The organism is Nocardia sp. NPDC051911 (assembly GCF_040681035.1).
GTDB classification, from domain to species: Bacteria; Actinomycetota; Actinomycetes; order Mycobacteriales; family Mycobacteriaceae; genus Nocardia; species Nocardia sichangensis.
The window spans coordinates 54,634-110,204 of record NZ_JBFAXY010000021.1 but is presented as its reverse complement, the minus strand read 5'-3'; the positions used below and the strand labels follow the sequence as shown (position 1 = coordinate 110,204).

General features: G+C 68.1%; 54 protein-coding genes and 1 pseudogene (2 of these 55 only partly in view). 18 read left to right on the top strand and 37 right to left on the bottom strand.

Translation table 11 applies throughout. The features are described from left to right. The 3 genes in view from AB0L97_RS24750 to AB0L97_RS24740 are tightly spaced (at most 10 nt apart) and all read right to left on the bottom strand, a layout consistent with a single transcriptional unit that may run on beyond the window. Window positions 1-769: the 5' portion of an alpha/beta fold hydrolase gene (locus AB0L97_RS24750; RefSeq protein WP_364433583.1), read on the bottom strand. 125 nt of this gene lie to the left of the window's left edge; only the first 769 of its 894 coding nucleotides appear in the window; it begins with the start codon at window positions 767-769; its stop codon lies beyond the left edge, outside the window. Then, window positions 766-1,290: a YiiD C-terminal domain-containing protein gene (locus AB0L97_RS24745; RefSeq protein WP_364433580.1), complete on the bottom strand. Its 525-nt coding sequence runs from the start codon at window positions 1,288-1,290 to the stop codon at window positions 766-768. Before AB0L97_RS24745 ends, AB0L97_RS24750 begins: the two co-directional genes overlap by 4 nt. Before the next feature lie 10 nt (window positions 1,291-1,300). Further along, window positions 1,301-2,461, bottom strand: a complete 1,161-nt coding sequence (locus AB0L97_RS24740; protein ID WP_364433577.1) for an acyl-CoA dehydrogenase family protein — start codon at window positions 2,459-2,461, stop codon at window positions 1,301-1,303. 146 nt (window positions 2,462-2,607) lie between these two features. On the opposite strand from AB0L97_RS24740, the gene AB0L97_RS24735 reads away from it, so the two are divergent. Beyond that, complete coding sequence (locus AB0L97_RS24735) at window positions 2,608-3,540, top strand: PDR/VanB family oxidoreductase (protein ID WP_364433574.1); 933 nt, start codon at window positions 2,608-2,610, stop codon at window positions 3,538-3,540. Between the two features lie 82 nt (window positions 3,541-3,622). After that, window positions 3,623-4,318: a hypothetical protein gene (locus AB0L97_RS24730; RefSeq protein ID WP_364433571.1), complete on the top strand. Its 696-nt coding sequence runs from the start codon at window positions 3,623-3,625 to the stop codon at window positions 4,316-4,318. A gap of 154 nt (window positions 4,319-4,472) precedes the next feature. Here AB0L97_RS24730 and AB0L97_RS24725 read toward each other — a convergent pair whose 3' ends face one another. Then, window positions 4,473-4,778: a hypothetical protein gene (locus AB0L97_RS24725; RefSeq protein WP_364433568.1), complete on the bottom strand. Its 306-nt coding sequence runs from the start codon at window positions 4,776-4,778 to the stop codon at window positions 4,473-4,475. A gap of 427 nt (window positions 4,779-5,205) precedes the next feature. On the opposite strand from AB0L97_RS24725, the gene AB0L97_RS24720 reads away from it, so the two are divergent. Beyond that, entirely contained in the window at window positions 5,206-6,165 is a 960-nt protein-coding gene (locus AB0L97_RS24720; protein WP_364433565.1) for an isochorismatase family cysteine hydrolase, read from the top strand. Between the two features lie 142 nt (window positions 6,166-6,307). Here AB0L97_RS24720 and AB0L97_RS24715 read toward each other — a convergent pair whose 3' ends face one another. The 3 genes from AB0L97_RS24715 to AB0L97_RS24705 form a co-directional block, all read right to left on the bottom strand. After that, window positions 6,308-7,696: an MFS transporter gene (locus tag AB0L97_RS24715; RefSeq protein WP_364433562.1), complete on the bottom strand. Its 1,389-nt coding sequence runs from the start codon at window positions 7,694-7,696 to the stop codon at window positions 6,308-6,310. An 80-nt stretch (window positions 7,697-7,776) separates the two neighbouring features. After that, window positions 7,777-8,448, bottom strand: coding sequence for an SGNH/GDSL hydrolase family protein (locus tag AB0L97_RS24710; RefSeq protein WP_364433559.1), 672 nt, complete (start codon window positions 8,446-8,448; stop codon window positions 7,777-7,779). Between the two features lie 159 nt (window positions 8,449-8,607). Then, window positions 8,608-8,922: a hypothetical protein gene (locus tag AB0L97_RS24705; protein ID WP_364433556.1), complete on the bottom strand. Its 315-nt coding sequence runs from the start codon at window positions 8,920-8,922 to the stop codon at window positions 8,608-8,610. A gap of 749 nt (window positions 8,923-9,671) precedes the next feature. On the opposite strand from AB0L97_RS24705, the gene AB0L97_RS24700 reads away from it, so the two are divergent. The 3 genes from AB0L97_RS24700 to AB0L97_RS24690 all read left to right on the top strand — a co-directional run bounded on the left by AB0L97_RS24700 (window position 9,672) and on the right by AB0L97_RS24690 (window position 12,862). After that, window positions 9,672-10,889, top strand: coding sequence for a hypothetical protein (locus tag AB0L97_RS24700; protein WP_364433553.1), 1,218 nt, complete (start codon window positions 9,672-9,674; stop codon window positions 10,887-10,889). 10 nt (window positions 10,890-10,899) lie between these two features. Continuing rightward, a complete protein-coding gene (locus AB0L97_RS24695) occupies window positions 10,900-11,619 on the top strand; it encodes a 5-formyltetrahydrofolate cyclo-ligase (RefSeq protein ID WP_364433549.1) in 720 nt (239 codons plus the stop codon). Window positions 11,620-11,731: 112 nt separating this feature from the next. Continuing rightward, window positions 11,732-12,862 carry a helix-turn-helix transcriptional regulator gene (locus tag AB0L97_RS24690; protein ID WP_364433546.1) on the top strand — a complete coding sequence of 377 codons (1,131 nt, stop codon included), beginning with the start codon at window positions 11,732-11,734 and terminating at the stop codon, window positions 12,860-12,862. A gap of 129 nt (window positions 12,863-12,991) precedes the next feature. On the opposite strand, the gene AB0L97_RS24685 is transcribed toward AB0L97_RS24690, so the two are convergent. From AB0L97_RS24685 to AB0L97_RS24665, 5 genes and pseudogenes are all read right to left on the bottom strand, one after another. Next, a complete protein-coding gene (locus tag AB0L97_RS24685; RefSeq protein ID WP_039804574.1) occupies window positions 12,992-13,213 on the bottom strand; it encodes a hypothetical protein in 222 nt (73 codons plus the stop codon). Between the two features lie 204 nt (window positions 13,214-13,417). Beyond that, on the bottom strand, window positions 13,418-14,026 hold the full coding sequence (locus AB0L97_RS24680) for a hypothetical protein (RefSeq protein ID WP_355076409.1): 609 nt from the start codon (window positions 14,024-14,026) through the stop codon (window positions 13,418-13,420). Between the two features lie 346 nt (window positions 14,027-14,372). Further along, on the bottom strand, window positions 14,373-14,975 hold the full coding sequence (locus AB0L97_RS24675; RefSeq protein WP_364433541.1) for a hypothetical protein: 603 nt from the start codon (window positions 14,973-14,975) through the stop codon (window positions 14,373-14,375). 184 nt (window positions 14,976-15,159) lie between these two features. Next, complete coding sequence (locus AB0L97_RS24670) at window positions 15,160-15,594, bottom strand: VOC family protein (RefSeq protein ID WP_355076703.1); 435 nt, start codon at window positions 15,592-15,594, stop codon at window positions 15,160-15,162. A gap of 161 nt (window positions 15,595-15,755) precedes the next feature. After that, window positions 15,756-16,112: pseudogene (locus tag AB0L97_RS24665) on the bottom strand (2-phosphosulfolactate phosphatase); the annotation flags it as partial. A 332-nt stretch (window positions 16,113-16,444) separates the two neighbouring features. Here AB0L97_RS24665 and AB0L97_RS24660 point away from each other — a divergent pair. Continuing rightward, entirely contained in the window at window positions 16,445-17,137 is a 693-nt protein-coding gene (locus AB0L97_RS24660; RefSeq protein ID WP_364433537.1) for a methyltransferase domain-containing protein, read from the top strand. 74 nt (window positions 17,138-17,211) lie between these two features. On the opposite strand, the gene AB0L97_RS24655 is transcribed toward AB0L97_RS24660, so the two are convergent. Together AB0L97_RS24655 and AB0L97_RS24650 are read right to left on the bottom strand one after the other, a co-directional pair. Further along, entirely contained in the window at window positions 17,212-17,856 is a 645-nt protein-coding gene (locus AB0L97_RS24655) for an alpha/beta hydrolase (protein ID WP_364433656.1), read from the bottom strand. Beyond that, window positions 17,762-19,024, bottom strand: coding sequence for a YbfB/YjiJ family MFS transporter (locus AB0L97_RS24650; RefSeq protein WP_364433534.1), 1,263 nt, complete (start codon window positions 19,022-19,024; stop codon window positions 17,762-17,764). The genes AB0L97_RS24655 and AB0L97_RS24650 overlap by 95 nt, the downstream gene beginning before the upstream one ends. An 83-nt stretch (window positions 19,025-19,107) precedes the next feature. Between AB0L97_RS24650 and AB0L97_RS24645 the strand changes: the two genes are divergently transcribed. Continuing rightward, window positions 19,108-19,689, top strand: coding sequence for a TetR/AcrR family transcriptional regulator (locus tag AB0L97_RS24645; protein ID WP_364433531.1), 582 nt, complete (start codon window positions 19,108-19,110; stop codon window positions 19,687-19,689). Window positions 19,690-19,887: 198 nt separating this feature from the next. Here AB0L97_RS24645 and AB0L97_RS24640 read toward each other — a convergent pair whose 3' ends face one another. After that, window positions 19,888-20,847 carry a zinc-binding alcohol dehydrogenase family protein gene (locus tag AB0L97_RS24640; protein ID WP_364433528.1) on the bottom strand — a complete coding sequence of 320 codons (960 nt, stop codon included), beginning with the start codon at window positions 20,845-20,847 and terminating at the stop codon, window positions 19,888-19,890. A gap of 70 nt (window positions 20,848-20,917) precedes the next feature. Here AB0L97_RS24640 and AB0L97_RS24635 point away from each other — a divergent pair, with 70 nt between their 5' ends. Both AB0L97_RS24635 and AB0L97_RS24630 read left to right on the top strand, forming a co-directional pair. After that, a complete protein-coding gene (locus tag AB0L97_RS24635; protein ID WP_355076399.1) occupies window positions 20,918-21,553 on the top strand; it encodes a TetR/AcrR family transcriptional regulator C-terminal domain-containing protein in 636 nt (211 codons plus the stop codon). A 79-nt stretch (window positions 21,554-21,632) separates the two neighbouring features. Further along, window positions 21,633-23,192, top strand: a complete 1,560-nt coding sequence (locus tag AB0L97_RS24630) for an NAD(P)/FAD-dependent oxidoreductase (RefSeq protein WP_364433524.1) — start codon at window positions 21,633-21,635, stop codon at window positions 23,190-23,192. Here the strand turns inward: AB0L97_RS24630 and AB0L97_RS24625 are convergent. From AB0L97_RS24625 to AB0L97_RS24605, 5 genes are all read right to left on the bottom strand, one after another. Next, complete coding sequence (locus tag AB0L97_RS24625) at window positions 23,180-24,166, bottom strand: zinc-binding dehydrogenase (protein ID WP_364433521.1); 987 nt, start codon at window positions 24,164-24,166, stop codon at window positions 23,180-23,182. The two genes, AB0L97_RS24630 and AB0L97_RS24625, sit on opposite strands and share 13 nt — an antisense overlap. A 16-nt stretch (window positions 24,167-24,182) precedes the next feature. Then, window positions 24,183-24,605 (bottom strand): organic hydroperoxide resistance protein, encoded by a 423-nt coding sequence (locus AB0L97_RS24620; protein WP_355076393.1) that lies wholly within the window; start codon window positions 24,603-24,605, stop codon window positions 24,183-24,185. 2 nt (window positions 24,606-24,607) lie between these two features. Beyond that, window positions 24,608-25,054, bottom strand: coding sequence for a MarR family transcriptional regulator (locus AB0L97_RS24615; RefSeq protein WP_355076391.1), 447 nt, complete (start codon window positions 25,052-25,054; stop codon window positions 24,608-24,610). A gap of 81 nt (window positions 25,055-25,135) precedes the next feature. Continuing rightward, window positions 25,136-26,245 (bottom strand): PQQ-dependent sugar dehydrogenase, encoded by a 1,110-nt coding sequence (locus AB0L97_RS24610; protein ID WP_355076389.1) that lies wholly within the window; start codon window positions 26,243-26,245, stop codon window positions 25,136-25,138. 113 nt (window positions 26,246-26,358) lie between these two features. Beyond that, complete coding sequence (locus AB0L97_RS24605; protein WP_364433515.1) at window positions 26,359-27,255, bottom strand: dienelactone hydrolase family protein; 897 nt, start codon at window positions 27,253-27,255, stop codon at window positions 26,359-26,361. A 185-nt stretch (window positions 27,256-27,440) separates the two neighbouring features. Here AB0L97_RS24605 and AB0L97_RS24600 point away from each other — a divergent pair, with 185 nt between their 5' ends. Further along, the gene (locus AB0L97_RS24600; protein ID WP_364433512.1) at window positions 27,441-29,474 is read left to right on the top strand and encodes a CocE/NonD family hydrolase; all 2,034 of its coding nucleotides are present in this window, start codon (window positions 27,441-27,443) and stop codon (window positions 29,472-29,474) included. Window positions 29,475-29,477: 3 nt separating this feature from the next. Here AB0L97_RS24600 and AB0L97_RS24595 read toward each other — a convergent pair whose 3' ends face one another. Both AB0L97_RS24595 and AB0L97_RS24590 read right to left on the bottom strand, forming a co-directional pair. Next, a complete protein-coding gene (locus AB0L97_RS24595; protein ID WP_355076384.1) occupies window positions 29,478-30,401 on the bottom strand; it encodes an LLM class F420-dependent oxidoreductase in 924 nt (307 codons plus the stop codon). A gap of 82 nt (window positions 30,402-30,483) precedes the next feature. Next, a complete protein-coding gene (locus AB0L97_RS24590; protein ID WP_364433508.1) occupies window positions 30,484-31,647 on the bottom strand; it encodes a helix-turn-helix domain-containing protein in 1,164 nt (387 codons plus the stop codon). Window positions 31,648-32,002: 355 nt separating this feature from the next. Here AB0L97_RS24590 and AB0L97_RS24585 point away from each other — a divergent pair, with 355 nt between their 5' ends. Beyond that, a complete protein-coding gene (locus AB0L97_RS24585; protein WP_364433505.1) occupies window positions 32,003-32,476 on the top strand; it encodes a gluconokinase in 474 nt (157 codons plus the stop codon). Here AB0L97_RS24585 and AB0L97_RS24580 read toward each other — a convergent pair whose 3' ends face one another. The 7 genes from AB0L97_RS24580 to AB0L97_RS24550 all read right to left on the bottom strand — a co-directional run bounded on the left by AB0L97_RS24580 (window position 32,477) and on the right by AB0L97_RS24550 (window position 41,018). Further along, window positions 32,477-33,400 (bottom strand): DUF5995 family protein, encoded by a 924-nt coding sequence (locus AB0L97_RS24580; protein WP_364433502.1) that lies wholly within the window; start codon window positions 33,398-33,400, stop codon window positions 32,477-32,479. It lies immediately after the preceding gene. 146 nt (window positions 33,401-33,546) lie between these two features. After that, a complete protein-coding gene (locus tag AB0L97_RS24575) occupies window positions 33,547-34,341 on the bottom strand; it encodes a M50 family metallopeptidase (protein WP_355076378.1) in 795 nt (264 codons plus the stop codon). Window positions 34,342-34,493: 152 nt separating this feature from the next. Further along, window positions 34,494-36,206, bottom strand: coding sequence for a protein kinase (locus AB0L97_RS24570; RefSeq protein WP_364433498.1), 1,713 nt, complete (start codon window positions 36,204-36,206; stop codon window positions 34,494-34,496). 85 nt (window positions 36,207-36,291) lie between these two features. Beyond that, window positions 36,292-37,182 carry a bile acid:sodium symporter family protein gene (locus tag AB0L97_RS24565; RefSeq protein WP_364433495.1) on the bottom strand — a complete coding sequence of 297 codons (891 nt, stop codon included), beginning with the start codon at window positions 37,180-37,182 and terminating at the stop codon, window positions 36,292-36,294. An 85-nt stretch (window positions 37,183-37,267) separates the two neighbouring features. Next, window positions 37,268-38,320 carry a Gfo/Idh/MocA family oxidoreductase gene (locus AB0L97_RS24560; RefSeq protein WP_364433492.1) on the bottom strand — a complete coding sequence of 351 codons (1,053 nt, stop codon included), beginning with the start codon at window positions 38,318-38,320 and terminating at the stop codon, window positions 37,268-37,270. A gap of 365 nt (window positions 38,321-38,685) precedes the next feature. Next, entirely contained in the window at window positions 38,686-39,345 is a 660-nt protein-coding gene (locus tag AB0L97_RS24555) for a response regulator (protein ID WP_364433489.1), read from the bottom strand. Continuing rightward, window positions 39,327-41,018, bottom strand: coding sequence for a sensor histidine kinase (locus AB0L97_RS24550; RefSeq protein ID WP_364433486.1), 1,692 nt, complete (start codon window positions 41,016-41,018; stop codon window positions 39,327-39,329). Before AB0L97_RS24550 ends, AB0L97_RS24555 begins: the two co-directional genes overlap by 19 nt. A 155-nt stretch (window positions 41,019-41,173) precedes the next feature. Here AB0L97_RS24550 and AB0L97_RS24545 point away from each other — a divergent pair, with 155 nt between their 5' ends. The 4 genes from AB0L97_RS24545 to AB0L97_RS24530 all read left to right on the top strand — a co-directional run bounded on the left by AB0L97_RS24545 (window position 41,174) and on the right by AB0L97_RS24530 (window position 45,287). Continuing rightward, window positions 41,174-41,980, top strand: coding sequence for an ABC transporter ATP-binding protein (locus AB0L97_RS24545; protein WP_364433483.1), 807 nt, complete (start codon window positions 41,174-41,176; stop codon window positions 41,978-41,980). Continuing rightward, entirely contained in the window at window positions 41,970-42,857 is an 888-nt protein-coding gene (locus AB0L97_RS24540; RefSeq protein WP_356965336.1) for an ABC transporter permease, read from the top strand. Before AB0L97_RS24545 ends, AB0L97_RS24540 begins: the two co-directional genes overlap by 11 nt. A gap of 2 nt (window positions 42,858-42,859) precedes the next feature. Continuing rightward, complete coding sequence (locus tag AB0L97_RS24535) at window positions 42,860-43,909, top strand: ABC transporter substrate-binding protein (protein WP_356965335.1); 1,050 nt, start codon at window positions 42,860-42,862, stop codon at window positions 43,907-43,909. 166 nt (window positions 43,910-44,075) lie between these two features. Further along, a complete protein-coding gene (locus AB0L97_RS24530) occupies window positions 44,076-45,287 on the top strand; it encodes a nucleoside transporter C-terminal domain-containing protein (protein WP_364433478.1) in 1,212 nt (403 codons plus the stop codon). Window positions 45,288-45,291: 4 nt separating this feature from the next. Here the strand turns inward: AB0L97_RS24530 and AB0L97_RS24525 are convergent, their stop codons facing one another. Further along, complete coding sequence (locus AB0L97_RS24525) at window positions 45,292-46,047, bottom strand: siderophore-interacting protein (protein WP_355076359.1); 756 nt, start codon at window positions 46,045-46,047, stop codon at window positions 45,292-45,294. 110 nt (window positions 46,048-46,157) lie between these two features. Between AB0L97_RS24525 and AB0L97_RS24520 the strand changes: the two genes are divergently transcribed. Further along, window positions 46,158-46,985 (top strand): NADPH-dependent oxidoreductase, encoded by an 828-nt coding sequence (locus tag AB0L97_RS24520; RefSeq protein WP_356965330.1) that lies wholly within the window; start codon window positions 46,158-46,160, stop codon window positions 46,983-46,985. A 6-nt stretch (window positions 46,986-46,991) separates the two neighbouring features. Here AB0L97_RS24520 and AB0L97_RS24515 read toward each other — a convergent pair whose 3' ends face one another. Together AB0L97_RS24515 and AB0L97_RS24510 are read right to left on the bottom strand one after the other, a co-directional pair. After that, on the bottom strand, window positions 46,992-47,984 hold the full coding sequence (locus AB0L97_RS24515; protein ID WP_356965329.1) for an LLM class flavin-dependent oxidoreductase: 993 nt from the start codon (window positions 47,982-47,984) through the stop codon (window positions 46,992-46,994). 67 nt (window positions 47,985-48,051) lie between these two features. Continuing rightward, window positions 48,052-49,236, bottom strand: a complete 1,185-nt coding sequence (locus AB0L97_RS24510; protein WP_364433472.1) for a serine hydrolase — start codon at window positions 49,234-49,236, stop codon at window positions 48,052-48,054. Window positions 49,237-49,445: 209 nt separating this feature from the next. Between AB0L97_RS24510 and AB0L97_RS24505 the strand changes: the two genes are divergently transcribed. Next, window positions 49,446-50,882 (top strand): amino acid permease, encoded by a 1,437-nt coding sequence (locus AB0L97_RS24505; RefSeq protein ID WP_364433469.1) that lies wholly within the window; start codon window positions 49,446-49,448, stop codon window positions 50,880-50,882. A 13-nt stretch (window positions 50,883-50,895) separates the two neighbouring features. On the opposite strand, the gene AB0L97_RS24500 is transcribed toward AB0L97_RS24505, so the two are convergent. The 5 genes from AB0L97_RS24500 to AB0L97_RS24480 all read right to left on the bottom strand — a co-directional run. Beyond that, entirely contained in the window at window positions 50,896-51,261 is a 366-nt protein-coding gene (locus AB0L97_RS24500) for a DUF4345 family protein (protein ID WP_364433466.1), read from the bottom strand. 84 nt (window positions 51,262-51,345) lie between these two features. Then, window positions 51,346-52,755: an MDR family MFS transporter gene (locus AB0L97_RS24495; RefSeq protein ID WP_355076351.1), complete on the bottom strand. Its 1,410-nt coding sequence runs from the start codon at window positions 52,753-52,755 to the stop codon at window positions 51,346-51,348. 143 nt (window positions 52,756-52,898) lie between these two features. Beyond that, on the bottom strand, window positions 52,899-53,300 hold the full coding sequence (locus tag AB0L97_RS24490; RefSeq protein ID WP_356965322.1) for a DUF779 domain-containing protein: 402 nt from the start codon (window positions 53,298-53,300) through the stop codon (window positions 52,899-52,901). Further along, window positions 53,300-54,817 carry an aldehyde dehydrogenase family protein gene (locus tag AB0L97_RS24485; RefSeq protein WP_355076347.1) on the bottom strand — a complete coding sequence of 506 codons (1,518 nt, stop codon included), beginning with the start codon at window positions 54,815-54,817 and terminating at the stop codon, window positions 53,300-53,302. The genes AB0L97_RS24490 and AB0L97_RS24485 overlap by 1 nt, the downstream gene beginning before the upstream one ends. Before the next feature lie 106 nt (window positions 54,818-54,923). Next, on the bottom strand, window positions 54,924-55,571 hold the 3' portion of the coding sequence (locus AB0L97_RS24480; RefSeq protein WP_364433460.1) for a transcriptional regulator. Its footprint extends 555 nt past the window's final position; 648 of the gene's 1,203 nt are visible here — the last part of the coding sequence; its start codon lies beyond the right edge, outside the window — the gene reads right to left on this strand; it ends in the stop codon at window positions 54,924-54,926.

The window sequence follows — 55,571 nt, the reverse complement described above, 5'->3', positions numbered from 1 at the left end:
TCACGCGGGCGTTCGGCATCCGGGAGACCAGGAAGTCGACGTTGGACTTCGGGCCGAGCACGTCGTCGGACAGCGAGATCGCCAGCACCGGCGCGGTCAGGTTCCGCAGCAGGGTGTTGTACCGGCGCTTGCTGCCCTTGGGGCGGTAGTAGCTGGTCAGCGAGTGCATCGACCAGTCACGCATGACGCCGCCCGGCATCGGGGCCGGGATGAGCACACCGCCGGGCCAGTGACCCTTCCACCGCGAGACCAGGCCGATCCACTGGATCTGGCTCAGCGCCTCCCACCAGCGGCGCGCGCCGAAGGCCCACCAGAAGACCGTGCCGGTGCCGATGACGGTGACGCCCGCGATCCGCTCCGGCTCGGCCGCGGTGAACAGCAACGCGAGCTGCCCGCCCAGGCTGTGCCCGAACAGGTGGATCGGCGCCTCGGGGAACCGCGCCCGCACCGCCGCGACGAGGGCGGGCAGGTCGGTCTCGATCATCTCGCGGTAGCCGAAATCGCGGTGCAGCCCGAGTCCGGGCTCGGCCTCGCCGTGCGCCCGCAGGTCGGTCAACGCCACCGAAAGACCTTGCGAATGCAGCTCTTTCGCGAGAAACAGATAGTTCTTCGCCTTCATCGCCATGGCGGGCAGGATCAGCACGACCGGTGCACCCGGCTTCTTCGACTCCAGGAAGCGGACGGTGAAGGTGACCCCGTCTCCGGTCGGCACCGTGGCCGATTCCAGGGTGGTGAACTCCGAACGGTTCTGCGGCGCCGCGGTGGTCATCGCTCGTCCTCCGCGAGGGTGATGTCGCAGACGTAGTCGAAGGTGAACTTCGCGACGACGACGTCGCCGTCATCGAGCAGGGCCGCCTTGCCGGACAGCTCGAAGCGCTGCGCGGCCGTCGCCGCGAGCACGTCGGCGAGTTCGCGCTGGTCGACGGTCGCGATGGCGCGGATGCGGCCGACGGCGGGTTTGCGGTAGGACGCGCTGCCGCCGCGCAGCACCAGCCGCTCGACGGTGCGCAGGCGGGTGGCCGCCGCGCCGACGAACGCGGCCGCTCCGCCGATGTCGGCGGCGGTGAACAGCGCCCCGGCGTGCACGGTGCCCATGTGGTTGCGGACCGAGCCGACGGCGGGGATTTCGACGACGGCGCGTTCCGGGCCGATCTCGGTGATCAGCGTGCCGACGTGGCGGCCGAACGGAACCATCTCCTGCGACACCGCCCGCAGGTACTCGTAATCGACAGCGTCGCAGTCGAGTTCGGGATAGGCCGCCGCGAAACCGGCGATCTCACGCGTGGTCATGACGTCTCCTTCAGCGTTTGGTGCGCAGGGCGCGGCGAGCGATGGACCAGCGCAGGACCTCCGAGGGTCCTTCGTAGATGCGGAAAGCCCTGGCCTCGACCAGGAATCGAGCGACGAGGTGGTCTTCGCAGACACCGAGCCCGCCGTGCAACTGGACCGCCCGGTCGAGCACCCGCCAGACCGCCTCGGAGACGAACGTCTTGGCGATCGACGCCTCGTGCCGCGCCTGCGAGGAGGTCGGCCCCTGCGCGTCGATGGTCTCGGCGACGGTGCGGATCACGCCGCGCGCGGCGGCGATGTCGATCTCGTTGTCCGCGACGAGGCCTTGGGCCATGCCGTGCTCGGCGATCGGGACCCCGAACGACGTGCGCGTGCCGATGTGCTCGATGGTCAGCTGGTGCGCCCGCACCGCGAGCCCGAGCCAGTTCATACAGAACACCAGCCGCGAGGGCGCGAGCCGGACCTGCGCGAGCGCCAGCCCCTGGCCGACCTGGCCCAGCACGGCGGAATCGGGCACCTCGCAGTCGTCGAAGGTCACCTCGCAGTGGCCGCCGGGCGCGCTGGTGTGGTCGAGCGTCGGCATCCGGCGACCCACCCGCAATCCGGGGTTGTCCTGGTCGACCAGGAACATGGTCGGGCCGTCACCCGTGCGCGCCACGCAGATGGTGAACGCCGCCCCCTGCGCGCCCGTGGTGAAATGCTTGGCGCCGTTGATGACCCAGCCGGACTCGGTCTCCTCGGCGACGGTCCGCAGCATCCCGGGGTCGGATCCGGCGCCGGGGGCGGGTTCGGTCATCGCGATCGCGGAACGGACGTCGCCCGCGGCCAGCGGCGCGAGGTAGCGCTGCTGCTGCTCCTCGTTCGCGACGTGCGCGAGCAGGTGGATGTTGCCGTCGTCGGGCGCCCACGCGTTCACCGCGATCGGGCCGAGCAGGCTCGCCCCCGCGGCTTCGAGCACCTGCGCCTGGGCTCGGGTGTCCAGGCCGAGGCCGCCGTATCGCGGATCCGACAGCGGTCCGAAGACGCCGGCCTCCTTGGCCTTCTTCTGCAGCTCGAGCCGCAGCGCGTCGTCCATCACCCGCCCGTCCACGACGACCTCGCGTTCCACCGGAACGACCTGGTCCCGAATGAACTGGGTGGTCTTGTCCACCAATTGCGCCACAGTGGTCATGGCGTCAGTCTCGGCGCGCCGCGTGTGCGGGCGAGGGGGCGATAGTCAACGTCGATTGCGCGAATCGACTGCCCATTCGTCCGGTGCGTGGGCGGCACATCTCGGCGACGGTGATCGCGGAGACGTTGCCGGGCTAGGGGACGGATATGACTGACACAGCGGTGCGAGTATGGCGCCGCCGCGACGAGGCCGCGGGCGTGTTCGCGCTCGACCTGGCCCCGGTCGACGGCGGCGAACTGCCGTCGTGGACACCGGGCGCCCACATCGATGTCGCGGTCGGCGCGGCGGGCGTGCGGCAGTACTCACTGTGCGGCGACCCGGCCGACCGGGCGCGCTGGCGCATCGCGGTGCTGCACGAACCGGACGGGCGCGGCGGCTCGGCCTATCTGCACCGCGCCGCGCAACCCGGCTCGGTGCTGCGAGTGTCCGCGCCGCGCAACAACTTCGAACTCGTGAGCGGCGACAGCTATGTCTTCCTCGCCGGAGGCATCGGGATCACGCCGATCCTGCCCATGGTCGCCGCCGCGGAAGCCTCGGGTGCTCGCTGGTCGCTGTACTACGGCGGCCGCACCCGAGGACACATGGCGTTCGCCGACGCCATCGCCGAGCGTTATCCGCTGGCGAACTTGCTGCCGCAGGACGAGCACGGCCTGCTGCCGCTGCGCGAGATCTTCGCCGATCTCTCCGACACCCCCGTGTACTGCTGCGGACCCGAGCCGCTGCTGGCGGCGGCGGAGGCCGAAGGCGCGCGCGCCGGGGTGCCGGTGCACGCGGAGCGCTTCGTGCCGCGGCAGTTGGAGTTCGCCCCGAACGAGCCGTTCGAGGTGCGCCTGGCGGCCAGCGGCAAGACCTTCCGGATCGGGGCGAACCAATCCATCGCCGACGTCTTGGAATCCGCCGGAATCGGCATCGTCACCTCGTGCCGCGAAGGCACCTGCGGCAGCTGCGAGACCGCGGTGTTGTCCGGCGACATCGAGCATCGGGACGAGCTGCTCACCGACGAGGAACGGGCGCGCGGCGACACCATGATGCTGTGCGTCTCGCGAGCCAAATCGGGCCCGCTCGTCCTCGACCTCTGACCTGCCCGCCGCGTCCGCGGTCGGCATGCGGCGCGCTCGTCGCGACCGCTTCCTGTGAGAAACCGAGAGGAAAGAACCAAGGATGAGGAAAATCGTTGCGGTGGCCGCTGGTCTGGTCGCCGCAGTCGGGATCGCCGCCGGCTCGGCCGGTGCGCAGCCCGGCAGCGAGGACGCCGTCGACTTCACCGCCTACGCCACCGACACCCAGTCCATCGTCACGACCGATGCCGGTTCCATGGTCGTCGAGGACGGGCTGTTCAAGATCAAGGCCGCCAACGGCGCCGTGCTCACCGGCATGCCGCTGAAGTTCCGGGTCGATGACTTCGAGTTCCCGATCGTGGCCGACATCGCCGATCGCACCGCGACGCTGACCCCGCAGTTCGACATGGCGCACGCGGCCTACAAGCCGGTCGCCCTGCCGTTCGAGGACAAGGCCCCGTGGAAGAACGAATACGACCGTGAGCAGGCCGCCTGGTCCCGCATGACCAGCACCATCACCATGGGCGCCACCCTCGGCACCCTGATCGGCGGCATCGGCGGCGGCGCCGTGGGCTGCGTGCTCGGCGGCATCGCCGGCGCGACCGTCGCCTCGGCGGCGATCGTCGGCCTGTTCGGCGCGTTCATCCCGGCCGCGGCCATCGGCTGCCTCGGCGGCATCATCGCGATCGGCGCCCTGGGCACCATCGCGGGCCAGATCCTGGTCACCGCCCCGGTGGCGATCGGCGCCGCCATCCAGTACTTCTCCACTATCAACCAGCCTCCCGTCCAGGCGAAGTAGATAGCGGCGAAGAACCCGACGTCTCGTTCGTTGGGGGACACCCGACCCCGTCCGGCTGCACCGCCGGGCGGGGTCTTTTCCGTTCGGTGGGGATCCGATCAGGGTGCGTCCCGAATCCGCCGCGGCGCACCGGCGCGGAGACGCCACCGGGGGTTCACCTCGGTGTGGCGCACGGACTCGGAAGCGCCGACCCGGTGGCCAGATCGCAGACGCCACTGGTGAATATCTGCAAGGGCGCGGTGACCAAGAGCACGAGAATCCCGATGACGTCGCCACGCTGGAGGAAGTACACGGCCGATTGGACCGCCGCCGCCCCGGAATCCACCGCCGACGAGCCGGTTCCGGCCGCGACAGCGGTCGCCGGGGCGGAGCTGATCGGTTCGGCCGTCGCACCGGCCGCGGTGACGACGAGGGTCGCCGCCGCGACCGAGGCGGCGGCGAGGCGAAGGGGGGTACGCATCATTGCGCTCCTATGTTGAAGAATATTGGTTCACATAGTAGCTAGGCTGTGCACTGTTGTACGCGAGATCGCGGAGCAAGTTACGCTGCCTGCGGGCGATATCTTGCTGTGGACTCGCCGCTTTGGCTTCGGGATAGGTACTTTCACCTGCGTATTTCATGCGCGGAAGTCCATAAGGTGACAGGGGGAAGTCCTCCGGCCGCATCGCATCCGTTGAGTGGCGGTGGGCTCATAGTGTATGAATGCTGCATCACTTATTGTGGCGGTTCCGCGTGCTCGTCGGGCTCGTCAGAGTGAGCGCGAACAAGCGGAACCCGCGCCGAGCTACTGAGCGGCTGGGGCGGGGCGCGAGTGTCCCCATGAAGTTCGTCGAGCTCGGCGAGGAGTTTCAGTTGAGACGGCCGGGTCGTTCGTCGAGGATGGCGTGATGTCGGGTGTGAAGTTCGTGCGGCGGGTGGACGGGTTGACCTATGAGTTCGCCCGCGAGGGGGAGATGCATGGATTCCCGTCGTACAAGCGTGTCGACCTCGACATCTGGTGCCGGCGATTGCCCGGCTTCGGATGGGTGGTGTGCTCGGAGTCGGGTGAGGTGTCCAGCCGCCCGTTCGACGACGCGGGGCGAGGCGACCTGCCGCCCGAGGGCGTGTGGGTGAGCCGGAAGGGCGACCGTTCGTATGTGTACGACCTGATTCGCGACGACGGCGACGCCACACCGACGCTCCCGACGCACGACTGGCATATCGAGGCCCGTGAGTACGCTCGCCACGAATCCCGCCGCGGACGCCGGTTCGCGTATCCGGACCTCGATCCCGAGCGCACCGCCTTGGCCGTGATCGACATGGTGCCGCTCCACGTCTCCGGCAATGCCTACTGCCGCGCGATCGTGCCCAACATCAACCGCCTGGCCGACGCGTTGCGGACAGCGGGCGGAACCGTCGCGTGGGTGGTGCCCGCGAGTGGGGAACCGGCCGAGCGAGCGAGCGAGTTCTTCGGCCCGAAGATCGCCGAAACCTACAGCGACGCGGGGACTTCCGGACCGCTACCCACTCGACTGTGGCCCGATCTGGCCACCCACGACGATGACCTGTTCGTCGACAAATCCGGGTTCAGCGCCTTCTTCCCTGGTCGTTGCGTCCTGCCGCAACTACTCGAACAGCGACACATAGATACCGTCCTGATCACGGGAACCGTCACCAACGTGTGCTGCGAGTCCTCGGCGCGCGACGCCGCCACCCTCGACTTCCGAGTGATCATGGTCGCCGACGCCAACGCCGCCCGCCGCGACCGCGACCACAACGCCGCACTCCACACCATCTACAGATCATTCGGCGACGTTCGTCCGGCCTCGGATGTGCTCACCATGCTCGACATCGCGACCCAGATCTGATGGATTGTCATGGCCCGCCGACATACGCTCGACAGTGGCGCGGCGCCAATGTTTTCGCTGGTGGAGGTACGGGCCATCGATCTGCCCGGACGTCGCTATAGCTGGACCACTTCGTCCGCAGCCCCCGACCGTGTCCTCGCATTCACACCTGGACCGTCGGCCGCTTCGGAAGAAGGAAGACGACAACGCCCGCTACGACAGCGATGACGAACGTCCCCAAGGACGCGACCGCGAAGGCGTGGCCTGCGGCGGCGACCCTGCCGACTTCGGCCGGGTGGAACGAGCTGAAGTAGACCACTCCGATGACGGCGACGCCGAGCGCTCCGCCACACTGCTGGGCCGTGGACAAGGCCCCTGACGCGACACCGGCCGACTCGGGCCGGACACGGCTCAGCACCGTGTTGAGCGCCTGCGTAATAACCAGTCCGCCACCGACACTCTGCAGAATCAGGGTGGGGATCACGAGCAGCGGAGTGATCCTGGGGCCGGACACCAGCAAGAGACCGGTCGCCAGGTAACCGGTCGCCAGTATGATCGCCCCGACCTCGAGGACGCGTCGTCCATACTTCGGAACCATCCGGCTCGCTACCATGCTGAACACGAAAAACGTTATGGCGGCGGGCGTGTAGACCAGACCCGCGCCGAGCGCCGACATGTCGAGGCCTTGCTGCATCGTTACCGACAAGGCCAGATAATACGAGTAGATCAGCGCATACAGGGCGAGCACGAGAACGATCCCGAGCGAGAACGAGCGCTGTCCGAACAATTTCAGCGGTACCAGCGGATCCCCGCCGCGCCGTTCCAGGCGCCGCTCGATCGCGACGAACAGGCCGAACGCGACCGCGCTGCCCGCGAAACAAGCCCAGACCCACCCCGGCCAACCCGTCTCCTGCCCCTGGATGAGCGGCAGCACCAAGAGGAACAATGCCGTGCTGAGCACCAGGACGCCGGACATGTCCAGCTTGCGGTCGGCGGCCGAGCCTGTCTCCGGCACGAATCGCACGGCGAGCAGGAGCATGACGACTCCGATCGGCGCGTTCACCCAGAACACCAGGCGCCAGCCGGAGTCGAACAGGTTTGCGCCGATCAGCAGTCCGCCGATGACCTGTCCGCCGATGGTGGCCATGCCCATGACGATGCCGAGCGCGCCGTAGACGCTGTGCCGCCTCGCCGCGGGCACCAGCACCGTGACGTACGCGAACACCTGGGGAACCATGAGGGCGGCTCCCAGACCCTGGACGACACGCGCGGCGATCAGGCTGCCCGCGTTCGGTGACAGCGCGCAAGCGACCGACGACAGCGTGAACAGGACCACCCCGAGAAGGAAGATCCGCTTGCGGCCGTACATGTCGGCCAGGCGCGTAGCGGTGATGATGAAGACCGCGTAACTCAGCTGATAGCCCGCCAGCACCCACTGGACATCGCCGTCGGACGCGTGCAGGTCCGCCGCGATCGAGGGGTCGGCGACCACGACGATGAACGAGTCGAGAACCGCCATGAACAGGGCGGTCAGAAGAATCGATACCGTCATCCACGGAATCGCGTCCGCTTCCGCGACTGCTACCGGCCGGCTGGCTGCTTGTTGACTACTTGCCACGATGAGAGACCTCTTCATTTGTCGGTGCCAAAGGATTCGGCCAGCTTCTTGACCATCTCGGCCGCCATGACGGCCTGACCCGAGGTCGAGAAGTGGATTCCGTCCGCGCTGAGCAGGTTGTCGCGGTCGTTGATCGGGTGGTCCCACATGTCCACCACGAGGGCGCCGTATTCCGCAGCCAGCCCCCGCACGATCTCGTTGACCGTGGCGATCCGCTCCGGCCAGTCCGGGAAGACCGGGACGACATACGCCCTGCCGAGCGTGAAAGTGGTCAGCAGGGCCCCGGTTCCCTTCGCCAGGTCGTACATCTGCCGCAGCGTTCGCTCTATCTCGCCGAAATTTGGCCTGCGCCGCACGATGTCGTTGGCCCCGCAGGGCAGGTGGAGCAGGTCCGGGGAGAACTCGAGCATGCGGGCCGCCTGCTTCTCGAGCGTCTGGGCGGTTGTCGCCCCGTTCTCGGAGACGTTGAGGTAATCCAGATCCGGCCGGACGGACCGCAAGACACCCGCAACTCGGTCCGACCAGCCCTGATCTCGGTAGCCCAGGGTGGGCTCGCCGGTTCCCGCCGAAAGACTGTCGCCGACAACGGCATACCTGCCCCACGGGGCTCCGGCCAGCAAGGCCACGGCGTCCGCCTGGTCCAGGCAGAACGGGTCGGTCTCCTCGGTGAGGACGTTGTGCTCCATGCGGGAGAATATACGGTCGACCGTATGTTTTTATCAAGCCGTCTCCGTGCCGGCGCGCGGTCACGGTTGCAGATACAAGCGCTCGTTCGGCAGGCGCGGATAGGACGCTTGTGCTCCTTCCGGAGAGGAGCGCAGCGTGCGAGAGGCGGTCAGTTCCGTTCAGATACCGCCGACGTGCTGGCCGATGAGCGCGGGTATCAGCAGATCCAGCAAGGTGATCTCGTCAGCGGCTGAGGTGTTCTCGATGATCGGATCGAGCACCGCGGCGGCATACAGCCTCCCGGTGTGGGGCGCTGCGGCGGTGCGGGCGCTGGTGATCAGGACATAGATCACCTTCGCCATCACATGGGCGCGGGCGGCCTCGGTCATCCCGTCGCGTACCGCATCCGTGGTGGTGGTCACCAGCGTGCCGATCACCTCGGTGAGTACATCGAGTTCGGCGGCGGAGCGCTCGGCCTCCTGATCGCCGCTCACCGGGAGAGCCGCGGTGGTCGATCCGGCACGAGAACCCCACTTGCGGCGCTGATGTCGTCAGGCATGTGCCACCCCACCCGCTGACGCCGCCGCGTGTGCTCAGCAGCGCATCCCCGTATCGCTTCGACCACGATCCGGCCGGTGGGCCGGTAGGCGTCGCACGGCGAGTGCACCCATGCTCGGAACAGGCCGGGACGCTGACCGGGACCGGGCAACGCGATGGTTCCACCGCTCACAATGGACACACTGAACCGCGACATCTCCGCGAACAACCGAATGTCCTCGGGCAGGTCGGGCCCGGTCAAAAATGTCCAGCGCTGGGACCGAGGATGCGTCAACACCGGCCCAGCCCGGTGACCAGCGCGGTGCATCCAAGCTTTGACTTCCGAACCGATGAACGCGGGCATCATCAACCCGCGCACCCGACCTACCCGCAAGATGATCCGCCCTAGATGGGGCGGGTCCACCTCGGCGGGCAAGTCACACACCTGGCGGTAGAAATGGCACACCGCCAACGGTGTGTCCCCGGCTCGATTCGGTACGGGCACAAGCGTCTCCCCTCGCTCGAACGATTGGTGTGCACCCGACGCCGAGGTCGAACCGCCGCTGCCTATCGGCAGTCGGCGGGCCGGGATCAAACCGGCGGCACCCGGCGTCGGGGCTGTCCCCAAGCGTTGTTGACCGCGAACGTGTTTGGAACCGGGCGACTGCTACGGAGCCGCTACGCTCATGTCCACAAGGACCGGTGTGTGCACGATTGGACGGATGCGATGATCGTGACCAGGTGGACGGGTGTCGAGGTGCGCCTTCTGCGTACCGAAGCGCTCCGTCGCACACAAAAGGAGTTCGCGGCAATCTCCGGCTTCTCTCTGGCTGCCGTTTGCAAGTGGGAACGTCGCGGACCGACTATCACCCTTGCCAGTGAGTTCGCTGCGGGTATGGATACGTTATTGCAACGGCTCGATGACCGGCAGCGTGCACGCTTTCAGTCCGCACTCGCCAACGTGAGAGATGGATCTCGTCCTGGGACGCCTGGGGGCGATGACGGCGGTCGAGTCCAGCGCAGTGTCCAACGAGTCGATGCGGCGACGATCGACCGAATTCGGAGTCACGTATGCGATCTCAATGCATCCTATGAGATGGAACCGTCGACATCTCTTCTCGGGCAGGCTGGACAGTATCTTGGCCAAGTGCGCTTTTTGCAGAAGCATGCGGAGAATGAGCTGATCAGGAGCAAGTTGCTTGCCGTCGAGGCAAAGGCTGCAACACTGATGAGTCGACTGGTTTGGGATGCTTCGCAGCGGCGAGACAACTCGACGGCGAACTACTATATCGATCAATCGATCTCGGCCGCACGGGCGTTGGGTGATCCGGTAGCTGAAGGGCATGCACTCCTACGAAAGATATACGTTTCGCTCTACGGAGAAAAGAATCCAGATTCCGCTTTGAGTTCGACTGTTCGTCTACTGGCCACAGTGCAGAGCGTCAGTCGAGAGTTGGTGTTCGTAGCGCTGCTCCATCAAGCCGAAGCATTCGCGATGATGGGTAGACAGTTCGAGTGCGAGAAGGCGTTGCGTGACGCTGACAGTCTGCGTGGAAGACTTACTGATGGCGAGATTGTCATGGGAGTAGATGCCGAGTTGGAATACAATCGGCTCGCTGGGTCATGCTATCTCTTTCTTGGGCAGGATAAGCGTGCTCAGGCAATCTTGGCGGAGGTGTCGGGGAGAACTGGCGGAAAGACTGATGCGATCGTCATGGGTAATCTGAGCCTGGCTCAAATCCGGCAGCACAGATTCGAAGAAGGCGCGCTCGTTCTGAACAAAGCGATTGATACAGTGGAGCAAACACGTGGCGGCGCAGGGCTGAACATTGTATTCAATGTGTGTCGCGAGGCACGGTCTTACCGCAACGTTGCGGCTTTGCGGGACGTATACGACCGCGTTCTCGAGTTGATGGCGCGATAGGAGACGCGAAGTGAGTATTGACCGTCAGAAGCAGGAGATTCGCGAAGGCATATGGGACACACTGGAGAATGAGAAGGTCACGCGCCCGGGTGCGCCGCGTCGTATCCCGGCATTCGCGGGTGCTGAGGTCGCAGCTGAGCGGTTGGCCGGGCTGAGCCAGTGGAAGCGCGCTCGGGTTGTCAAGACAGTTCCGGACACCGCGCAATTGCCGGTCAGGGTCCGCGCCCTCGCGGAAGGAAAGATCGTCTATATGGCGGTTCCGCGCTTGGCCGCGCCGAAGCCCTTCTATCTTCTGGATCCTGCTGCGTTGGCCGAGCCACCCGAACGCGCTGCCCGAAAGGACGTTGCGGCCGCGATCGGACGAAACGTCGAAGTAAACGAGATAGCTCCGGTCGACATCGTTGTCATTGGAAGCGTTGCGGTCAACCGCAATGGTGCTCGATTGGGCAAGGGCGCAGGGTATTCGGACATTGAGCTCGCGCTCCTCCAAGAGGGCGGAAGAATCGGTCCGGACACGGTGATCGCGACAACCGTCCACCGACTCCAGGTGGTCGACGAGCCGCTACCAGAGGGGAGGCACGACTTTCGCGTTGACTTGATCGTCACGCCGGAGGATGTGATCTGGTGCGATGAGCGCCGTCGACCGGCAGGGATTGTCTGGGATTCGTTGACGTCGGAGAAGATCGCGGCGATACCGGCTCTCGCTGCTCGCCAGTTGACTACCGACTGAGCACGGGAGGAAGCACGCGCAGCGGGGAGTCCTGAACAAAGAACCGTCAGCTTGACTCGCGCCTTCGCGCGTGGTGCTACTCCTCTACGTCGAACCACGAGATGATCGGCCTATGGGTGTAGGCGAGTTGATCCGTGAACTTCGGAAGGCACGGGGATGGTCGCGGGGCCGGCTGTCCGACGAATTGGCGGCTCACTCAGGGTCGAGTATTTCCCGGCAGTACATCTCGAGGCGTTGGGAGAACGCTGACACGGTACCCAGCCGGTTCTGGCTGCGCCATCTGTCGGCGGTGCTGGACGTGCCTTTAGCTGTGTTCGAGGACGAAGGCCTGAACAGACAGCATCTTCTGGCTCAGGTGGCCGCGACCGGCGTCGCGCCGATATCGGCGTCCGATCTGCTGGCTGCCGGTTTCTCGGCGCGGCTGGATCGTGCCGGGCCGAGTATCGAGGCGTGGCAGGAGAAGCTCAGCGCCTACAGCACCGACTACATGTCACTCGGTGCGGCGGATATCCAGCGGCGTTTGGCCGTTGACCTGGCGATACTGCAACAGCAGTTGGACAGTCCGCAGATGTGGGGAACTGCCGCCCGGCTGATGACGCTGTACGCGAAGACGTTTCCGGGATCGGACGGCACCAAGGCGGTCACCTGGTACCGGATGGCCGCCGAGGCAGCGGACCGTTCTGAGGATGAGCAGACCCGCGTGTGGGTGCGGGGGCGTGCGGCCATCGCCCTCGGCTACGAGGGTGCGGCGTTGGGAGTCGCCGATCTTTTCGCCGACCAGGCGCTGGCGTTGTCGGACAAGCCGAGCTTGGGTCGGCTCAATGCGATCATGGGCAAGGCACATGCGGCAGTGTTGCGAGGCGATGGCGAGACGGGGCGCGCTCTCGTCGAAGAGGGACGCCGGGTGTTCGACAAATCGGGGTCCTACGAGCAGACCTCCGACTACGCCGTTCCGTGGTGGCGCATGAACGTGTTCCTGTCCCTGCTCGCCGCGCGCCTCGGCGATGAGAAATTCGCGGTCGCCGCACAAGAGCAGGCCCGAAGGGAACTTCCGGCCGAGTTGCCGCGCTTCGCAACGCATCTGGAGATGCATCGCGGTCTGATGCTGGTCAGAGCGGGTGATCGAGCCGAAGGAATTCGGGCCGCACGCAGCGCGATGGATGCCCTTCCGCCCGAGAAACACTCCCTGACCCTGCGGATGCTGATGGACGAGATCGCCGGGTCGAGCAATGATCCAGTCTGAACCTACGCACAGGGAGCGCTCCGCGTGCTCTCGACGTGTCGCCTCCCGTTCGTAGATTGCATTGATGAAGCGGCACTTTCGGGAGAATCCGAAAGTGCCGCCTCAACTGACAACCGTGGTCGTGAGTGCCTACGAGCAGTCGACCTGGTTTGTCCGACCGTACTTATCGCTCAGGATGTATCCTGCGCCGTTGCCTCGTTCGCCTTCGATCTTCCACTGCTGGCCGTGGATATCGACTTTCTGGCCGTAGTGATACCCGTGGCCGCATACCGCATCACGCCATACGTCGGCCTGGGCTGGTCCGGCGATCACGACGGAGCCGATGCCTACCGCGACGGCGACGATGCCCATGCGAAATACTGATTTCATTACCCCCACCTCGAATGCGTTGTCGGAACTTGATCTTCGACGGCCGCGAGTCCCAACATAGCACAGCCGAACGCAATGCCGCATCAGCGTTGGTCGTGGCCTCCGCGTGTATCCGCTCTATCGTCCGTGGCCCGCGGTGAGGGGGTGGCCGCGTCCATCATTCGGAGGTGGGGCGATGGGCTGGCGTCACCGCCGCCGTCGAGGTGTCGACGTGCTTGCGCCGTATTGACCCACCAGCGCGATACCGACTCCGATCATGAAGACCACGAATCCGTTTGTGGCATCGTTCATGTGCCCCGGTGTGTGCTGGGCAATCGCGATTCCGGCGATCGCCCAGCCGATCACTCCGATTGTCGTGCCGATCCAGATCAGGACCCTGCTCCACAGAGGTGCCCCCGACAGATCCCCGGGGGCCGGAGAATCGTAGGTGGTGTTATGGATGTCGTCTCCAGCGGTCATGCCGTCCCCGCCGGTGACGATCCGGCTGCCGTGAGTGGCGGTGTTGATGATGGTCGGGCCGTTCATCCGGTCGAGTCTGTCTCGGAGTTCGGCGAGCTCGCGGGCGAATTCCGCGTCGGCGGCTGCCGCGCGTTCGATCTCATCGGCGAGTTGGCGGCGTGCCGCCATGCTGGCCGGGTTTCGGTCCAGGTCGTCGAGCGCGCGCCGTCCCAGCCTGCGTGTGACCGCGCCGGTGAGTGCGGTCAGTCCTTGATCCAGCGATCGGTCGACCAACCGTCCACCGGCTGCCCCCAGCGCCGCGGCCACATATGCGGCGACGACCATTCCATCGATCATGTCAGTCTCCTCCACAGCCGCCCCGGCAGCATAACCATCTCATCGAACGAGCCACCGGCGTTGTTTCACACATTCCGACTGAAAATTCATCTCACTGATTTCTGGTACGACCCTTGAGGTAGCGGTCTGCGTGCCAGGAGTTGGCACGATCGCGCGACGTGGATATTGAAAGCCCATAACCGCAGCATGTTTTCATTCGACGAGCGGAAGAGGCCTTGATCCAGCTGTTTTCCAGTAAACCGCCGCACATCCGACAAGCTCTGAATTCTCTTGCGGATCTCACTCGTCGGGGTGACGACTCGGCTGTACCACGCCAAGGCGACCGAGCGGACGAACTGCTTCCGACCTACCGGCGGCGTCGAGGTGTCGACGTTCTCGCGCCGAGCTCGGCGAAGGTCATGAGGACACCGCCGATGAGGAAGAACGGCAGCAAGTTGAACTGCCCCGACACCGACGCGCCTCGAGACATGCCGATCAGGCCACCGACGAAGCCGATACCGACGAACACCAAGCCGATCCACAACAATGCCTTCGTCCAGACCGGAGCTCGGGACAGATCCTCATCCGACGCGATGTCGTATGTGGTGTTGTGAATGCTGCCACCAGCCGTGATGCCTTTGCTGCCGGTGACGATCCGGCTGCCGTGGGTCGCGGTGTTGATCACGGTTCCGCCGTTCAGCCTGCCGAGCGTGGCTTGCAGGGCGGCGAGTTCGCGGGCGAATTCCGTGTCGGCGGCTGCCGCGCGTTCGATCTCGGCGGCGAGTTGGCGGCGTGCTGCCATGCTGTGCGGGTTCTGGTCGAGGTCATCTAGTGCGCGTCGTCCGAGCCCGCGTGTGACCACACCGGTGAGCGCGGTCAATCCTTGATCCACCGATCGGTCCACGGACCGTCCGCCCGTTGCCCCCAGTGCCACAGCCAGGTGAGTGGCAACGGCCATTCCGTCGATCATGTCAGCTTCCTCCGCGGCCGCCCCGGCAACATAATCGTCTCATCGAACGAACCACCTGCGGTGTTTCAAAATTCCGCGCCCAAAGTCGTTCGTAAGCAAAGCTGATGCGCTTGGGTGCCTTGCCAAAGCGTGGAGAATGCAACAGCGGCGAAGCTGGAGGCGGGTAGTACCGGGATCGCGTCTCTCAGTCGAGACAGAACTCGTTGCCCTCGATGTCTTGCATCACGATGCACGACTCGTTGTGGTCATCGGCGGAAAGTAGCCGCACGCGTATCGCGCCGAGGGCGATAAGTCGTGCGCACTCGGCTTCGAGTGTGGCGAGGCGCTGTTCACCCACGAGGCCGGTGCCGACCCGCACATCGAGATGCACTCGATTCTTGACGACCTTCCCTTCGGGAACGCGCTGGAAGTACAGCCGAGGGCCCACTCCCGAGGGATCGACGCAGGCGAACGACGAACCCTGAAGCTGAGGCGGCCGCGAGCGATCGAAATCCTCCCACGTAGCGAACCCCTCTGGTGGCGGCGGTACAACGTAGCCCAACACCTCGCACCAGAAGCGAGCGACGCGCTCGGGTTCTGCGCAGTCGAAGGTGACCTGGACCTGCTTGACCGATGCCATCGGTCCACCATAAGGGCGTATCCCTTGTCCACGCCTTCCATCAGCTGCCTCGCGGCGGTCGAGTGCAGGGCTCGTTTTGTGAACGGACGCGGATCGACGTCGTCGGCCGTGAGCAACGCGGCGATGTATTGCGCGCACGCCGAATCTTCCTCGGCGCTTCCGTTGTCTCCGGTGATCACGAAGACGACGTGCTCGGGTGCCAGCTTCCGCAGGTGTCTCGCGGTCGCCTGCGCGACAACGAAACTCGCGCACAGAACCACGTCGGCGTCGGCGACGCCCAGCGCGCCCGCGGTACCCGCGGTGGTCTTCATCACCAGGGTGCGGCCTCGCAGATCCTGTGTGCTGAGCTGTCGGGGCGAGTTCGACAGATCGAACCCCGGCGCCGGTGCGCCGTCACGCACAGCGAGCCAATCCGGGTGGCGCGCCTTCAGTTGCAATGCCGCGTCGTCGGTGTCGGCGAAGACGATCCGGTCGGCGGAACCCGCAAGGGCGTACGCCGCTGTGGTGAACGCGCGCATCACATCGATGACGACAGCTACTCGGGGCACGGCACTCAACTGCGCCACGCCGGTGAAAGTGAAACGCACGCACACATCGTGCATGAGGAGGATCGGTCACCGACGTGAGCGCGCGTTGGCCAGGAACGACGTAACGCGTCATCGGCTGCCGGTAAACCGGTGGCGACGGGGTGGGCGAGCCTCGTAGCTTGTCCGTTCGTGACCGACGATCGGAAGACGGACCCGAATCGACACGACCTCGGCCGAGTGTTCAACGAGGTTCCGCAGTCTATGACCGAGTCCGGCCGGGATACCCTGACGAGCTGTTCGCGGACCTCTGCGACATCACCGGCGTGACCGAAAGGTCGGCGGTGCTGGAGGTGGGCTGCGGTACCGGTCAGGCGACGCGCTCGCTGGCAGCGCTCGGCTGCTCGGTGACCGCCATCGAGCCGGGCCAGGACATGGCCGCGTTCGCTCGGCGGCGGATCGCTGGTTTGCACAACATCGAAGTCGAGACGTCGACGTTCGAGGAGTGGGACGACCGTGGCCGACGCTTCGACGCCCTCGTGGCCGCGTCGTCGTGGCATTGGGTGGACCCGTCGATCGGCTGGCGGCGAGCCCACGACGTGCTCTGTCCCGGAGGCTGGATGGCGCTGCTCGGCAACGTCGTCGTCCGCAGGCCGGGCGAGCCGGAGGTCTACGCCGAGACCGCCGATCTGCACGAGCGGTTCTGCCCCGGCAACCCCGGCTGGGGTCATCCGCCACTGGAGGATGACGTGCGCGCCACCGGCGAGGGTTGGGGCCTGGTGGAGGATCCAGGAACATTGTTCGGCCCGACGATCGTGCGTTGGTACCCAACCGTTCAGTGGTTCGACGGGGACGGCTTCGCCGATCTCCTTCGCTCGACATCGCTGTATCGCAGGCTTGCCCGCGACGTCCGTGAGCCCCTGCTCGATGCCGTCGCCGAGCGCGTCCGTACACGGATGGGCGACCGGGCGTCACGCCGTTATCTGAGTGTCCTGCGTGTCGGACAGCGCCTCGAGTGAGGTCGAGGACCGGTCGGGTGCGGTCCGGCGGGGGATGGCGCATGTCGAGGCCGACTGATCGGATCGCTTGGATGTCAGTGCGATTCGGCGACGTCGAGCAGTATGCGCAGCAGGTCTTCGGGAGCGTCGCGCATCAGGTTGTGTCCGCCGCCGAGCGCGTGAGTCGTCCACCCGGCGTCGTCCCGCAATCGCTGGTAGGTGGCGGTGAACGGTGAGGGTGTTTCCCATCCGGCCGCGTAGACGTAATCCCTGCGCCGGATGTGGCCGAGATCCCCGGTGAGCGTGAGTGGTTGGAGAACCGACGCGAGCGGGTGCGCTGTGGCTCGCGGATCGAAGAAGGGCAGCGGGCGGACCGCGTCGCCGGTGTCGACCACGTCGAGGTACCACCGCCGCTCTTCCTCGGAAACCAGTGTGAAGCAGGAGTCCCCGTGCCCGGGAACCACGGCGTCGAGGTACACCAGCGCGCTCACCCGGGCCGCCGCGCGATCGGCAGCGCCGGTGATCACCATGCCGCCGTAGCTGTGTCCCACCAGGACGGCGTCGGTGATGTGCTCGGCCGCCAGCACCGCGGTGACGTCCTGGATGTGGGTGTCCAGATTCACGCCGTGGCGCAGATGAACGCGCTCACCGACCCCGGCGAGGGTCAGCGGAAACACGCGATGGCCGCGCGTGCGCAGCTGCTCGGTGAGCTGCTCGAAGCACCAGCCGCCGTGGCACATGCCGGGGATCAGGACGAAATTCGTCATTGTCGTTCTCCTTCTGGTCGGGGGAGTGAGGGGGTGGGATGGCGGCGCTACCTGACGCGGCGATGCATGCGATCGCTGTGCAGGCGAGTGCGGCGTCGGTGGACGTGTGATCCGCGACGATCCCGGCGATCCAAGGTCCTGCGGTCTGCCCGACGGCGAACACCGTCGTGAAGGCTGCCAGCGTCGCGGTCCAATCCACCGGTACGGTGTTGTTCTTGACCAAGGCCGTGACCGCGGCGGGGACACTCATGAAGGTTGCCCCGTAGACGACTGTGGAGGCGAGCAGGACAGGTGGTGCGGGAGTCGCCAAAGCCAGTGCCGCGCCTGCGCCCAAGACCGCGAGCAGGACGCACAATGCCCTGCTTCCCGGCCAGCGGCTGATCGGGCGGCTCCACAGAACAGGTGCCGCGACGACGGCGAGTCCCATCGCGGTCCAGGCCGACATCACCTCGAGCGTCGAGGCGTGCCGATCGACCAGGTACGCCGACAGGAAGGTGATGTAGGTGATGTATCCACCCGCGAACAGCAGATACGCGAGCGCTGTCGGCCACAGTGGCCGCAAGTGCGCGTGTCCGGCGACTTTCGGAGCCGGTGAGTCGACGCGGGTGGCGGTCCAACTCGCCAGGGCCGCAAGGCCTGCGGCGATACCCAGGCCGACCCACGCCATCCGCCAGTGATCCCCCGCCAGCGGCACGGTTGTGCCGCTGAGCACGATGCCGACCCCGGTGCCCGCGAAGTAGACGGCGATGGGCGTGCCGGATGACGCGTGCGTGGCGATATGCGAGGCGATGACGCCGCCGGTGATGAAGACGACCGCACCCGCCGCCCCGGCCACGGCTCTGGTCGCGAGCAGGAAGAGATGGTCGTTGCCGACGGCGGTGGACGTCAACGCCGTTGCGGTCAGCGTCATCCCGGTGCGGAACGCGGCTGCCGTGCCAAGGCGGCGAACCACTGCGGGTGTCGCCACGGCGCCGACGAGATAGCCCAGTCCGTTTGCGGTGCTGAGCATTCCGGCACCGGCCAGGTTCCAGCCGAGGTCGCTTCGCATAGCGGGTAACAGCAAGCCGTATGCGAACCGTCCGAAACCCAATGCCGACGCGGTGCCGAGGGCGAGGCGCGCGGCTTGCCATATCGGGGTCATGAACGCGGGCCTTTCCAAGGTCGAACCGATCGGTACGACCTTGGATGCTAGCAGGTGATCGAACCAGCCGTTACCATCTATGTATGCCCGTGGCCAAAGGCTCGACGATAGACCCGGCGCGCACCCGCGCCGCCATCCTCGAAGCGGCGGAACCGCTGCTGTACGAGCGCGGCCTCGACGGAATCGGTGTAGCCGAACTGTGCGCGCGGCTCGGGGTGTCCAAGGAGACCTTGTATCGCCACTTCGGCACCAAAGACGGGCTCGTGCGAGCGATGCTGGAGTCGCGCAGTGAAAAGGTGGGTGGGTGGCTGGCGAGTGCGGTGGAGTCGGCCGGCGACGACCCCGCCGAGCAGTTGGCCGCGGTCTTCGACGCGCTCGGCGAGTGGTACGCACAACCGGCCTTTCGCGGCTGCGCCATGGTGAACGCGTCGGCCCAGCACTACGACGACGAGGTGCGGACCATCACCGCGCGGCACCTGCAGCGCTATCTCGACCTCTTCACCGGCATCGCCGCCCGCGCCGGAGCAGAGGATCCCGCCGTGCTGGGCCGTCAGCTGCTCATGCTGGTGGAGGGCGCGACCGTCGTCGCGGCGATGCATGATCCGGCCGGTGTCGGCGGGCATGCTCGCGCGGCCGCGGTAGCCCTGCTCACCGCGGCCATTTGACCGGGCTTCGATCCCCGCATCCGATCGCGGGAACTCGTATGACTCGGCAGTCCCTGGGAACCGGCGAACGGGGCGGGGCGTGGATGTCGCCGTGCCGGGTCGGGATCGTTACCGATTTCGGCACGGCAACGGGTTTCGTCGCGCCGCAGTCATGAGGCCGACGAAGTAGCCGTTTATCTCTCCTCGAGCGGGGCCGGGTCAGTCCGGGACGACGACGGCGCGGGTGCGCCCTTGATGCGCCCAGGCCTCGGCGACGCGGCTGAGTGGGTAGCCGGTGTACGGCGCGTCGAAGGTGCCGTCGGCGAATCTGGCGAGGACCTCGGGCAGCTCGGCGATCATCGCGGCCTTCGAAACCGAGCCCGCGCCGCTGCCGCTGATCCGGATCCGCCTGCTGCGCAACAGAGCCGCGGGCAACGCCGCCTCGGCTCCGGCGAGCGAGCCGATCTGCACGTAGTCGATCGCCGTGCCGTCGTCGTCCATGCCGCCCTTCGCCAGTGCGGCGAAGGTGGCCTCGGCGACGGGACCCCACACGAAGTCGAGCACCAGCGTGGGCTGCGCCTCGGCGACAACGGCGGCGAAGGTGGCCGCCCCGGCGTCGGGTGTGGCGGCCGCGAGCGGAACGGTGACGGCGCCGAGGCCTCGCAGTCGTTCCAGCGCCTCGTGATCGCGCCCGGCCGCGATGACCTGTTTCGCGCCGAGAGACATCGCCGCTCGCACGGCCAGGCTGCCGGACATGCCGGTGGCCCCGAGTATCAGCACGGTGCCGAGTTCGCCTGTCTCCTTGCGGTGGGTGGTCAGGGGCATCCAGCCCGACAAGGCGGGGTTCACGCCGGCGGCGGTCGCGAGCGGATCGGCCCCGGCGGGCAGCTCCACCTCGAACGGGGTGACCAGCCATTCGGCCATCGTTCCCCACGGCGACCGGGCGAGGCCCGTGTAGACCAGCCGCCCGTCGTCGGTCCTGGCCACGGCGTCGACGCCCGGCACGAGGGGGTAGGCATGGTCGCTGCCGTAATGCCGGCCGGATGCCAGCCCGCGGACGACGTGGTGCAGGCCCGCGCCGACGAGTCTCAGCGGCGCCCGGCCCGGCCGCTGTTCCGGGTCGGGGAAGTCCGCGCAGACCGGTGTCGCTCCTGCGGTGTCGACGACTGCAGCACGCATGACAAGCTCCTTAACTAAGTTAGATCAATCGCATCACCCACCTTTCCTGAACTTTGTTAAGGTGTCAACCGTGGCAAAGGGCATCACCCGGGAACGGATCGTGGCGGCGGCACTCGAACTGCTCGACGAGAAGGGCATGGATGCGCTCACCGTCCGTGCGCTCGCTTCCCGGCTCCAGGTGAAGGCCCCAGCGCTGTATTGGCACGTCCGTGACAAGCAGGAACTGCTCGACGAGATGAGCACGTTCGTGATGCGCCGCGTCACCGACGCCCTCTCGGCGATCGCTTCCGGCGCCGACTGGCGCGACGACGTCGCCGCCTACGCCCGCGTCTTGCGCGCGGAATACCTGCGCCACCGGGACGGCGCGCGCATCTTCAGCGGCACGCGCTTCTCCGACCCCGAAGTGGTGCGGGCGAAGGAATCCTGGCTCGCGCGCTTGACCGCGGCTGGGTTCGCACTGGCGGAGGCGGACGATGCGCTCGACCTGGTCACCGCGTACGTCGTCGGCTTCGTTATCGAGGAACAGGAGCGCAGCCAGTCGGCCGACGTCGACCCGGCGCGGTACTCGCTCGCCGAACGTGATGAGTGGCTGGGTGAAGGCGCCGAACTGGTCAAGGCCGCCGGGCACCTCCGCGACGACGGTGACAGCAGGTTCGAACGGCAACTCGGCGTCGTCCTCGACGGGCTCGCGGCCCGACTGCGCTGACGGCCCCGGCCGGATCGCCACGCCGTGGCGGTAGGCGTGGACGCTGTCGCCCGACGCCGATTCGTGCTATCGAGAATCCATGACGCCGACGCGCTCTTCCTACGATGTCGTGATCGTCGGTGGCGGGCACAACGGGTTGGTGGCCGCCGCGTATCTGGCTCGGGCCGGGCGGTCGGTGCTGGTGCTCGAACGGCAGCCGCATACCGGCGGGGCGGCGGTATCGGAGCGGGTGTTCGCGGGCGTCGACGCGCGGTTGTCGCGGTACTCGTATTTGGTGAGCCTGTTGCCGTGGTCGATCGTGACGGACTTGGGCTTGCGGTTCGAGACGCGGCGGCGGGAGGTCTCGTCTTACACGCCGGTACGGGAGGGCGGTCTGCTGGTCTCGTCGGCGCAGGCCAGGACGGAGGCGAGTTTCACGCGGCTGACCGGCTCGGATACGGAATTCCGCGCATGGCAGCGGTTCTACGCGAATATGGGGGAGTTGGCCCGGCGGGTCTTTCCGACGCTGACCATGCCACTGGTGTCGAAGGAGGCGTTACGGCACATCGTGGACGACGCGGCCACCTGGGAAGCGCTGTTCGAGCGGCCGCTCGGTGAGACGATCGAGTCGACCTTCGCCGACGACACGGTGCGCGGCGTGGTGCTCACCGATGCGCTGATCGGCACGTTCACCCATGCGCACGATCCGTCGCTGCGGCAGAATCGCTGCTTCCTGTACCACGTGATCGGCGGCGGCACCGGCGACTGGGACGTGCCGATCGGCGGCATGGGCGCGCTCACCGACGCACTGGCCACGGCCGCGCGCGAAGCGGGCGCGGAGATCGTCACCGACTGCACGGTGACGAGCATCGAAACCGACGGCGACACAGCGGAAGTCGGATACGAAGAAGGAAAGATCGGAGCGCGCCACGTCCTGGCGAACGTCGCGCCGTATACGCTCGCCGGGCTGCTCGGCGAGCCGCTGCCACCGAAGCCCGAGGGTGCGCAGTTGAAGATCAATATGCTGCTGCGCCGCCTCCCGCGATTGCGCGACGCCGAAGTCGAGCCACGGGAAGCATTCGCCGGTACTTTCCACATCGGCGAGTCGTACGCCCAACTCGACCGCGCCTACGGCGAGGCCGCGATCGGCCGCATTCCGTCCGCGCCGCCCGCCGAAATCTATTGCCACACATTGACCGATCCGACGATTCTGGCACCGGACCTGGCTGAGCAGGGTGCGCATACGCTCACCCTGTTCGGACTGCACGCTCGCGCGAAACTCTTCGCCGCCGACCACGCGTCGGCGAAAGAAGAGTTCGTGAAAGCGACCTTGGCGCAACTCGATTCGGTGCTCGCCGAACCGATCGCGGACTGCTTGGCGAGAGACGAGAACGGCGCGCCCTGCCTGGAGGCGAAGACGCCGATCGAACTCGAGGGTGAGGTCGGCCTGCCCGGTGGACACATCTTCCACCGGGACCTGGCCTTCCCCTACCTCCCCGAGGACGCCGACCCGGCCGACCCCGGCGCCCGGTGGGGCGTGGCGACCGGCCACCGCAACGTGTTCCTGTGCGGTGCGGGCGCCATCCGGGGCGGCGGCGTCAGCGGCATTCCCGGGCACAATGCCGCGATGGCCGTGCTGAACGCCGGTCAGGCGGGCTGACCCCGCAGCGCGATCTTGGCGGCGCGGCCCGGCGTCTCGGTGGCGACGGCGGCGTCCGCCGCGGCCTCGAGCGGGTAGGCGGCTTCGATGTCCAGCCGCAGCTCACCGCGAGCGGCGAGATCGATCAGTTCGCTGATCAGCCGTCCGCGCTGGTCCGCGCCGATCTCCTCGATCCGCTTGGAGCCCCAGAAGCCCTTGACCACGGCCTGGCCGAAGATGAGACTGCCCGGATCGAGCGTCAGCGGCTTGCCCGAGAGCGCGCCGAAGGAGATCAGCTGACCGCCGGGCGCGAGCAATGCCAGTTCGTCGGCCGCGGCGCGACCGCCCACTTGATCGACGGCCCGGACGATCGGCGCACCGGAGGTGGCGGCGTCCACCTGGTCACGCCAGCCCTCGCTCTCGGTGTCGAGCACCGGCTCGTAGCCGAGTTCCCGCAGCGCCGCGACGGAGCCTGGGCCGCGAACGAGATTCAGCACGCGCAGACCGCGCTGCCGGGCGAAGACGTTGACGAGCCTGCCGACCGCGCCGTTGGCGGCGTTGATCGCCAGCCACTCGCCGGACCGCAGCCCGAGGTCCTCGATGAGCATCAGCGCGCTCAACGGCATGGCCAGCAGTTGGGCCGCGGTCTCGTCGGAGACCGTGTCGGGCAACGGGACGACCTGGCGGGCCGGGACCACGAAGTAGTCGGCCCACACATTGATCGCACCGGACACCGTCACGCGCCGTCCGACCGACATGTCGGTGACGCCGGGACCCACCGCGTCTACCCGCGCGACCGCCTCGCTACCCGGGATGGCGGGCAGCTCGGGCCGGTAGCCGTACACGCCACGCACGATGGCCAGATCGTGATTGTGGATCGGTGACAGGATCAGCGCGAGTCGCACCTCGCCCGGGCCGGGCTCGGGGACCGGGCGTTCGGCGGTGGTCAGTACATCCTTCGGTTCACCGAACCGTTCGATGACTACGGCACGCATATCCGCTCCTTCTCGATCAGTCCTCGGCTACGAGGACCTGGACGTCGATGTTGCCGCGGGTCGCGTTGGAATACGGGCAGACCTGGTGTGCTTTGTCAGCGAGCGCTTGCGCGTCCTCCCTGGACAGATGGGGGAGCGATACCTCCAGGGTAACCGCAAGGCCGAAGCCGCCCGCGTCGTTCGGCCCGATCCCGACCTTGGCGCCGACCGCGGAGTCGTCGATGTTCGCCTTCACCTGCTTGCCGACCAGGCGCAGCGCCGAATGGAAGCAGGCCGCGTACCCGGCCGCGAACAGCTGCTCGGGATTGGTGCCTTCGCCGTCGCCGCCCAGTTCCTTGGGAGCCGACAGATTCAGGTCGAGCTTGCCGTCGGTGGTGCGTGCGCGGCCGTTGCGTCCGTCGCCGCTGGCCAGGGCCTCGGCGGTGTAGAGGATCGGCATGTCTATTCTCCTTCGTTCAGCTGAGATTTCAGCGAATCGGTCAGTCGGCGCAGGATGTCGCGCAATGCGGCGATGTCGTCCATGGACAAGCCGCTGGCCTCGCCCATCTGGGCCGGGATGTCGCCCGCCTCGGCGCGCAGGGCGCGTCCTCGGTCGGTGAGCCGGATGTCGACGCGGCGTTCGTCGGACGCCGACCGCCGCCGCTCCACTAGGCCCCCGGCCTCCAGCCGCTTGAGCAGCGGGGAAAGCGTGCCGGAATCCAGGTCGAGCGCATGGCAGACGTCGCCGACGCTGCGTTCGTCGCGCTCCCACAGCGCGAGCATCACCAGGTACTGCGGGTAGGTGAGCCCGAGCCGTTCCAGCTTCGGGCGGTAGACCGCGGTCATCGCCCGGGACGCCGCGTAGAGCGGGAAGCAGAGCTGCTCGTCGAGGGTGAGGTGATCGGTCATGAGCAATAATGTAGTGAGCAATTCGGTTGTGCACAACATAAGTGTCCGTGGTGCTCGTCACACCGCGACCGTCGGCGAAGCTCAGCGGGCCGGGAAGCGAAGGGCGCGGTCGTCACCGCTGACCGGTTCGCCCCGACCGTCGGTGTTGGAGGTGGTGAGCCACAACGCTCCGTCCGGCGCGACCGCCACCGTGCGCAACCGGCCGTACCGGTCGCGCAATTCGGCACGGGGTGCACCGGTGCGGCCGTCCGCGAGCGGCACGGTCCACAGCCGACGGCCGCGCAGCGCGGCGACGTACAGGGTGTCCCCGGCGATGGCGATCCCCGACGGTGAGGCTTCCGCGGTGGTCCAGGTCAGCAGCGGATCGGTGAAGCCGCGGTCGGCGCCACCCGACCCCTCGACCTCGGGCCAGCCGTAGTTGTGGCCGGGCTCGATCAGATTGATCTCGTCGAACCGGTCTTGCCCGAATTCCGCCGCGAACAATCGCCCGTCGCGGTCCCATGCCAGACCCTGCACGTTGCGGTGGCCGAGACTGTAGACCGGCGAGCCCGGATACGGATTGCCCGGAGCCGGGCGGCCTTCGGGCGTCACACGGAGGATCTTCCCGTTGAGATTCGCCGGATCCTGCGATCGTCCTGATTGCCCGGCGTCGCCGGTCCCGGCGTAGAGCATGCCGTCCGGCCCGAACGCGATTCGCCCGCCGTTGTGATTCCCGGCCTTCGCGATCCCGGCCACCAGCACCTCCGGTGGGCCGTCGAGCCGGAACCGGACGATCCGGTTGTCCGTATCGGCGGTGAAATAGGCATAGACATAACGACTTTCGGCGTAGTCCGGCGCGACGGCGAGCCCCAGCAGTCCGCCTTCGCCCCGGGCGGTCACGCCGGGCACCTGATACACCTGTTGCGGCGCACTGCCGGTACCGATACGCAGGATCCGTCCGGAGTCCCGCTCGGCGACCAGCGCCGCGCCGTCGGGCAGGAAGGCCAGCCCCCACGGCACGTCGAGGTTACCGGCGATTTCCTCGGCGGCGTCGAGGTCGGGTCGTCCGGCGGGATTGCTCGGCGCGGCGGTGCGCGTCGCCGGAGGCGTGCTCCTCGGTGCGGTCGAGCTGTCGTTTCCGCAGGCAGTCAGCGCCGCGCCGAGCAGGAGTGCGGCGATGGTCGTGCGGGTATGGCACCGTCTCGGTGCCACAAGCCTCCTGTCGCAAGCGTGCGCGTGCCGGGCGGACCAGCGGAACCGCCGGTCGGAATCCGGGCCTGTGAAGAGGCTCCGGACGCCGAGAGAACGGCCCGATCCGGTTCGCATCAGCCGAGATACGTTCCGTACCAGTCCAATACGCGCCGCCAAGCCTCGGTGGCGGCCGTCGCGTTGTACCGCTGACCGGTGTCGTTGAAGAAGGCGTGGTCGGCATCGGGGGCGGTGAAGATCTGATGCGGGTTGCCCGAACGGGCCAGTGCCGCTTCCGCGGCGGCCCGGGAGGCGTTCACGCGGGCGTCGGCCGCCGCGTAGATGCCGAGCACCGCGGCTTTCGACGCGGTCAGATCGCCGTTGTCCGGGAACGGCCCGTAGAACGGTGTCGCCGCGGCCAACTGAGACGGGCCCGAGGCCAGCAGCAACCAGGTCAGGCCGCCGCCGAAGCAGAAACCGGTGGCGCCGAGCTTCTTTTCCTCGACCCGCCGCTGCAGTTCGTCCAGTCCGGCGCGCAAGTCGGCGACGAGCTGGTCCTGCGGGATCCGGCTCAGCTCGGCGGTCGCCTCGGCGGGATCGGCGAACGTCGCGGTTCCGCCTCGTGCGGACAGCAGGTCGACCGCGAGCGCGGAATATCCGGCCCCCGCGAAACGCCCTGTCACCGAACGGATGTGGTCGGTGAGACCTTTGTTCTCGTGGACCACCAGCACACCGCCCCGTGGTTGCGGCGCCGCCGCCCACGCGGCTTGCAGCGTCCCGCGGGGACCGGCGAAGGTGACGGCGCTCGTCGGAAGAGCGGTGGCGGATCCCGGTGGCGTCGGGGGCGACGTGGGCGAGGGTGAGTAATCGGTGATACCGGTGTCGGGGTTCGAGCAGGCGGCCAGCAGGGTGGCGGCGGCCGTGGCGCCGAGCCCGAGCAGCCCCAGCCTGCGCACCGCCTCTCGCCGGGTGAGCAGCCCGTCGGCGTGATCGGCCGCGATCTCCTCCGCGATGTAGCGCTGCAGCGGCGTCATGTGTCCCACCCTAAGCCGCATCGTCGGTGGCGACGCGGCATTCACCGTCTGTTCGCTCGCGACAAACCGGCCCGACCGCACCTCCCGCGTTATTCGCCGGAAGATTGCTACGTTGTCGCCCAATCGGGCGATCGATGGTCGGTCCGCACACCGGTCGAGGGAGCGAGATGGCAGCGGGGCGTGGCGTGAGACGAACGACGATCAGGGCGATCCGGACGATGGCCATGGTCGCGGTAACGGCGACCATGGGATTCGTGTCGGTGCCCGCGGCCGCGGAGCCGTCGGTCGATGCCCACAGTGTGCGGTGGACGGCGTTACACGACGGTCCCCAGCCGTATGCCGACGTGCACATCGACTGGGATGTGCCGATCCGGATGAGCGACGGTGTCGTGTTGAAGGCCAACGTCTACCGGCCGGTGAAGGAGGGCGGCGAGGTAGAGCGGCAGCCGCTGCCGACCATCGTCAATCTCACGCCGTACACCAAGCTCATGACCAACCTGATCGACACGGCGCTCGCGGTGCCCGGGTTGCAGCCGTTGACCGTGCGGCTGGTCAATCGCGTGAATCTGTCACGCACGCCGGTCAGTGGTTTCGGCGATCTGCTGCACGCGGTCGACGGCGGCACCGTGCAGACGGTGCTCGGTCTGGATCGCGATCTGATCCGCGCCGGATACACGCAGGTCGTCGCCGACGTGCGAGGTACTGGTTTCTCCCAGGGAGCATGGGACACCCTCGGCGAGCGGGAACAGCTCGACACCCGCGAGGTGATCGAGTGGGCGGCGGCCCAGCCTTGGTCGAACGGCCGGGTCGGGATGAGCGGCGGCTCCTATTCGGGAATCAACCAGCTGCGCGCCGCCGAGAACGCCCCCGCGCCGTTGCGGGCGATCTTCCCGGTGGAGCCGGGCAGCGACCTCATGCGCGACGTCGTCGCGCCGGGCGGCGGCGTGGGGACGACGTTCCTTCCGATGTGGCTCAGCACGGTCAACCAGCTGAAGCTGATTCCCGACGTGCAGTCGATGTTGAAGGGCACCTTCGACTGGGGGTGGCTGCAGGAACGGATGTCCGATCCGGCCAGCAACGTGGACCTGCTGGCCCAGGCGCTGCTAACACCGTCGCTCGATCACGTGCCGCCCGCGCTGGCCGACGCGCTGGACGAGAACAGTTATTTCCGGCGCGGCATCGAGGGTCATCCCGAGCGCATCACGGTGCCCACCTTCGTCTACGGCGGCTGGCACGACATCTTCGCCAACAGCGCGACGAAGCTGTACAACGCGATTCCGCTGCCCGCGGGACAGAAACAATTGGTCGTCGGCGACACCTATCACGCGAATCCCGGTGCGGGAACCGGTATTCCGGGGGCGCCGCCGCGGCTGGACGTGTTGCAGCGCATCTGGTTCGACAAGTGGTTGAAGGACACCGACCACGGCTTGGGCGATTTCGGGCCGATCACCGTGTGGGAACAAGGCGGCGGCTGGATCTCCCTCGGCCAGTTCCCGCAGAAAGATCTGAACCACCGCCGCGTGTATCTGTCGGCCGAGCCGAGCGGCACCGCCGGAAAGGCCGTGTACGACGGATCGTTGACGATGACGGCTCCCGGCGAACGGCAGACGCTGACGGTGGCGCCGGGCGTCGCCTCGGCGTGTTCCCGCGATACCGCGCAGGGCTCGGCCGGGATGGCGGCGGTGCTGGACGTGTGCGCGAAGGACTCACGCATCGCCGAGCGCAACGCGCTGACCTTCACCAGCGCGCCGACGACCGAGCCCACCGTCATCTCGGGGCCGGTGAACGTGCATCTGAACGCGGTGCACGACGCCACCGACGGCTACTGGAGCGTCACCATGAACGACGTCGCGCCCGACGGGAGCTCGAAGGTGCTGTCCACCGGGCAGCTGACCGCATCGCTGCGCGCCGTCGACGAGCAGAAGAGCAGCCGCACACCGACCGGCGACCTGACCGAACCGTTCAATCCGATCACCTTGGACAGCGTGCGGCCGGTCGTGCCCGGTGAGCCGGTGGCGCTGGACATCGCGGTGATTCCCACCCAAGCGGTGCTGCAACCCGGCCACCGGCTGCGGATCGACGTCTTCGCGGGTAACTCGCCGAAGGCGCTGGCCTTCCGGCCGATGCTCAACAACACCGAGCTGAAGCCGCAACACCTGAAGCTCGACCCGTCGGCGCCGAGCTTCGTCGTGGTGCCGACCAACCGTCCGCTGGACTGAGCGCTACGACAACTGCGACTGCACCTGCGCGGAGATCAGCTCGAGGTGCTCGAGATCGCTCAGGTCCAGTACCTGCAAGTAGATGCGGCTGGTGCCGATCTCGGCGTACCGGCCGATCTTGTCCACCACCTCGGCGGGTGAGCCGGCCAAGCCGTTGGTCTTCAGCTCGTCCACCTCGCGGCCGATCGCCTCGGCCCGGCGCGCCACGTCGGCGTCGTTCGCGCCCACGCAGGCCACCAGCGCGTTGGAGTAGACCAGGTCGTCGGCGGCGCGGCCGTATGCCTCGGCGGCGGCGCGCACCCGGTCGAACTGCCGCGTGCTGTCCTCGATGGAGGAGAACGGCATGTTGAACTCGGAGGCGTATTGCGCGGCCAGCCGCGGGGTGCGGGTGGCGCCTTGCCCGCCGATCACCACCGGGATCGGGTCCTGCACCGGCTTGGGCAGGGCGGGGGAGTCGGTGAGCTGGAAGTGCTTTCCGTCATAGCTGAAGGTGTCGCCGGGTTTGGTCGCCCAGAGCCCGGTGATGATGGCCAGCTGTTCTTCCAGCCGGGCGAACTTGTCGGCGGGGAACGGGATGCCGTACGCGGCGTGCTCCTCGGCGAACCAGCCGCTGCCCAAACCGAATTCGACTCGGCCGCCGGACATTTGGTCCACCTGCGCCACTTGGATCGCCAGCGGGCCAGGCAGCCGGAAGGTGGCGGCGGTGACCAGTGTGCCCAGCCGGATCCGCTTGGTCTCCCTGGCCAGACCGGCAAGCGTGATCCAGGCGTCGGTGGGGCCGGGCAGCCCGTCGGCGCCGCCCATGCTCAGGTAGTGGTCGGAGCGGAAGAACGCGTCGAAGCCCAGGTCCTCGGTGGCCTTGGCGACGGTGAGCAGGGTGTCGTAGCTCGCACCCTGCTGCGGCTCGGTGAAGATGCGTAGTTCCATGTCGATGACCCTAGTCGGTCGGCCGGAATCCGAATCGGGGCGTTCGCGGCGCGGTCGGCCCGGTGATGCGGTCGCTGAGAGATCATCGCGCGGACCGTTCGGGCCCCGGCGGTTGCGTGTAGGTCCGTGCGATGAGCGCGGCGCGCAATCGGTAGAGCGCGTGCGGAACGGCGGTGTCCAAGCCGGTGAGGCGGCCGATGCGCTTGAGCCGATGGTCGACGGTGTTCGGGTGCAGATACATCGTCCGGGAGGTGCGCCTGCGGTTGAAGTCGTTGCGGATGTGTTCGCGCAGGGTTTCGACCAACTCCGGATGCCCCTCCAGCGGATCGAGCAGGGCGGCCAGCCGGTCGCGTCCCGGGCCCGGCCGGGTGAGCTGGTATTCGAGGGCCAGATCCTCGAAGCGATACAGGCCGGGTGGGCTCTGCAGGCGACGAACCATGTCGAGCAGTTCGTGCGCCTGGTCGGCGGCGCCGGGAATCTGCTCGGCCTCGGCGGCGATGGCGGCGGCGGTGAGCGGCGCGGGCACCACCGCGGCCAGCGCGGCGACCAAGTCGGTGAGGCGGTCCGCGGCGACCGGCGCCGCCGGTACCAGGATCGTTCCGCCGATCGCGCTGAGCAGGCTGGGCACGTGCCTGCCGCAGTGCACCGCGAGGCAGAGTTGCATGCGTTGCCGGATGCTGTGCCCTTCCGCGGGGCGGCCGGGATTCTCCTCGGTGGGCCGGTCGACCGCCACGGCGAGCACGGTGTAACGGTCGGCGACCGGAATGCCGTACTCCCGGTAGACCTTCGCAGGGTGGTGCCCGCGCAGCAGTGCGGCGGCGACGGCGTGCGGAGCGGTCTGCTCGTCGGCGGGGGCGACGGACAGGTAGGCGAGCGAGACGGTCGTGGTGACCGCGTGGAGGGCGTCGAAGAGCCTGCGTATGTCGTTGTGCCGCGGCGTGTTCGAATCACGCAGGTACTCGTCGAGATACAGGCGGAAACCTTCGTGGACCAGGTGCTGGACGGTGTCCATGCGCACCCCGACGCCCGCCCACCGGGTGGCGGCCGCGAAGATGCGGACCGTGCGGGCCGGTTGTGCGGGGGCGAGGGAAGTGGCCAGGTCGAGGCAGTGGGCGACGGTGGCGCGGATCTCCTCCCGCAGCAGATTCCCCTGTTCGACGTGCCGGCGGGGAATGATGCCGAGCAGGTGTCGCACGATGTGTTCGGTGGCCGGGACGGGCTCGGCGGTGCCGCGTGTGGGTGGCATGCCGGTCCCTCAGCGACCGCCTCCGCCGCCGACCATCCGTGGGTCGAGCGCGCGGTCGCGGTTCGGATGTCGGACCAGGCCGGTGCCTTGCGTCGTCGCAAACATTCGGTACTTCCCATCCAGTCGTCCGCACGTTTCACGAAATGGCGTGATACGAAGCAGAATTCGAATTCACGGAAGTTCGTGACATCGCACGGTCTCGGTCCTTGAAATGTATCGGCGGCGGCGCGAATCGTCACTGCACGGGCCGACGAAGCAATCAGCCGCTACGTTGTTGCGGATGACAATGCCGCACGAAGATCCGTCACCATCAGGGAAGAAGGTTCGAGTGCGCGATGTGCCGATGATTGTTGTGATGGGGGTGTCGGGTTCGGGAAAGACGACGGTCGGTACCCGCTTGGCCGACATATTGGGGGTCGAGTACGCCGACGGCGACGATTTCCACCCGCCCGCGAACGTCGCGAAAATGGCGGCGGGGACGCCGCTGGACGATGCCGACCGCGCACCCTGGCTCGATGCCTTGGCCGCCTGGATGGCCGGGCGATCAGGGAAGGGAGCAGTCGTCACGTGTTCCGCGCTGAAACGGATCTATCGCGACCGGCTTCGCGTCTCGGCCCCCCACGCGTTCTTCCTGCATCTGGACGTGCCACGGCAGGAACTCGAGCGCCGTATGGCGGGCCGCGGTGGGCACTTCATGCCACCGAGCCTGCTGGATTCCCAGCTGGCCACGCTGGAGCGGCTCGCGGCCGACGAGCGCGGCGACACCCTCGACGCGACACGACCGCGCGAGGATGTGATCCGGGACGCCGTGGCGGCGCTGAAGAGGTAGTCAGAGGCCGCCTAGGCCGGACAGGAGATCGAAACCGAGATCGAGCCCGCGCCACAAAGCGTCGATCTCGGCGGTGACGGCGGGTGCCGCCGCCGGGTCCTGCAAGGCGATCCCGTTCGCGAAGATGACGACGTTGGCGCCCGCGTCGGCCAGCCGGAGCAACGGACCGGTCGCCACGCCTCGGCCGAGCACCGCGTCCAAGCCCTCCCCGACGAAGTAGAAGCGCCACAGCGGTCCCAGGTCACCGCCGTAGAACGCCTTGGTCTCGTCGACGATCAGCGCGCCCTGCTGGGCGATCGAGTCGACGATGCGGAAATAGTCGCGCGCGTTGGCGGCGGTGCCGCCGACCGCCGCGACGGAATAGGACAGGTCGACGGTCAGATGCGCGTCGTAACCGGCCATCGCCACTCGGGCCGGGGGCAACTCGCAGCGACGGGTCAGCTCGAAGTAGTGCGCCCAGTGCGGTTCGGCGGGTGCGCCGGTGAATTCCGCGTGCAACGCGCGCAGGAAACGCGACAGCAGCTCGAGACTGATCCGGTGCGCCCATTCGGGGTCGTCGAACGACGCGGGATCGCGCTGGAGCGGCAGGACGGCGGCCTGCTCGACCGCGTCGAGCCCCAAGGCGAACACACCGCGCAGGTCGCGGTGGCGGACCAGGATTTCGGTGATCTGCCGGTGGCGGTCGATGGCCTGCTCCAGCTGCCACAACGAGGAACCAGCCGGTGCCTCGGTATCGGACAGCCGCGCGATCGCGGCTGTCTCCTCTGGTGTCAACGGTGTGCCGCAGGCGGTGTCGGCCGTCGCGGCGAGGCCTGTGGCCGGATGGAGCGCAATCGTGGCGAGCAGCGCGGTGACGGCCATGGCCAGTATCGGAAATCGTTGTCGCGCAGTGCTGATCGGTGTGCGCGCGAGGAGGCTCGACATGCTGGCTCCGGAGGTCGTGAATCGCGAACTTGCGTCGGACGGCCGAAGCGGGTGCGCATCGGCGATGCGCCATCGCCGTAGGTAAGGCGTTGGCACAGGGCGAGTTCGAAGCCTAACCGAGCCGACCGGACCGCGCAGCGCCGCGATCAGTGAGCGGCGAAGCAGGACCCGGAGGGCGCGCCCGGCAGGCAGACTTCGGCGATGGCGGAGACGAGCAGCCACGCGCCGAGCGACAACGCACCCACGGCGATCGCGCCGAACACGAAAACCCACAGCAGGCCGGGCAGCCGGGTGAGCCTGGCGAGTTGATCGGCGTCGGAGTCGACCTCGTGATAGCGGGCACGTTGCTGCCGGGAGCGGCTTCGTTGCAGCTCCAGCACGGGCCGTGCCCCGGCGAACAGCAGGAACCAGGCCCCCAGGTAGGCGAACCCCGCTTGCAGCGTGTCGGTGCCGAACCAGGAGACCACGAAGACCACCGCGCCGAGGCCGAGCACGGTGATGGCGCCGTAGACGTTCCTGATCTTGATCAGCAGCGCGGCGAGCAGAACGATGGCGGTCCAGAGCATCAGCGTGATCCGGCTCGCGCCCAGCAGCGCGGCGAATCCGAGACCGAGCAGCGGCGGTGCGGGGTAACCGGCCATGGTGGTGAGGATCATCCCGAGGCCGTAGGGTTTCCCGCTCGACACGGTGAGCCCCGAAGTGTCGGAATGCAGTCGGATGCTGTTGAGCTTGCGGCCGGTCAGCAGGGCGACCAGGGCGTGCCCGCCTTCGTGCGCGATGGTGACGATATTGCGGGTCAACCGCCAGATCGGGGTGTAACCCACCAGCACGAGCGCCGCCACCGCGGCCGCCACCACCAGCCACCACGGCGGCTGCGCTTGCGTCGTCGTCAGACGATCGGCGATGGAAGCGCCGCGCTCGAAGAATTCCGCTCTTTCCACCGCCGCACCTTAACCGCCCGCGGACGACAGCGCTCGGGGCATGGGTTCGACGCTGGGACGTCGGAGCCGAACGCGTGCGGCTCGCCTCGCCGCGTCCTCTCGTGGAGGGCCGGTGCGCCGCTCGTCGCCCCTGAATCAGTCGCCCGCGCCGTTCAGCCGGTGCGATTGAGGGTGCCGGTCATATCCCCTGCCACACCCTGGGTTCGGTACGAGAGCGTCCCGTCAGGTCGCAACTCCAACCGGGACGTCGCGCCGTCATCGTTGCAGCCGCCGGGATCCTTGGTGAGTCTGGCGGTCAGCACCACACCGTTGGCCGTTGCGGACGTGAGCGTTTCGGACCGGCCGCATTGCAGATGCGCGAATCTGCCGGTATTGGTCGATTCTCCGACCTGCTCGCCGACGTTCCCAGGATTGATCCGCACGACGATGTCGTAGCTGCCCAGAATGTCCCGCGCGACACCCTGCCATTCGCCGACAAGTGCGTTCGGAACGCTTGTGCCCGACGGGCCTGCGCTGGTCGGCGTCCCGTCACCGGCTTGCGTGGCGGTAGCCGTCGGAGCGTCGCCGCCGGCTCGGGTGGTGGACGTCGGAGAATCACTGTCGGTCGGCGTCGCGGTCCGCGCGATCGAGTTCGCGGTATCGCGCCGTAGTTGCGCGCCGACCACGAACGCCGCCACGGCGACCGCGATGCCGACGACGAGGGCTCCCGCGACCAGCAGGACGCGGTTCGGACTGTGTGCGCGAGGTGCCGGGGTGGTGACCGGACCACCGGGCGAATCGTATTGCGCGGGTGGTTGAATCCGTTGCCCCATGGACGTGGCGGCCGCCTGCGACGAGCCGGGATAGTGCGTCGGTCTGTGTGCCGACCGTCCGGGATCGCCCTGCGCGTACCGCGGATCGGTAGGTGGCGCGGGGCGGACCACGGTGTCGGCCGTACGCGCCCGATCCGTGGGCGCGGAGAACTGGCTGCGGTCGAATGCGCCGGAGTCCAGGTCCAATAGCTCGACCGCGCGTCGGCCGACCTCCTCGAGCACCGGCGCGGGCAGCCAGCCGCCGCGGTCGGGGATGCCCAGTGCGGTGAGCTGGGCGAACAGCTCGTCCGGAGTCGGGCGAGCCGCGGCGTCCTTGATCAGGCAGGCGGCCACCAGCGGGCGCAGCCGCTCCGGCACGTCATCCAGCTGCGGCTGCTCGTACACCACCCGCCACAGCATCTGCACCGTCTCGCCGACGCCGAACGGTCCGTGGCCGGTCGCCGCGAACACCAGGACGCCGCCCAGCGCGAAGACGTCCGCGGGTGGGCCGACCGGATCGCCGGTCACCTGCTCCGGGCACATGAATCCCGGTGAGCCGATGACTTTTCCGGTCGTGGTGAGCTTGCTGTCGTCGACGGCGCGGGCGATGCCGAAATCGATCACCTTGGGACCGTCGAGGGCCAGCAGAACGTTGGACGGTTTGAGGTCGCGGTGCACCACACCGGCCCGGTGGACGGCGGTCACTGCCTCGATCAGCCCGTGCGCCAGCACGAGCAGCGCGTTCTCGGTGAACGGTCCGTACCGGTCGACCGCGTCGGCCAGCGAGAATCCCGCCACGTAACCGGTGGCCAGCCACGGGGGATCGGCGTCGACGTCCGCGTCGAGCACCGGCGCGGTGAACTGTCCGCCGACCCGGCGCGCGGCGGCCACCTCGCGCCGGAAGCGCTGCCGGAATTCGGCGTCGATCATGTCCGGGCGGATGACTTTGACCGCGACGGTGCGCCCTCCTGGGTTCCGGCCGAGGTAGACCCGGCCCATGCCACCAGCACCGAGGACGCCGAGCAGGCGATAGTCCCCGATCCGGGCCGGATCGTTCGTGCCGAGCGGTTGCATCGCGCAGCTGGCTCCCTTCGTGGCGTCGACCCTCCGAGAGGCTACCCACCGGGACCGCCCATGTCCGCGCGGCGAACTGCCCGGGCTAACCCGCCATGCTCGGCGCGGGCGCGGGCTGCTCTCGTCGCGCCCGCCTGGCCAGCAGATACGCGGCGATCGCCGCCGGGATGTTCATCAGAACCCCGTACACCGCGCCCGGAACGGCCATGGTGTCGTTGTCCAATACCGAAGCGGCGACGGCGATCGCGAGCGCCGCGTTGTGCACGCCGATCTCCATGGCCGAGGCGATCGCCTGATCGGCTTCCACCCGCAACAGCCGGGGCAGGAAATAGCCCACGGCCAGACTGATCACGGCGAAGGTCAGGCAGATCGCGGACAGCTCTCCGATGTGCTCGGTCAGGATGTCCAGGTTCGAGCCCACTCCGGCCGCGATCACCAGCGCGAGGACCACGACGGACAGGATCTTGACCGCACCGCGCATCCGCCGCGACCACTCCGGGAACCGCCGGTGCACCACCATGCCGATCGCGACCGGCACCAGCACGATGGCGAAGACCTGCGCGAATTTGTCCGGCCGCAGTCCGACCGAACCCTCGCCGTCCAGGAACAAGGCGTAGGACAGCGCCACTACCACGGGCAGGGTGAATACCGCGAGCACCGAATTGATCGCGGTGAGTGTGATGTTCAGCGCCACGTTCCCCCCGGCGACGTGACTGAACAGGTTGGCCGACGCTCCGCCCGGCGACGCCGCGAGCAGCAGCATGCCCGCCGCGAGCGCGCCTTCCAGTCCGAACAGGCGGATCAGGCCGAGGCACACCGCGGGCAGCAGGACCATCTGGCACGCCAGCGCGATCACCGCCGCTTTCGGATACCGCAGCACGCGCGCGAAATCGTCGGTCGTCAAGGTCAATCCGAGCCCGAACATCACCAAGGCCAGCGCCAACGGCAGCAGCACGGCGAAAACCGTTGTACCCATTCGGGTCTCCTCTCACAGGGCGGCCCGGACCGGCCGATCCCGGGGACCGACGTTATCGAGTCGCGGCGAAGGTGGCCAGCCCCGATCAAGCGGTGACGGTCACACCCAGCGCCGCCGACTCGCGTGCTTTCGTCAGCAGGCGCAGGGTGGTGACGGCGTCGCGCGGGTCGACGGGCACCGGAGCGCCGTCGAGCAGCGCGGCGGCCATGGCGGAGTAGAAATCGGGGTATGCGCCGGGTGCGGTCGGCACAGGGGCGAAGTCCGGTTCCGCGCCCAGCACGCCCCAGCGCTCGGCATCGACTGTGCCCCAAGGGGAATCGTTTCCCGGGCGGCGACCGGATCGGAGTGCTTCCTCCTGCGGGTCCAGCCCGTAGGTCACATACCCGGCTTCCGATCCGAGCACCCGGAAACGCGGGCCGAGTTGCGCGGCGACGGCGCTCATCCAGAGGTGGGAGCGGACACCGCCGGTGTGGGTGAGCGCGACGAACGCGTCGTCGTCGGTGGTGATCCCTTCCCGCCGCCGGTCCAGCTCGCAGTACACCGAAGCCACCGGGCCGAACAGGGTCACGGCTTGGTCCACCAAGTGGCTGCCGAGGTCGAGCAGGATGCCCGCGCCCTCCTCGTCCGTGCCGACCTCCCGCCAGCCGCCCTTCGGCACCGGACGCCACCGTTCGAACCGGGACTCGAAACGCCGCACCCGGCCCAGTCTTCCGGTCTCGACGAGTTCACGCACCGTCCGGAAGTCGCCGTCCCAGCGCCGGTTCTGGAAGACCGACAACGCGAGGCCGGACCGCTCCGCGCGCCGGACGAGATCTTCGGCGTCGTCCACCGCGACCGCGAACGGCTTGTCGACCACGACGGGCAGCCCGGCCTCCAGCGCCTGCCCGGCCAGCGGCGCGTGCGTCTGGTTCGGTGTCGCGATCACAGCCAGATCGATGCCGTCCGGCGTGGCGAACAACTCCTCTGCGTGCGGCACCACACGCACACCGGGGTGTTCGGCGCGCGCCCGCTCGGCACGCTCCTCCGAGGAGGTCACCACGGCAGCGACCCGCATCCGCGGTTGCGCGGCGATCAGCGGAGCGTGAAAAACCGACCCGGCCAGGCCGTAGCCGACAACGGCGACCTCGATGATGCTCATACCCCGACGCTACCGCCGCTGAAGACCGCATCAGGCTTCACCACGTAGGCGCTGGTCGGCCGAGGAGCGCCACCTCGAGCGGCGTGCCACCGAAGTGGATCGGACCGTTCGCTCTTGTGCTGCCGCAACCGGTGGTCCGGTGACGATCGGATCGTATGTCCGGCAGACGGAGACGCATCGGCCCGGCCGTGTAGGTGCCGCGTCGTGCGCCGGTCGAGCGGATGTCGGCCGCCGATGGTCCGGCTGTCGACCTGCGACGTTCTGGCGCGTGCGGCGATGGTGGCCGGTGGACACTGCGCGAGGTTCGGGACGACCCGCCGGACCGGCCGCGCGCGGGCCGGTTCTTCCCGCCCCGCGCGGTCGGCTCAATGCGGCGGCGCGGCGGAGTACTCCTGTTCGGGCCGCCCGGTGCTGCCGTAGCGCAGGCTCATGCGCACCGCGCCGCCGGCGACGAGTGCGGCGAGATAGCGCTGGGCGGTGGCCCTGGAGATGCCGATGGCGCTCGCTACCTCTCCTGCGGACAGGGGCGTGCCCGCATCGAGAATTGCTTGCAGGACAGCGTCTTTGGTGGGAGAGGCCACGGTCGCCGCCGGGCTCGCGGTGACCGAAGGACGCAGCGCGTGCAGCGCCGCGGCGACCCGGGCGTTGTCGACCTGTGGCACGGCGAGAATGCGCCGGTAGCGGGCGTAGGCGGCGAGTTCGGTATGCGGGAAGGGCTTGACGAGGTAGGACACCGCACCTGCCGCGACGGCGGCGCGCACCGACTCGCTCTCGGTCGACGCGGTGAGCACCATGGCGTCGCAGCGCAGCTCGCGGACGAAATCGATACCGGATCCGTCGGGCAGGTAGACGTCCACCAGCGCCAGGTCGATCGGCCGCGCCGCGACGAGTTCCCGCGCGGCGGCGAGGGTATTGGCGGTGCCCGCCACCGTGAAACCCGGGATCGCCTGCACGATCCCGGCGTGCAGATTCGCCACCCGGAAGTCGTCGTCGACGATCAGGACGGTCAGGGACGGCGGGGCCATGACACCTCGCTCTGCGCGAGCACCCCGGGGATGCGTGCGATGAACTCCGCGCCGGTCAGTGGCGGCTCGCCGCCGCCGGGACTCGACAGGCGCACCTCGCCGCCGTGGGCGCGGACGATCTGGCGGATCAGGGCGAGGCCCACCCCGCGCCCACCGGGGACGCCGAGGTCGTCGCGGGTCGAGATCCCTTCGGTGAACAGCGTGTCCACCAGGTCGGGCGCGACACCGTCGCCGCTGTCGGCGACGGTGATGTGCAGCGTCGAATCCTCTTGCACCAGTTCCACTTCCACCTGCCGCACCTGCCGCACCGGTCGCTCCCGAGCGCGCACGGCCTCCATGGCGTTGTCCAGCAGATTGCCGAGCACGGTGGTCACGTCCACCGGATCGGCGAGATCGCCCTCGACCCAGGTGTTGGGCCCGAGCACGAGTTCCACCCCGTTCTCCCTGGCGTGCGCGGCCTTGGCGGCCAGGAAGGCCTGTAGATACGTGTCGTGGATGGCATCGATGCCCGGCGTCGCCGGACCGAGCGGACCCGCCCCGATCAGCTCGTCGACCGACCGCGCGGCCTCCTCGACATGCCCGCTGTGCAGCAGCCCGCTGACCAGGTGCATCTTGTTGGAGAACTCGTGGCGCTGGGCGCGCAGCACCGTGCTCATCGACTGCACCGCGTCCAGCTGCCTGGTCAGCGATTCCACGTCGGTGCGGTCGCGCACGGTAAGCACCGCGCCGAGATCACGGCCGTCCCGGCTGACTCGCCGCGCCGAGACGATGACGACGTTCGCACCGACCGTCGCCGAGGCGGGTTGCCGATCGAGGTCGCGGAACACCTCCAGCACTCGCGGGGTGAGCCCGATCTCGTCGACCGGGCGCCCGATGTCCGGCGCGATGCCGAGCAGCCTGGCCGCCTCGTCGCTGACGAAGGTCGTGCGCCACGACGCGTCGACAGCGAGCACGCCGCCGCCGATGCCGTGCAGTACCGCGGCCTGCCCCCGGACCAGTTCGGCCAGCTCGTCGGGTTCCAGCCCGAGCGTCAGCCCGCGCCAGCGGCGGGCGAGCAGGATCGATCCGGCGATGCCGACCGCGAGCGCCACCGCGACCAGGCCGCCCGCTGTGCGCAGGTCGCCGAGCAGTTGCTCGTGCACCGCGTCGGTGGCGATGCCGACGCTGACCGCGCCGACCACACGATTGGAGCCGGGCGCCGTGACGGGGACCTTCGCGCGCACCGAGTCGCCGAGCGTGCCGCGTTCCTCGGTGATCGACTCGCGGCCCGCGAGCGCCTCGGATGGATCGGTGCTGACGTGCTCGGCGAGCCGTGCGGCGTCCGGATGCGCCAGGCGGATGCCCGCGTCATCGGTGATCACCACGAACAGGGCGTTGTTGCGCTGGGTCGCGTCCACCGCGAGCCGCTCCAGCGGGCCGGTGGCCAGCTCCTGGCGCACGCCCGGATCGACCGCGCCCGGCGCGTACCTGGCCACCTCGGCGCGCACCACCGGGTCGGCGGCGACGGTGCGCGCGACGGCAAGCGCGCGCTGACCGTAGGCGTCGCGCAGCCGCTGATCACTGAGATAGCCGAACACCGCGAACGCGACACCGAGCGTCAGCGCGACGACCAGGATCTGCGACAGCAGAACCTGGGTCCGCAACCGCACGGCCCGCGCGCCCTCAGTGGCCATGGCCGCAGCATAGGCGCAGACCACCGCGCACCGCGCATGAGCAGAATGCGCAAAACCCGCATATCCCGCGTTTGTGGCGGTTGTGCGCACAAGCTCCGGCGTGTGACCGGGGCCACGTACGTTCGCCCTACCCGATCTCGCAGAAGTAGGAAGCAATGACGCAATCCCTCATCGAGCTGCGGAACGCGACCAAGCGTTTCCCCGGCACCGGCGGTGGCATCCACACCGCCGTGCGCAATCTGAACCTCACGGTGCGCCCCGGCGAATTCGTCGCCGTCGTCGGCCCCACCGGATGCGGCAAGTCCACCACGTTGTCGCTGGTATCCGGGCTGGAACCGGCCTCGGCCGGGCGAACGCTGGTGCGCGGCAAGGACGTCGACGGCATCCCAGAAGGCATCGGCTACATGTTCCAGCAGGACGCGGTGCTGCCGTGGAAGAGCGTGCTGGACAACGTCGCGCTCGGCCCGCGCCTGCGCGGCGCGTCGAAGGCCGAGGCGCGGGCGAAGGCGTCCGGATGGGTGCGCAAGGTCGGTCTGGCCGGGTTCGAGAGCTACTACCCGCACCAGTTGTCCGGCGGCATGCGCAAGCGCGTGGCGCTGGCACAGACACTGGTCAACGAGCCGGAGATCCTGCTGATGGACGAGCCGTTCAGCGCGCTGGACGTGCAGACCCGGCAGCTCATGCAGGACGAATTGCTGCGCGTCTGGGCGGGCACCAACGCGGCGGTCGTCTTCGTCACCCACGATCTGGAGGAGGCGATCGTGCTCGCCGACCGGGTGGTCGTGATGACCGCGAGCCCGGCCACCGTCTGCGGAGACTTCACGGTGGGCCTGACACGGCCGCGCAGTGTCGAGGAGGTGCGGCTGACCGCCGAGTTCCGCGACATCTACAAGGAGATCTGGGAGACGCTGCGCGATCAGGTCGAGGCCGCTCGGGCGAAGGGAGCCTCCCGTGTCGCATGACGTGCTGGTGCAGGACGCCGTCGACGAGCCCGCGGTGGAGAACGAGACCGAGGCACAGATCCTGGCCCGGGTGCGTACCGCCGCGCGGCGCGCCCGGATCCGGACTTGGGGCCTACGCGTCGCGCTGGTAGCGCTGTGGCTGGGTGCGTGGGAGCTCACCGCCACGGTGTGGATCGATCCGTTCTTCTACTCGAAGCCGTCGCTGATCTGGGCACGGTTGGTCGAATGGTTCACCGAGGGGACGCAATTCGGCTCGATCTGGCTGCAGATCTACACCACCGTGCAGGAGGCCGTGCTCGGTTTCGTGATCGGCACGGTGGCCGGCGTCGTGCTGGGCGTGCTGCTCGGCCGCAGCCGGTACTGGGCCGAGGTGCTCGCGCCGTTCATCAAGGCGCTCAACGCGGTTCCGCGCATCGTGCTGGCGTCGCTGTTCATCATCTGGTTCGGTCTCGGCCTGAGTTCGAAGGTCGCGACCGTGGTGGTGCTGGTGTTCTTCGCGGTGTTCTTCAACGCGTTCACCGGTGCGCGGGAAGTGGACGGCAATGTGATCGACAACGCCCGTATCCTGGGCGCGAGCCGCAGGCAAGTGCTGGTGTCGATCGTGCTGCCGAGCGCGACCACTTGGATCCTCTCCAGCCTGCACACCGCCTTCGGTTTCGCGCTGATCGGCGCGGTGGTGGGCGAGTACGCGGGCGCGAGCAAGGGCCTGGGTCTGCTGATCAGCAACGCGCAGGGCACCTTCGACTCGGCGGGCATCTACGCGGGCATGATCATCGTCACCGTGGCCGCGCTGATCGCCGAGTGGGGGATCGGCATGGCGGAGAACCGGTTGCTGAAATGGCGGCCATCGCAGGCGACCTCGAACCACGGGATCTGACCATGAGGCATCGCAAGCAACTCGCGCTCGTCGCCGTCGTGATCGCGGCACTGTTGGCGGCCACCGGATGCCGGGACTCCCGCGCCATTCCGACGGCCGACGGCCGACCGCAGATCACCATCATGGTGGGCGGGCTGGAGAAGGTGATCTACCTGCCCGCCGTGCTGACCCGGCAACTCGGCTTCTTCGAGCGCAACGACATCGACGTGAAACTGCTCGGCGAGCAGTCCGGAGCCACGGCCGAGACGGCGTTGCTCACCGGCGACGTGCAGGGCGTGGTCGGCTTCTACGACCACACCATCGATCTGCAGGCCAAGGACCAATGCATCCGCTCGGTGGTGCAGATGTCCGACGTGCCCGGTGAGGTCGAACTGGTGTCGAAGGCGGACGCGGACATCACCTCGGTCGCCGATCTGCGCGGCAAGAAGCTCGGCGTGACCTCGCTCGGCTCGTCGACCGACTTCCTCACCCAGGCGCTCACCGGCCAGGCCGGGATGAGCACCGCCGATTACACCCGGGTGAAAGTGGGTGCGGGGCAGACGTTCATCGCGGGCATGAACCACGACGGCATCGACGCGGGCATGACCACCGATCCCACGGTGGCGCAGATGGTGAACTCCGGCGATGCGCGCGTCCTCGTCGACCTGCGCACCGAGGCGGGCACCAGGGCCGCGCTCGGCGGGCTGTATCCGGCGACGTCGCTCTACATGAGCTGCGCGACGATCGATGCCCACCCGGACATCGTGCGCAAGCTCGCCGCCGCGTTCGTGCAGACGCTGCAGTGGATCCGGACGCACACGCCCGAGGAGATCGCCGAGAAGATGCCGCCGCAGTACGCGAGCGCGGGCAAGGACCTCTACGTCCAGTCGATCCGCGATTCCATCGGCATGTTCAACGGCGACGGGTTGATGAAACCCGAAGGCGCGCAGAACGTTCTGGAGATCCTCGGCAAGTACTCGAAGAACGTGCGTCCCGTGCGCGATCGGATCGACCTGTCCGAGACCTACACCACGCAGTTCGTGGAGGAGGCGTTGCGCGCGCCGCGACAGTAGCGGCCGGTGAACCATGCCCGGTCGCCCGGAATCGTCCCGGGCGGCCGGTCGGCGGCCGGTGCGCCGACAGCCGCGCCGAGCTTCTCAACTGTGGAGACACCGCACCATAAACCGACATGAGAGGTGCTCCCATAAGCCGAAGTACGTCACGGCAGCCGAGGTGCGCGTGCATCATCTGATCGGATTCGCCGGGCTGATGTGCTTCCTGCTGCTGGCCTGGCTGCCCAGTACCGACCGCCGCGCCGCCGCCGCTCGGCTGCCGCGGATCGCCGTCCTTTTGATCGTGCAACTCGCGCTCGGTTTCCTGTTGCTGAAGACCGGGATCGGAGGCACGGTGATCCGCGCGGTCAGCGACGCCTTCGCCCACATCCTCGGCTACGCCGCCCAGGGCACCGCGTTCGTATTCGGCGACCTGCCCGCCGTCGGCAGCGGCGGGCCCGCGTTCCTGTTCGCGGTGCTGATGCCGATCGTGCTCGTGTCCGCGCTGATCGGCATCCTGCAACACCTGCGGGTCCTGCCGTTGATCATCAAGTACCTCGGCCTGCTGCTGGCCTGGGTGAGCGGCTTCGGCAGGATCGAATCGTTCAACGCGGTCGCCTCCGCCATCCTCGGCCAATCAGAGGTGTTCATCTCGCTGCGGGCCATGCTCGACGACATTCCGCCGCAGCGGATGTACACCCTGGCGGCCTCGGCGATGTCGACGGTCTCGGCGGGCATCCTCGGCGCCTATATGGTGCTCATCGACCCGAAGTACGTGATCGCGGCCATCGTGCTGAATATGCTGGGCGCCTTCGTGGTGTGCTCGCTGATCAACCCCTACAAGGTCGGCGCCGCCGACGATGCCCGGCTGATCGGCGAGGAGATCGCCGACAGCCGTAAGCGGCAATCGTTCTTCGAGATGCTCACCGAATACATCCTGGTCGGCTTCAAGGTCGCGTTCACCGTCGCGGCCATGCTGATCGGATTCATCGCCTTGCTCGCCATGGTCAACGGAATCTTCGCGGCGCTGTTCCACGGCACCACGTTCCAGGACCTGATGGGCCACGTCTTCGCCCCGCTGGCCTGGTTGACCGGCATCCCGTGGGACGAGGCGGCGGCCGCGGGCCGGTTCATGGGCACCAAGCTGGTGTCCAACGAAGTGGTCGCCATGCAGGAACTGAACCGGCAACACGCCGGACTGTCGGACCACACCGTCGCGATCGTCTCCACCTATCTGGTGTCGTTCGCGAACTTCTCCACCATCGCCATCGTCACCGGCGCGGTCCGCAGCCTCAGCGAGAAACAAGGCACCGTCATCGCCCGCAACGGGCTTCGCCTGCTCTACGGCGCCACCTTGGTCAGCTTCCTGTCCGCCACCATCGTCGGACTGCTGAGTTGACGGTTCAGCCGTTGGCCCCCTCGACCGCCCGCAGTTCGGCCTTCCACTCCCGGAAGCCCTCCTCGGTGCGGCCGCGGCGCCAATATCCGGAGATCGACGCCGCCCACTCGGCGGAAACGCCGCGATCCTTGCGGATGTAGCGGCGCAGGTCTTTCATGACCGCTTCGGCTTCGCCGTGGATGAACACCTGGACCTGCCCCGGCGTCCACGGCGCGGAGCGAACGGTCTCGGCGAGCACCTCGCCAGGGGGCCGCGCGCCGCGGTGCAGCCAGGTCAGCTCGATGCCGTCCGGCTTCTTCACCGGCAGTTCGTCGTCCGGACCGGCGACTTCGACGAACGCCAGCCCCGTCGCCTCGCCGGGCATCGCCTCGAGCGCGGCGGCGATGGCGGGCAGCGCCGCCTCGTCACCGGCCAGCAGATACCAGTCGGCGTCCGGGCGCGGGGCGTAGGCGCCGTTGGGGCCATGGAAATCGATGGTCTCGCCGGGCTGGACCGCGGCAGCCCACGGTCCCGCGATGCCCTCCGCGCCGTGGTAGACGAAGTCGACCGCGATCTCTCCGGCGACGGGGTCGACGGACCGGACGGTGTAGGTGCGCAGCACCTCGTTCCCGTCCTGCGGGAAAATGAATTTCACGTACGAGTCGGTGAACTCGCTGGGACGGAACGCGGCGAAGCCGGGACCGCCGAGGTACACCCGGATCAAGTGCGGGGTGAGCCATTCGGTGCGCTGCACCGTGAGGGTGGTGCGGGGACGTGCCAAGAGAACCTCCGATATAAATAATTAGGATTGCCTTACTTACCCTACCTGTGTTCCGCTCAGGCTGCGGCCAACCGCTGACGGCGCGCCGTCCTGGCGAAAGGATGATGCCCATGACGCAGTCCGTGCCGACCCCGACCCACGCCGTGCAACAGCGCTACCGCGACCCGCAACCGGTCGAACCCGCGCAGTGGAACCAGGTCCTGCAGGTGCTGCACGAGCATCGCTCGGTGCGCCGCTACCTGTCCGACCCGGTGCCGGACGCCACACTGCGGCTGCTGATCTCCGCGGCGCAGTCCGCGCCGACCTCGTCGAATCTGCAGGTCTGGAGCGTCATCGCGGTGCGTGACCCGCAACGCAAGGCGCGCCTGGCCGCGCTCGCGGGCGATCAGGCCCACATCGTGCAAGCGCCGGTGCTGCTGGTCTGGACGGCCGATTTCGCGCGCCTGCGCCAGCTCGCCGAAGACCGGAGCGCGCCGCTGGAGGGTGCGGACTACCTGGAATCGAGCTACGTCGGATTCATCGACGCCGCGCTCGCGGCGCAGAACGCGGTGGTGGCGGCGGAATCGCTCGGGCTCGGCACCGTCTACATCGGCGCGCTGCGCAACAAGCCGGAGGAAGTCGCCGCCGAGCTGGGATTGCCGCCGCAGGTCTTCGCCGTCTTCGGCTTGCTGGTCGGTCACCCGGATCCCGCCGAGGACGCGCGGGTGAAGCCGCGCCTGCCGCAGGACGCCGTCCTGCATCGGGAGACCTACGACTTGGACGCGCAGCGGGTGCACGTGGCCGAGTACGAGACCCGGATCGCGGAATTCTATGCCGAACAACGGCTCTCGCATTCCTGGACCGAACGTGTGCTGGCCCGGCTCGCCTCCGCGGCGGCACTCAACGGCAGGCATCGGTTGCGGGAATCGCTGGCCAACCACGGCTTCCGCTTGCACTGACCCGCCTCAGGCCGCGACCTTCTCGGTGAGCAGTTCGAACGATCGGGCGCGGTCGTCGATGTCGTAGACCAGCGTGTTGATCATCAGCTCGTCGGCCTGGGTGCGGCGCAGCAGATCCTCGAGCTGACCGCGCACCGTCTCCGGGGAGCCGAGCAACTGCCCGGCCCGGCGCTGCCGGATGAACGTGCGCTCCTGTTCCGACGGACGGAACGCGGCCGCTTCCTCCGGCGTGGCCAGTGCCTGCGGTGTGCCGCGCACCAGGTTCAGGAAGGCCAGGTCGCGCGGGCCGGCCAGGATTTCGGCGCGCTCGTCGGTGTCCGCGCAGATCGCCGCGACCGCGACCATCGCATGCGGGCGCTCCAGGCGCTCCGAAGGCCGGAAGTGCTCGCGGTAGAGCGCGAGCGCGGGCTCGGTGTTGTCGGGGGCGATGTGGTGTGCGAAGGCGAACGGGACCCCGAGCAGCGCCGCGACCTGGGCGCTGTAGCCGCTGGAGCCGAGCAGCCAGACCTCCGGTTCCTCACCGCGCCCGGGCGTGGCGGCGATGCCGCCGGGGTCGGACCCGCGGAAGTAGCCCAGCAACGCGGCCAGTTCCTGGGGGAACGACTCCGCCGACAGTCCGTCCGCGGTCCGCCGCAGCGCCCGTGCGGTCGCCTGGTCGGTGCCCGGCGCGCGTCCGATGCCCAGGTCGATCCGTCCGGGATGCAGCGCGTGCAAGGTGCCGAACTGCTCGGCGACGACCAGCGGCGCGTGGTTGGGCAACATCACCCCGCCGGAGCCGACGCGGATGGTCGAGGTGGCCGCGGCCAGGTGGGCCAGCAGCACGCTCGGCGCCGAACTGGCGATGCCGGGCATATTGTGATGCTCGGCGACCCAGAAGCGGTGGTAGCCCAAAGCCTCGGTGCGCCGGGCCAATTCGGTGGTCGCGTCGAGCCCCTCGCCGACGGTGCGGCCGGACTGCACCGGCGCGAGATCCAGTACGGACAGCGGGACGTCGATCATGGGTCTCCTCACAGTGGCGATCTCCACTGCCAACGTCGCGGGTCCCCGGTGTATTTCGCCGGCCGGCTCAGCCGCGCGCGATCGCGCGGAACACCTCGATGGTCTCCTGCTCGTCCTGGGTGGTGCCGTAGTCGCTGAGTTTGACGATGACGGTGCCGCTGGGCGGGTCGACGTAGACGTACTGGCCGTAGACGCCGACGGCGGTGAGATCGGCGCCGTCCCCACCGGTCGGGTGCCACCACTGCGCGCCGTAGGGCCAGTCGCCCACCCGGTGGACCGGGGTGCGGATGCGTTCGATCCAGGCCGGCGGCACGATCTGCGCATCGCCGACGCGCCCGCCGTCCAAGACGATCTGGCCTATCTTGGCGAAGTCGCGGGCCGTCGCGTTCAGGCAGCAGAACGCTTTCTCCTGACCGCCCGCGCGATCGAGATTCCACAGCGCGGCGTCCTCGGCGCCGATCGGAGCCCACAGGTCGCGTTCCAGCAGTTCACTCAGTGGCAGGCCCTCGGCCCGCGCCAGCGCCATGCCCAGCAGCTGGGTGTCCACGCTGCGGTACTCGCCCGCACTGCCCGGCGGAAACCGCAGGCCCTGATGCTCGCGGACGAACCCGGCGAGGTCCTCGGTGAGGTACATCCGGGCGGTGCCGGTCAGCGGCATGTACTTGTTGTAGTTCTCGTCGACGTCGACGCCGGAGGCCATGTCCAGCAAGTCGCGGATGGTCACGGTGTCGTACGGGCCGCCGGTGGTCAGCTCGGGCAGGATTCGCACCAGGCGGTCGTCTTCGTTGAGCCGCCCCGCCGCGATGGCGCGGCCGGTCAGCAGTGACACGACGGACTTCGCTACCGACCACGAGGACTGGCGGGTGGTGGCCGTGACGCCGTCGCGATACCACTCGTGGGTGAGAGCGCCGCCGCGCAGAACGAGGAACGAATTGGTGTGCGTGGCGCCGAGGAAGTCGGCGACCGAGATCTGCGAGCCCTTCCACGGCACCCCGTCGGGCAGCGGCCGCGGTGCGACCGGCAGCGGACGCGGCGTGGGGGAGGCGGCCACCGTGCGGCTCTCGAACAGTTCGCCCTGTGTCGAAGGCGGGTCGGTCAGCAGTCGCAGCAGCGTCGGCGGGGCCGGGATGTGCAGGACCGCGGTCGTCGCGAACGCCGCGCCGGCCAAGACTGCGACGACAGCGAGCAGGACGACGGCGGTGCGGAGCGCGTAGCGGCGCGTTCGCGTGCGCCGGGACGGCGATTCGGTCATGACGGGAACCCATCGTCGGGGAATCCGATGATGGCATGCCGGACGCCCGTCCGGTAACCGCGCACGACCGCCGCGGTCGGCCCGGAGACGACGCGCGCGCGGGCGGGGCGGTAGCGTGACCACGTGCTCCGGACCGGACGTGCGATGATCCGACGTCGCGTGTTCGGCGACCGGATCGTCGCATCGCTGCCCAGCGAAAGGACCGCAGTATGACAGCCTCCGACCGTCACCTCCAGGACGCGGGACCATCGGTTCCGGCGGACACCGGCGACTCGGAGGGTTATGCCCGGGGCCTGAGCCCGCGCACCATCCAGATGATCGCCATCGGCGGCGCGATCGGCACGGGCCTGTTCTACGGCGCGGGCGGCGCGATCGAGCAGGCCGGGCCCGGCCTGATCCTGGCCTACCTGGCGGCGGGCCTGGCCATCTTCGTGATCATGCGGGCGCTCGGCGAACTGCTGACCTACCGGCCGATCTCGGGGAGTTTCGCCGAGTACGCGCACGAGTTCCTCGGCCGCTTCGCCGGCTTCGTCACCGGCTGGTCGTACTGGGCGGTGTGGGTGGCCACCTGCATGGCCGAGATCACCGTGGCGGGCAAGTACGTGGAGTACTGGTTCGACATCGCCCCGTGGGTCACCGCGCTGGTCGTGCTCGCGGTGATGTTCTGCGCGAATCTGATCTCGGTGCGGCTGTTCGGCGAGGGCGAGTTCTGGTTCTCCACCATCAAGGTCACCGCGATCGTCGGCATGATCCTGCTCGGCATCGGCGTGCTGCTGTTCGGCTTCGGGCACGCGACGAACCCCACCGTCACCAATCTGTGGGCCGACGGGGGCGTGTTCCCCAACGGCATCGGTCAGTCGCTGCTCGTTTTGCAGATCGTGCTGTTCGCCTACGTCGGCGTGGAGTTGGTCGGCGTCACCGCCGGGGAGGCGCGCGAGCCGCGCAAGACTCTGCGCAAGGCGATCAACACGCTCCCCTTCCGGATCGGCCTGTTCTATGTCGGTGCGCTCGTTGTGATCATGTCGGTGTCCAGCTGGCGCAATTTCCACGCGGGCAAGAGCCCGTTCGTGGAGGTCTTCGAGCTGATCGGCATCCCGGGCGCGGCGGGCATCGTCAACTTCGTGCTGCTCACCGCGGCGCTGTCATCGTGTAACTCGGGGATCTACTCCACCGGCCGGATGCTGCGCACCTTGTCGCTGCACGGCGAGGCGCCCGCCCGGCTGAACAAACTGAGCGCGAACGCGGTGCCTTATGTGGGGATCTCCGTGTCGGCGGCGGCGATGGTGATCGGCGTGATCGTCAATGTCATCTCCCCGGACAAGGCCTTCGCCTACATCACCTCGGTGTCGACCGTCGGCATCATCTTCGTCTGGGGCGTCATCCTGGTCTGTCACCTGCTCTACCGGGCCAAGGTCGCCCGCGGCGAACTGCCCGCCAGCGACTACCGGCTGCCCGCCGCGCCCTACACCACCGTGCTCGCGCTGGCGTTCCTCGGTTTGGTGGTCGTGCTGCTGTTGTTCACCGACAGCGGGCGCACGGCCCTCGTCGTCGGCGCGGTGTGGGCGGTGCTGGTGTCGGCCGGATACTTCGTGCTGCGCAAACTCGGCAGTTCCAGCACGCCGACCGACGTTACGCACACCAGCTGACGGCCCGTTTCGGCTAGACGGCGAGGAAGAGCGCGGCGGCGCCGATCGCCTCCACCGCGCCGTAGAACCAGGTGGGATAGAACGCGGTTCGCTCATCGAGCACGGCCGAGAGCACCCGGCCAAGGGCCATGCCCGCCAGTGCCGCGCCGATCGCGACCATGATCCCGCCGCGCAGCCCTGCGAGGTCGATGGCGGCCACCGCGAGCACGGCCGCCATCGCCAGTCCGAAGCCGCCGTAGACGGCGCGCACCTCGTAGCGCGCGCTCGGTTCGGTGAGCCGGATGCCGAACGGCTGAATCAGAGCGGCGGGCGCGGCGATCGCGTAGCTACCCATACCCAGGAAGAACACCCCGACTATTACGCATACGGCCTGCGCCACTGCGACCTCCAGAATCTCGTTCGGCTGGAACGCCAGCTTGCGCCGGCCGCGGTGCGAACGCTTCCGAAAACCCGCTGTCTCGCCTCAGGCGTTCGCCGAACGCCGGGGCATCATGGCCGAGGCGACGAGCAGGACGACGGCCATCGCCGCGATCGTGACGAAGACCAGATGCACCGCCGAGGCCAGTGTGGCGGGCTCCGGATGATCGGTGTGGCCGACGCGCGAGTTCACGATGGCGCCGAACACCGCGACGCCCACCGCACTGCCGATCGAGCGTGCGAACATGTTGGCCGAGGTGACCACACCCCGCTCGGTCCATTCGGCGCTGGTCTGCGCGGCGATCAAGGTGGGGGTGGCGACCAGTCCCATCCCGGTGCCGATCACGAAGCAGGACGCCGCGACCTGCCACAGGGTGGAATGCTGCGTGATGAACAACGTGCTGGTGGCGCCGAGGGCGGCCAATCCGCTACCGATCAAGGCAGTGGTGCGAAAGCCGAAGCGCAGGTACACCTTTCCCGCTTGGGACGCGGCCAGCGGCCACCCCAGCGTGAGTGCGCCCACCGTCAGACCCGCGACCAGCGCCCCGGTGCCCAGCACGCCCTGGGTGAAGGTGGGGACATAGGAGGTCGCGCCGAGCACGACGGCGCCGACCAGCACCGACGCCAAGCTGCTCGCGATCACGACGCGCCGGGTGAACACCCACAGCGGCAGGATCGGATTCCGCGCTCCGCGTTCCACCAGCCCGAACAGCACGAGCACGACCGCGCCGCCCGCGAAGATCCCGATGCTCGACGGAGACGACCACGCCCAGGCTTGCCCGCCTTCGAGCAGTCCGAGGATCAACGCGCCCGCGCCGAACGTCAGCAGTGCCGCGCCCAGATAGTCGACGCTCTGCCGCTGCCGGGGCGCGCTCTCGGCGAAATTACGCACCAGCATCCATCCGGCGAGCGCGGAGAGCGGAAGGTTGATCAGGAAGATCCAGCGCCAGCTGACGTACTCGGCGAACAGGCCGCCCAGCAGCGGGCCCGCCACACTCGACATGGCCCACACGCTGGCCAGATAGCCCTGGACCTTGGCACGCTCGGACAGCGTGTACAAGTCGCCCGCGATCGTCATCGTCATCGGCTGGATCGCTCCCGCGCCGATACCCTGGACGGCGCGGAAGACGATCAGTCCGAGCATGCTGGTCGCGACGCCGCACAGCAGCGAACCCAGCGCGAACATCGCGATGCCGAACAGGATCACCGGTTTACGGCCCACGGTGTCGGCGAGTTTGCCGTAGATCGGCACCGTCACCGCCTGCGCCAGCAGATAGATGGAGAACAACCAGGGGAACTGCGCGAAGCCGCCGAGACTGTCGGTGATGGTGAGCACCGCCGTGGCGATGACCGTCGAGTCGAGCGCGACCAGCGCGGTCGCCAGCATCAGCGAGCCGAGAATGGCACCGCGCTCGGATCGGAAACCCACGGACACCGTCGCGGTCTCGGTCGCCACCCGCGGCCCCTCTCGTTCGCCTGTCTAACCACCTCGAACGACCGTATCCGGTTGCCGACTATTCCCGCATGGAATTTTTTTCCGCCCTGTGAACCGGGAAGGGCTGCGCACCGGAGCATCGGTGAGCAGCCCGTGCTCCGATCTCAGTGGGACAGATCCGCCCCGGTGGGTGGCGGTTCGGCTTCGAGTACGGCGAGTTCCTCGTCGGTGAGCAGCCGCGAGCGGATCAGGAAGCGCACGCCTTCGGGCGCTTCGAGAGAGAACCCGCTACCTCGGCCGGGCACCACGTCCACGGTGAGATGGGTGTGCCGCCAGTAGTCGTACTGGTCGGCGCTCATCCAGAACGGGGTGTCCGCCGCCGGATACCCGAGCAGCACGTCCGACCCGCCGACCCGGAACTCGCCGCGCGGGTAGCACATCGGTGCGCTGCCGTCGCAGCAGCCGCCGGACTGATGGAACATCACCGGACCGTGCTGTTCGATCAGTCGGCGCAGCAGCGCTTCCGCGGGTCCGGTGAACTCGACGCGGCGGACCGGCTGCGGCATCAGAAGAATCCGAGCTTGTCCGGCGAGTAGCTGACCAGCAGGTTCTTGGTCTGCTGGTAGTGGTCGAGCATCATGCGGTGGTTCTCGCGTCCGATGCCGGACTTCTTGTACCCGCCGAAGGCCGCGTGCGCGGGGTAGGCGTGGTAGCAGTTGGTCCACACCCGGCCCGCCTTGATCTGGCGGCCCAAGCGGTAGGCGGCGTTGATGTCGCGGGTCCACACACCCGCGCCGAGTCCGTAGAGGGTGTCGTTGGCGATCTTCAGCGCCTCGTCCACGGAGTCGAACGTGGTCACCGACACGACCGGTCCGAAGATCTCTTCTTGGAAGATCCGCATGTCGTTGCGGCCGGAGAAGATCGTGGGCTCGACGTAGAAGCCGCCGGGGAACTCGTCGACCTTGCGCGGGCCGCCGCCGGTGAGCACCTCGGCGCCTTCCTGGCGGCCGATGTCGATGTAGGACAGGATCTTCTCGAACTGGTCGTTGCTGGCCTGCGCGCCGATCATGGTGGCCTCGTCGAGCGGATTGCCGCTGCGGATGGCTTTGGTCCGCTCGATGCACCGGGCGATGAACTCGTCGTAGATCGAGGAGTGGATCAGCGCGCGGGACGGACAAGTGCACACCTCACCCTGATTGAGCGCGAACATCACGAAGCCCTCCACGGCCTTGTCCAGGAAGGCGTCGTCGGCGGCCATGATGTCGGGCAGGAAGATGTTGGGACTCTTGCCGCCCAGTTCGAGCGTGACCGGGATGATGTTCTCGCTGGCGTACTGCATGATCAGCCTGCCGGTGGTGGTCTCGCCGGTGAAGGCGACCTTGGCCACGCGCGGGCTGGCCGCCAGCGGCTTGCCCGCTTCGACGCCGAAGCCGTTGACCACGTTGAGGACTCCCGGCGGCAGCAGATCGGCGATCAGTTCGACGACCTTCAGGATCGAGGCCGGGGTCTGCTCGGCAGGCTTGAGCACCACCGCGTTGCCCGCGGCGAGGGCGGGCGCGAGCTTCCAGGTGGCCATGAGGATCGGGAAGTTCCAGGGGATGATCTGGCCGACGACGCCGAGCGGCTCGTGGAAGTGGTAGGCGATGGTGTCGGCGTCGATTTCGCTGATCCCGCCTTCCTGGGCGCGGACCGCCCCGGCGAAGTAGCGGAAGTGGTCGACCGCCAGCGGCAGGTCGGCGGCCAGCGTCTCCCGTACCGGTTTGCCGTTCTCCCACGTTTCGGCCACCGCCAGCGCCTCGAGGTTGTCCTCGATCCGGTCGGCGATCTTGTTGAGGATGTTGGCCCGTTCGGTCGTCGACGTCGCGCCCCACGCGTCGGCCGCCTGATGCGCGGCGTCCAGGGCCAGGTCGATGTCGGCGGCCGAGGACCGCGCGACCTCGCAGAACGTCTGGCCGTCCACCGGCGACGGGTTCTCGAAGTAGCGGCCTTCGACCGGCGCGGTCCACTCACCGCCGATGAAGTTGTCGTAGCGCGTGGCGAATTCGACGACGCTGCCCTCGGTTCCCGGCTTCGCGTAGCTCATGGCGGGTGACTCCTCGCTGGTTGCGGACGTGATGCACACGGCGGGTCGGCCGTGATGCGGGTCACTATGCCCCGCGAGGGTTGACGAAACGTTGAGGCGCGCGAGCTCAGTCGCGCAGCGCGCCGTGCAAACGGGCGACCGCGAGCGCCCGGCGCCCGTCGCCCCGGGGAAGCAAGCGCAACGCGTGTTCGTGGATCTCGATGTCGTGCGGTGCGCGCTCCCCGTAGCGCAGCGCGTGCTCGACGTTTCCGCTGGACAGCACCGCGGTGCGCACACCGACTTCCAGGTACTCGCGCCACTGCACGATGCCCGGCGTGTCCGAATCCGGCAGCAAGGGGCCGCGATACAACTCGACCGCCGTCGCGGTGTCGCCCGCTTCGAGCGCCGCGAGCACGTCCACGGCGTCACAGGACAGGGGGCTCACCAGACGATAGACCCGGCTGGTGATGTCTCCGCCGGTGGCGCGACGCAGATAGGACATCTCCGATTTGAGCGTGCTCGTGCCGACCGGCCGGTCGCCGTACACCGCGAAGTGCAGGCGTTCGTGGGTGAAGCCCTCGGGCTCGAGTGCCAACAGCGTCAGTAGCTCCAGGTGCCTCGGGCGTAGCCGGACGGGTGCGCCGTCCCGGATCAAGCGGGCCGCGCCGAGGCAGGTCAGCCGGACCCCGGACGCGGCCATCCGGTGGTGCAGCTTGGTCTCGATGGCGGTGACCAGGGTGCGGGCGGTGGACATGGCCAGCGGGTGGGCGCGGTC

What these genes read in the sequence shown, in the direction of transcription:
- AB0L97_RS24505 (WP_364433469.1), top strand. Translation starts at nt 49,446, where the DNA reads ATGACAGCCTCCGACCGTCACCTCCAGGACGCGGGACCATCGGTTCCG.
- AB0L97_RS24620 (WP_355076393.1), bottom strand. Translation starts at nt 24,605, where the DNA reads ATGCCGATCCTCTACACCGCCGAGGCCCTGGCCAGCGGCGACGGACGC.
- AB0L97_RS24680 (WP_355076409.1), bottom strand. Translation starts at nt 14,026, where the DNA reads ATGATCGATGGAATGGTCGTCGCCGCATATGTGGCCGCGGCGCTGGGG.
- AB0L97_RS24720 (WP_364433565.1), top strand. Translation starts at nt 5,206, where the DNA reads ATGTCGGGTGTGAAGTTCGTGCGGCGGGTGGACGGGTTGACCTATGAG.
- AB0L97_RS24555 (WP_364433489.1), bottom strand. Translation starts at nt 39,345, where the DNA reads ATGGCCCCGCCGTCCCTGACCGTCCTGATCGTCGACGACGACTTCCGG.
- AB0L97_RS24625 (WP_364433521.1), bottom strand. Translation starts at nt 24,166, where the DNA reads ATGCGTGCCGTAGTCATCGAACGGTTCGGTGAACCGAAGGATGTACTG.
- AB0L97_RS24650 (WP_364433534.1), bottom strand. Translation starts at nt 19,024, where the DNA reads ATGACCCCGATATGGCAAGCCGCGCGCCTCGCCCTCGGCACCGCGTCG.
- AB0L97_RS24715 (WP_364433562.1), bottom strand. Translation starts at nt 7,696, where the DNA reads ATGACGGTATCGATTCTTCTGACCGCCCTGTTCATGGCGGTTCTCGAC.
- AB0L97_RS24615 (WP_355076391.1), bottom strand. Translation starts at nt 25,054, where the DNA reads ATGACCGATCACCTCACCCTCGACGAGCAGCTCTGCTTCCCGCTCTAC.
- AB0L97_RS24655 (WP_364433656.1), bottom strand. Translation starts at nt 17,856, where the DNA reads ATGTGCCACGGCGGCTGGTGCTTCGAGCAGCTCACCGAGCAGCTGCGC.
- AB0L97_RS24605 (WP_364433515.1), bottom strand. Translation starts at nt 27,255, where the DNA reads ATGACGCCGCTGCAGCGCTACATCGCGGAGGAGATCGCGGCCGATCAC.
- AB0L97_RS24745 (WP_364433580.1), bottom strand. Translation starts at nt 1,290, where the DNA reads ATGACCACGCGTGAGATCGCCGGTTTCGCGGCGGCCTATCCCGAACTC.
- AB0L97_RS24640 (WP_364433528.1), bottom strand. Translation starts at nt 20,847, where the DNA reads ATGCGTGCTGCAGTCGTCGACACCGCAGGAGCGACACCGGTCTGCGCG.
- AB0L97_RS24515 (WP_356965329.1), bottom strand. Translation starts at nt 47,984, where the DNA reads ATGATCGACGTCCCGCTGTCCGTACTGGATCTCGCGCCGGTGCAGTCC.
- AB0L97_RS24550 (WP_364433486.1), bottom strand. Translation starts at nt 41,018, where the DNA reads ATGGCCACTGAGGGCGCGCGGGCCGTGCGGTTGCGGACCCAGGTTCTG.
- AB0L97_RS24535 (WP_356965335.1), top strand. Translation starts at nt 42,860, where the DNA reads ATGAGGCATCGCAAGCAACTCGCGCTCGTCGCCGTCGTGATCGCGGCA.
- AB0L97_RS24590 (WP_364433508.1), bottom strand. Translation starts at nt 31,647, where the DNA reads ATGCCACCCACACGCGGCACCGCCGAGCCCGTCCCGGCCACCGAACAC.
- AB0L97_RS24735 (WP_364433574.1), top strand. Translation starts at nt 2,608, where the DNA reads ATGACTGACACAGCGGTGCGAGTATGGCGCCGCCGCGACGAGGCCGCG.
- AB0L97_RS24645 (WP_364433531.1), top strand. Translation starts at nt 19,108, where the DNA reads ATGCCCGTGGCCAAAGGCTCGACGATAGACCCGGCGCGCACCCGCGCC.
- AB0L97_RS24545 (WP_364433483.1), top strand. Translation starts at nt 41,174, where the DNA reads ATGACGCAATCCCTCATCGAGCTGCGGAACGCGACCAAGCGTTTCCCC.
- AB0L97_RS24595 (WP_355076384.1), bottom strand. Translation starts at nt 30,401, where the DNA reads ATGGAACTACGCATCTTCACCGAGCCGCAGCAGGGTGCGAGCTACGAC.
- AB0L97_RS24690 (WP_364433546.1), top strand. Translation starts at nt 11,732, where the DNA reads ATGGGTGTAGGCGAGTTGATCCGTGAACTTCGGAAGGCACGGGGATGG.
- AB0L97_RS24510 (WP_364433472.1), bottom strand. Translation starts at nt 49,236, where the DNA reads ATGACCGAATCGCCGTCCCGGCGCACGCGAACGCGCCGCTACGCGCTC.
- AB0L97_RS24670 (WP_355076703.1), bottom strand. Translation starts at nt 15,594, where the DNA reads ATGGCATCGGTCAAGCAGGTCCAGGTCACCTTCGACTGCGCAGAACCC.
- AB0L97_RS24675 (WP_364433541.1), bottom strand. Translation starts at nt 14,975, where the DNA reads ATGATCGACGGAATGGCCGTTGCCACTCACCTGGCTGTGGCACTGGGG.
- AB0L97_RS24570 (WP_364433498.1), bottom strand. Translation starts at nt 36,206, where the DNA reads ATGCAACCGCTCGGCACGAACGATCCGGCCCGGATCGGGGACTATCGC.
- AB0L97_RS24585 (WP_364433505.1), top strand. Translation starts at nt 32,003, where the DNA reads ATGGGGGTGTCGGGTTCGGGAAAGACGACGGTCGGTACCCGCTTGGCC.
- AB0L97_RS24565 (WP_364433495.1), bottom strand. Translation starts at nt 37,182, where the DNA reads ATGGGTACAACGGTTTTCGCCGTGCTGCTGCCGTTGGCGCTGGCCTTG.
- AB0L97_RS24710 (WP_364433559.1), bottom strand. Translation starts at nt 8,448, where the DNA reads ATGGAGCACAACGTCCTCACCGAGGAGACCGACCCGTTCTGCCTGGAC.
- AB0L97_RS24725 (WP_364433568.1), bottom strand. Translation starts at nt 4,778, where the DNA reads ATGCGTACCCCCCTTCGCCTCGCCGCCGCCTCGGTCGCGGCGGCGACC.
- AB0L97_RS24490 (WP_356965322.1), bottom strand. Translation starts at nt 53,300, where the DNA reads ATGCCGCAGCCGGTCCGCCGCGTCGAGTTCACCGGACCCGCGGAAGCG.
- AB0L97_RS24580 (WP_364433502.1), bottom strand. Translation starts at nt 33,400, where the DNA reads ATGTCGAGCCTCCTCGCGCGCACACCGATCAGCACTGCGCGACAACGA.
- AB0L97_RS24560 (WP_364433492.1), bottom strand. Translation starts at nt 38,320, where the DNA reads ATGAGCATCATCGAGGTCGCCGTTGTCGGCTACGGCCTGGCCGGGTCG.
- AB0L97_RS24630 (WP_364433524.1), top strand. Translation starts at nt 21,633, where the DNA reads ATGACGCCGACGCGCTCTTCCTACGATGTCGTGATCGTCGGTGGCGGG.
- AB0L97_RS24520 (WP_356965330.1), top strand. Translation starts at nt 46,158, where the DNA reads ATGACGCAGTCCGTGCCGACCCCGACCCACGCCGTGCAACAGCGCTAC.
- AB0L97_RS24740 (WP_364433577.1), bottom strand. Translation starts at nt 2,461, where the DNA reads ATGACCACTGTGGCGCAATTGGTGGACAAGACCACCCAGTTCATTCGG.
- AB0L97_RS24485 (WP_355076347.1), bottom strand. Translation starts at nt 54,817, where the DNA reads ATGAGCTACGCGAAGCCGGGAACCGAGGGCAGCGTCGTCGAATTCGCC.
- AB0L97_RS24730 (WP_364433571.1), top strand. Translation starts at nt 3,623, where the DNA reads ATGAGGAAAATCGTTGCGGTGGCCGCTGGTCTGGTCGCCGCAGTCGGG.
- AB0L97_RS24685 (WP_039804574.1), bottom strand. Translation starts at nt 13,213, where the DNA reads ATGGGCATCGTCGCCGTCGCGGTAGGCATCGGCTCCGTCGTGATCGCC.